Source organism: Streptomyces sp. NBC_00385 (assembly GCF_035917155.1).
In the GTDB taxonomy this organism is placed as follows: Bacteria; Actinomycetota; Actinomycetes; order Streptomycetales; family Streptomycetaceae; genus Streptomyces; species Streptomyces poriferorum.
This window is the reverse complement of record NZ_CP107951.1, coordinates 8,203,902-8,260,430: the sequence shown is the minus strand read 5'-3', so window position 1 is coordinate 8,260,430 and position 56,529 is coordinate 8,203,902. Positions and strand designations below refer to the sequence as shown.

Genomic DNA, 56,529 nt, shown 5'->3' with positions numbered 1-56,529 from the left:
GCAGCCGTGACGGCGGGTTCGGTGTCCATCCGGAGGCGTCCTCTCGCGGTCGCGGAGTGTGCTGGGGGCACCCTAGGAACGGCCGGTTGCCCGCCGGTTCGCGCCCGGTGGGATTGCGGTATGCCCGCGCCGCCGCCGCACCGGCTCACCCACGCGCCGACCAGGACGATTCACCGCGGGACAACCGGCTGCGAACCGGTCCCGAACCTCCTGCTCCTAGCTTCCTGGCGGTCGGCGCAGCGCCGTCGTCCGTCGTCCCGATCGCCCGTCGTATGGAGGACCAACATGGCCGAGAACGTCGAGCCCAACGAGACCCCCGCCGAGGACGCCCCCGAGGTCGTCGCACACGTCGAGGCACCTGTCGGCTGGTGCGGCATCCACCAGGAGGTGGCCGAGGAGCCCGAGGTCATCGCGCACTCCGAGGCGCCTGTCGGCTGGTGCGGTGTGCACCAGGAGGCGACCGAGACCGAGGAGCCCGAGGTGATCGCGCACTCCGAGGAGGGCGAGGACACCCCGTGGTGCGGCGTCCACCAGGAGCAGAACGCCTGATCCGGTCAACCGGCCGGTCCTCCCCGGCCGACCCGCTCATGCCACCACCCCGACCCGGAGGTTGCCGTGCCCGGTACGCAGTCTGTCGCCGTCCCCGCCGCCGGGGCCCGTCTGATCCAAGCCGACCGGGGGTGGTGGTTCCTCGGCGCCGGCGGATACGCGCTGATGCGGCCCGGCCAGGTGGGCCAGGACGGCACCCTGCGGCCCTCGGCGGAACGCTATCTGCGCGAGGCGGGTCTGTACGACGTACGGCCCTACACCTCGTACTCGCTCACCGTGCTGACCAGCACGGACTGCAACCTCGGTTGCGGCTACTGCTTCCAGAACACCGCGCAGGATCCCAAGGGCGGCAGCCGGCCGCCGCGGATCCAGCACGCCCGCCTGACGCCCGAAGCCGTGGGACAGGTACTGGACTTCACCCGCGAGCGCATGGACGCGGCGGGGATGGACCGGCTGGCGCTCCTGCTGTTCGGCGGTGAGCCGCTGCTCAACCCGCGGGGCTGCCGCGACCTGCTCACCCGAGCGCGGGAGCTGGGCCCGCTCACCGCGTCGATGACGTCCAACGGCACCCTGCTGACCCCGCTGATCGCCAAGGAGCTCAACGCGGCGGGTCTCGGTTCCGTCCAGGTGACCTTCGACGGCGACCGGGCCGACCACGACTCCATCCGGGTCAAGCGCTCCGGGGGCGGCACCTTCGACGTCATCGTCTCCAACATCGCGCGTGCCATCGAGAAGACCTCGCTGCGCTGGATGCTGCGGGTCAACGTCTCCCATCTCAACCGGCACGGCGTGGACGAGCTGGTCGAGCGCCTCGGAACCCGCCTCGATCCGGCCCGCTGCGGCATCCACTTCGCGCGGGTCGGCGACGTCGGCGTCGGTTACGCGAACAACCTCCTGCACGAGGAAGGCCTCGTCGGCGACTTCGTCCGCTGGCACGCCCGCGCGCTGGAACTCGGCTTTGCGGTGGCCCGTCCACGTGCCCATGTCCCCTGCCAGGCCTGCTCCTTCAGCGACGGACGTTACGGAGCGGTCATCAACGCCGATGGTGTCCTCGCCAGTTGCTGGGAGACCGCCGGCAAGCCCGGCATGGAGGTCGGCACCCTCACCGACGGCTATATGGCCGCCGAGCAGACGGAGGGCCGCTGGGTCAGCTGCCACGACCACTACCGGTACGACGAGGAGGCGGCGGTCCGCGCCACCTTCCAGGACCGGGTCGACGCCGGTGTCCTGGACTGCCTCAACGCCGTCGGACGGCTGGGATGAAGAGCGCCGGCATCCTGCGCACCAACCCCGACTTCCGCCGGTACTGGCTCAGCTCTACGCTGTCCACGCTCGGCTCCCAGCTGTCGTTGCTGGCCTTCCCGCTGCTCGTGCTGTCCATCGGCGGAAGCGCCGCCCAGGCCGGCACGGTGGCGACCTGTTCGATGGTGACCCGGACGCTGTTGCGCCTGCCCGCCGGCCAGTTCGCCGACCGGCTCGACCGGCGCATGATCATGGTCGGGACCGATCTGGTGCGGCTCGTGGCGCTCGCCAGCATTCCGCTGGCGTCGGGACTGGGAGAGCTCGGCCAGACGCATCTGCTCTGTGTGGCCATAGTGGAGGGCGCGGCCACCGCGCTCTTCTCCCCCGCGGCCACGATCGCCGTACGCGACGTGGTGCCGGAGAAGGATCTCACCGACGCGCTGAGCCGCAGCCAGACCGCCATGGCGTCGAGTTCGCTGATCGGACCGTTCCTCGGCGGCTGGCTGTTCACCCTGGACCCGATCCTCCCGTTCGCGGTCGACGCGGCCTCGTACGGGGTGTCCGCGCTGCTGCTGCTGCGGATGGGCACGCTGCCGTCCCAGAAGGTCCCGGACACCGAGCGCGACAACCGGCTCACCGCCGGGCTGCGGTGGCTCACGCACCAGCGGGCGCTGCTGGCCGCGCTGCTCTTCGCCGCGGGCATCAACATCGTCTCGGCGGCGGCCCAGACGACCATGGTCGTCTCCCTGCGCCAGAGCGGCGCCGGCGGGACGGCGATCGGAGCGGTGATGGCCTGCGCCGGCGTCGGGGGGCTGCTCGGCGCGGCCGCGGCGCCGTGGCTGATCAAGAGGAACCCGGCCGGCCGGATGTTCCTGCTCATCGGCACCGTCTGGGCACTCGGACTCGCCGTCTTCTCCGCGACCACGCAGCCCTGGGCGATCGGCCCGGTCCTGGTCGTGGTCGTCTTCTTCAGCCCTCCGGCCGGCATCGTGGTCGGCCGCGCCATCCTCGTACTGGCGCCCCGCGACCTCCTGGGCAGGGTCAGCACGGCGACCGGGCTGCTGATGGCCGGCCTCGCCTCCGCAGGACCGGTGATGGCGGGTGCGTTCGTGGACTCCATGGGCGGAAGCCGCACCTGGCTGGTCCTGGCCGGCGCCGCGGCGGTGGTCACCGTGGTCTCGTCGGTGCCGCTGCTGCGCGAGACCAGCCTGGACGCCACCGGCGACGGCGACCACGCAAGCGCGAAGGACCGCGACGACTCGGACACCGTCGGGCCTTCCGAGCGGCCGGCCGGCGAACCGCGGCCCGAACAGGCCGCCCCTGACGGCACGAAGCCCGTGGGACTGATCCCGGCACCTCCCGCACCGCCCCGGGCCACCGGCGGCAACTGACCCCGCTCTCCACCGTGACCGTCCTCCCAGGAGTGCCGCGATGACCGTGTCCCCGCCCCGTGACGCCGGGCCGACGCCGGCCCGGCCCGCCTACCCGGCCGCTCCCCGCAGCGGACCGGTGGAGCTCGTGCACGGACAGCCCGTGGCGGACCCCTACCGCTGGCTGGAGGATCCCGAGGACCCCGCCACCGTCGCGTGGAGCGCCGCCCAGGACCTGCTCCACGCGCGGGAGCTGGCGCGCTGGCCGGGCAGGGAGGCTCTCCGCGAGCAGATGGCGGCGCTGCTCGCCGGCGGTGGCAGCGGTCCACCGGTGGTGCGCGGCGGGCGCGCGTTCCATCTGCGCAGGGAACCGGGGCATGAACTGGCCGTGCTCGCCGTACGGGAGAACGGCAGGACCCGGGTGCTGCTCGACCCGCTGGAGGCCGACCCGTCGGGCACCACGGTGCTGGATGCGTGGGAGCCCTCGGGGGAGGGCGACCTGGTGGCCGTGCAGCTGTCCTGCGGCGGTACGGAGAACTCGGTGCTGCGGGTGCTCGACACGCGGACCGGCGAGGTGGTGGACGGGCCGGTGGACCGGGTCCGCCGCTCCCCCGTGGCGTGGCTGCCGGGCGGCCGGGCCTTCTACTACGTACGCCGGCTGCCGCCGCGGGAGCCCGGCGGTGCGGGCCGTCACCGCCGCGTGTATCTCCACGAGGTCGGCACCCCGGACGGCCGGGACACGGAGATCTTCGGCGCCGGGCGGCCGGAGACCCAGTACTACACCGTGGCCACTTCGCCCGATGGCCGGCTCCTGGTCATCGGCGCCAGTGAGGGCACCGCGCCGCGCACCGACCTGTGGACCGCCGACCTCACCGTGACCGGCGCGGACCGGCCCGCACTGCACCGCTTCCAGCACGGCACCGACGCGCACACCGCCGTCCGCCTCCGGCCGGGCCGCGGACCCCTGCTGCTCCGGACGACCGCCGGCGCCCCGCGGGGCCGGATCGCCGCGGCCCCTCGCGACGCCACGGACCCCGGTCGGTGGCGCACCCTGGTCGGCGAGCAACCCGGCACCGTGCTCCAGGACTTCGCGGTCCTGGACGGCCCGGCACTGGACCGGCCCCTGCTGCTGGTCTTACGGACCCGGCACGCGGTCGGCGAGATGACCCTGCACGACGCACGAACGGGCGCCCTCACGGGGACGGTGACCCTGCCGGGGACCGGATCGGTGTCCCGCCTGACCACACGTCATGAACCGGGGCACGAGGCTTGGTTCGCGTACACCGACCACCTCACCCCCAACGTCGTCCTGCACTACGACGCGGTCACCGGGCGCCTGCGCCCCTGGCCGGATGACGCGCCGGCCGGATGGCAGGCCGGCGGTGTGACCGTCACCCAGGAGGTCGTGCGTTCCCCCGACGGCACCGACGTGCGCATGTTCGTGATGTCACCCACGGGCCGTCCCGACCGGCCCCGCCCCACCGTCCTCACCGGGTACGGCGGCTTCGGCGCTTCGATGACCCCCGGCTTCACTCCGCAGGCGCTGCCGTGGGTGCGCGCGGGCGGCGTGTACGCGGTGGCCTGTGTGCGCGGCGGCGGCGAGGAGGGCGAGGAGTGGCACCGGGCCGGGCGGCGCGAGCACAAGCACAACACCTTCGACGACTTCGACGCCGCCGCGGACCATCTGCTCCATGCCGGATGGGCCGCGCCCGGCCGGCTCGGCGTCCTCGGCAGCTCCAACGGCGGCCTGCTCGCGGGCACCGCGCTGACCCGCCGTCCGCAGGCCTACGCGGCCGTCGTGTGCGCGGCGCCGCTGCTGGACATGGTGCGCTACGAGCTGTCGGGGATGGGGGCGAGCTGGCGCGACGAGTACGGCAGCGCCGAGGACCCCGACGCCTTCGCGCGGCTGCTGGCCTACTCCCCGTACCACCGGGTGCGCGAGGGCGCGCGCTACCCGGCCGTGCTGCTGGCCGTCTTCGACGGCGACACCCGCGTCGATCCCGCGCACGCCCGGAAGATGTGTGCCGCCCTGCAGTGGGCCGGCACGGGTGACGGGCCGGTGGTACTGCGCACCGAGCGCGGCGTCGGTCATGGCACGCGCGGTGCGTCACGCAGCGCCGGCCTGTACGCGGACGTGATGGCCTTCTTCGCCCGCTACCTGGGCCTCGACCTGACGGGGGACGTCCCGGTATGAACGTACTTCTGTGCCCGCTGAGCGACCCGGGCTACCTGTACCCGGCCCTCGCGGCCGGCCGGGAACTGCGCCGGCGCGGCCACACCGTCCATGTGCTCGCGGGGCAGCGGGCCGACGCGGCGGTCGACGCGGCGGGCCTGGCCCTGTCGGCCGTCACGGACCCCACTGCCCTGTCGGTGACCCACTGGACCGTCCGCGGCCCCGAGCAGCACACGGCGGTGGCGCGTGCGGTCCGGCGGCTGCGGCCCGACGTCCTGGTCACCTCCGTGCTCTGCCACGGCGCGTTGGTGGCCGCCGAGAGCGCCGGACTGCCGGTGGTGGTCCTGGGGCTGGCGGCGTACCTGTGGCCCTACCGCACCGGGCCGGCGGACGAGTGCGGTCGCGCGTGGCGGCTGACGGAGACCCTGAAGCACTACGCGTCGGTACGGGAGGCGGCCGGTCTCGCCCCGCGGCGCGACCGGTTCGCGGACACCCCGCTGCTCGGCACCGCCTTCCTGCTGCGCGGGCACCCCGCCCTGGAGGTACCCGGTGCCGAACTGCCCGGGAACGCGGGGCATGTGGGCCCCTGCTGGTGGGAGCCGAATCCCCGGGCCGCACAACCGCTGCCGGATTCCAAGCCCCTGGCCTACGTCCATCTGGGCCGTACCTTCGGCGGCACCAGCCTCTGGCCGCGGCTCAACGCGGCCTTCACCTCGGGCACCCACCGGGCCGTCGTGGAACTGGGGCGGTCGGGTGCCCCGGAGGCCGCAGCGGACGCCGACCTGATCGTGGGACGCCGCCGCTGGATGGGGCCGCTCGTGGAGCGGAGCGACCTCGTCCTGACCAATGCCACGTCCGCTCCCGTGCTGGCCGCGCTCCTGCACGGCAAGCCGCTGCTCGTCGCCCCCAACGGCTCGGAGCAGCAGGTCCTCGCCGCCGGCTGTCTGCGCGCGGGTGTGGCCCGCCGCCTCCCGGAGCCCGGTGCCGGTGCCGAGTCCCTGCGTGCCGCGGTCCATGACACCGCCCGCGACCTCGGGTTGCGTGCGCGCACGGAGGAGGTGGGCGGCCTGCTCGCCGACGGCAAGAGTGAGGCGCGTGCCGCCGACGCCGTGGAATCCGCGGCACGCTGACCCCGCGCCTCAGCTCCCGTGCGGCCCCTGCGGCGGCATCCCGTCGAGGAGCACGTCCCGCAGGGCCGTCACGAGCTCCAGGCTCCGCTCCTGCACCGCCGACGGTGTCGCGTCACCGCGCCGCTCGGCGACGACGGCGAGAGCGGCCGCGGCCTGGCGTGCGAAGAGGGCGAGCAGGTCGAGTTCGGAGAGGCTGGACCGGGACTGCTCGACGGGATCGAGCACTTCGAGCACACCGAGCACCCGGTCCCGGTGGGCGAGGGGCGCCGCCATCAGCGCGTCCGGGACGTACCCGGTCGACTGCGCGACGTCCCGGGCGAACATGCCCTGGTTGCGCAGGTCGTCCGCGACCATCGGCTCGCCGGAGACGAGCACCCAGCCCGCCAGCCCGCGGCCGGCGGGGAACCGGGAGCCCACGAGTGACTCCTCGCCCTCCCCGGCCACTGCCTGGAAGACCAGTTCGCCGGCTTCCTCGTCGTGCAGCAGGACGGAGCTGGCCGCGGCTCCGAAAATGGCCCGCGCGGTCTCGACGACGGACTGCAGCAGATCGCGCTCCGCGCTGCCGGCCCGTGTCGCGGGGCCCGCGCCGGTGGCGGGGACGAGGCCGTGGGACTGGCTCATGATTCACCTCGGGTTCCTGGTGCGCCGATCCGCACGTTCGCGGCGGAGAGGTACAGCGCGTGCTTGATCTGAAAAGGCGTCAACTTCGGTCTGCTGCCGAGCAGTCGCGCGCACATCCCGCTGATGAAGGGCGTGGCGAAGCTGTTCCCCGTGGTGCGGATGGTCCTGCCTCCCGTCCAGGCCACCTGCACGTTCTGGCCGGGCGCGAAGAACTCCACGGGCGGTGCGGGGTTGTAGAGGAAGAGCCCGGAGTCGTCCTCGCGGTGCGTACCGACGGAGATCACGGACGAGAACCGCCAGGGGAAGCTCTCCACCGGGGTGTTGTGGGCCGATGCCACCAGCGTGGTTCCGGTGAAGAACGCCTGGTCGGCCAGGGACCGCAGGGTTTCGAGGAACTTCGGGCGCGTCGTGGACAGGCTGAGGTTGACCACGTCGAAGCCCTGGTCGACGGCCCAGCGCAGTCCGGTGAGCAGGGCGTCGCCGCTGCCGGTGAAGCCCTCCCCCAGCACCCGCACGCTGTACAGGTCGCAGCCCGGCGCCACCCGGCGGACGATTCCGGCGCACGCCGTTCCGTGCCCGCATCCGTCACCGGTGCCGTCCGGCAGCGGACCGCTGTCGACGACGTGCAGGCTCCCGTCGGCGGCGGGTGCCACCTCGTAGGAGCCCTGCACGGGGCCGACCGAGGGGTGACCGCACTCCACCCCGGTGTCGACCACGCACACGCGTACGCCCGCGCCGTCCGACCATGCCGACGGGTCGGCGGGCGGGGTGTCCGCGAGCAGGGCGAGGTCCTCGGGAGTCCGGTCGCGCAGGCTCCAGGTGAGCCCTCCTGCCGTCCCGGTGGTCATGGGGTCCTTCCTTCCGGCCCGGCCCGGCGGCCGGTGCTCCGGGCCGCGGCCGCGCTGTCGTCGGCGAACGCGGCCGCGCGGTCCGCGCCGAGCCGGTGCCCCTTTGCGGCGAAGTGCTGCTGCGCCGTGCGGGCCGCCCGTGCCGCGTCACCGTGCAGGGCCAGCGCGCGCAGCGTGTGGGCGAGGTCGAGGGCCGCGGTACCGCGGACCACCGGGGAGTCCGTGTCGGCTGCCGCGGCGGTCGCCCGGCTCGCGCCCGCCCGCGCCGCGGCAGGCTGCCCGGTGAGGGCGAGGGCGCGGGCCCGCAGCCCCTCCGCGTCGGCTGACTCCGCCGGAGGCAGACCGGTCTCCTGGGGGTCCGGCAGGGCCAGCGCCGGTGCCGGATCCCCCCGGTCCAGCAGGATCCGGGCCCGTTCGCGGGCGATGCCGGGCAGTGCGCCCGTGGCACCGAGGTCACGGCCGGCGCGGGCGGCCTCGTCCAGCAGGGTGAGCCTGCGGTCCGGGGTGCCCGTCAGCGCCTCGACCTCGGCGGCGAACAGCGGGACGAACAGCGCGCTCTCGGCGTAGCCGAGGCCGTCGGCGAGCCGCGCCGCCTCGGCCAGCCTCTCCCGTGCTTCGTCATGGCGGCCCTGCAGGGCCAGGAGTACGGCCAGCGGGCAGGCCAGGGTGGCGCGGACGGTCGGCCGGCCGGCGCCGTGGTCGGTCAGCAGTTCCTCGCAGCGTGCGACGGCGCGCCCGACCGGGGTCGGGCCCCGCCACAGGGAGATGCCGACCGCGCCGAGCGCCAAGGCCCGTTCGGGTTCGGCGTCGGCGCGGCCGGCGTGGTCCAGGGCCTGCCGCAGCAGCGCCTCGGCCTCGGCGTGCCGTCCCTGCCGCTGCCGGTCCTGGGCGATACGGACGCAGGCACGTGCGATGCCCTGGTCGTCACCCGCCACCGTGAAGAGCGCGAGGGCCGCCTCGGCCACCTCGGTCGCGGCCCCGTGCCGGGGGTCCAGGGCCGTCAGCGCGAGCCGGGCGTGGGCGGCGCCCAGCCGGTCACCGGCCCGGTCCGCCGTGTCGAGCGCCCCCGCCAGCAGTTCCCTGCCGCGCACCGGCTCACCGCGGGCGACCTTCGTCTCGCCGAGCCGGCGGGCGGCCTCGGCGGCCGCGGGTTCGCCGGGAGCGGCCAGGTCCAGACCCTGCGTCAGGAGATCGTCGGCCCACGGCAGGTCGGAGCGCGCCAGCGCGGCCGCGCCGGCCCGGATGAGCAGGCCGGCGGCGCGCGTACGCAGCACGTCGGTGTCCGCGTCGCGCATCCCCAGTTCGGCGAGCAGACGGTGGGCCCGGGCCAGGTGGGTGCCGACTGCGGCGTCACCCGCCTCGTGCCGGAGGAGGACGCGGGCGGCGTGCTCGTGGCGCCGGGCGCGTACCTTCTTGGCCATCCCCCGGTAGGCGGTCTCCTGCACCAGGGCGCTGCCGAAGCGGAGTACGGAGCTCATGGCCAGGGTGCGGCCGCCGGGCTCGACGAGGCGCCGTCGTACGAGGCCGCGCAGCAGCCCCGCGGCGGATCCGGCGGGGCAGGAGTCCTCGGTGTCGGCGAGTTCCGTCAGGTCGGCGGGGCGGAACTCGCGCCCCAGGACGGCGGCCAGCTGGAGCAGGGTCCGCTCCTCGGGCGGCAGTGCGTCGATCCGGGCGCCGAGCAGGGCGTGCACGGTGAGCGGCAGGTCGTCGCACTGGGCCGCCACGGCTGTCAGGTGTTCCAGGTACAGCGGATTGCCCTCCGCGCGGTCGAGGGCGCCCTCCAGCACTCCCTGCCGGTGGGCCGCCACCTCGATCAGTTCACCGGCGAGCAGGGCGGCCTCCTCGCGGGTGAGCGGCGTGAGCATGAGCGAGGAGGAGCGCATCCGGCCGCTGCCCCATCCGGGGTGGGCCTCCAGCAACTCGGGACGCGCGGCGCACACCACGGCGACGGCCGAGCGGTCGAGCTCGTCCAGCAGCCGCTCCGCCATGTCGAGCAGCGGCGCGGACGCCCAGTGGCAGTCGTCCAGTACGAGCACCACGGGCCGCTCGCGGGACAGCCCGTCCAGCAGGCAGGCCAGCGCCATGAGGGTGTCGTCGGCCGACGGGCTGGGTGTGCCGTCAGCGAGCAGACCGCTCCGCAGCAGGCGCAGTGCCTGCTCGGCCTCGATCCGCTCGTGCACCGGCAGTCCTGCGAGCCCGGCGTCCTCCCCGACGGCCGCGAGTACCTGGCGTACCGCTTCGGCGAGGGGTGACAGGGTGCCGGTCTCGCCGTACGGGCGGCACCGGCCCTCGCCGTACGCCGGGCAGTCCCGCAGCCACTCACGCAGCAGGCGCGTCTTGCCGAGGCCCGCCTCGCCGTAGACGGTCACCAGGTGCGAACGGGGGTCCGCCGTCAGTTTGCGCAGCAGCAGGCGGAGTTCGGCCAGTTCCTGCTCGCGGCCGATGAACGGGGTGTCGAAGCGGCGGACCCGCTCCGGGTCGTCCTCGTGCAGACCGACCAGGCGGCGGGCCGGGACGGGGGCGTCGACGCCCTTGAGGGACAGCGCTCCGGCGGATTCGGTGACCGCCGAGGGTCCGGCGGCGCGCAGGGTGGCGGGCCCGATCAGGATCTCGCCCGGGCCGGCGTGCTGCTCCAGCCGGGCGCCGATGTTCACTACCTCTCCGGAGACCAGGGCCTGCCGGGCAGTGGGATCGACGCTCACGACGACCTCGCCCGTGTTCACACCGATGCGGACGGCGAGCCGCACCCCGTGCTCCCGCTCCAGTTCGGCGTTGAGTCCGTCGAGGCCGGTGATCATCCCGCGGGCGGCGGCCAGGGCCCGATGGGCGTCGTCCTCGTGGCGCGCGGGGACCCCGAAGACGGCCATCACGGCGTCCCCGATGAACTTCTCCACCGTTCCGCCGTGTTCCTCGATCCGGGCCCGCATCAGCGCGAAGTACCGGAGTGTGACCGTGCGCAGGGTCTCCGGGTCGAGCCGCCCCGACAGGGCGGTGGATCCGACGAGGTCGCAGAAGACCACGGTCACCACCCGGCGTTCCTCGGCCGTCGCGGAACCTGCCACGGCCACGCAGGCGGTTCCGCAGCCGGGGCAGAAGGCCGCACCGTCCGGTGGTGGCTCGGGGCACCGGGGGCACTTCATCCGTAGGGCCCCGGTCATCAGAACAGCGCTCCGCCGGCGATCTCGCTGTGCGCCTGCACCTCCGGCTCGGCCGCGTCCAGCCGCTCCTTCAGGCCCAGCAGCAGGGTCAGTTCCTCCGCGCTGAGGTCCTGGAGCACCTCGCGCTGCTCCGGTGACAGGCTGTGCAGCGGGAACCCGGCGTCCTCCAGTGTGCGGAGGCGGTCGCGATCGTGCGCGTGGTCAGTCATGAGCGCTCTCCGATACGTGGGGTGCCGTGGCGATGCGGTCGAACAGCTCGGCGAGGGCGGTGACCGTGTGCAGCGCGCTGACGGCGACGAGGGAGCGCCGCGCGGGGTCCAGCGGCAGCCGGCCGATGAGCCGGTCCAGGTCGGCGCTGTGCCCGTCGTCGAGGTCGGCGTGGAGGCGTACGGTCTCGAACGCGGCCTGTGGCAGTCCCGTCTCGCGTGCCAGCCGTCCGGCCAGACCGGGTGCCGGAGCGTTGCCCTCCAGTACGGCGATGTAGCCGAGCAGGGCCACGGGATGGCTGTGCTCGATCCAGTAGTACTGCGCTCCCACCAGGGCGGCGACATGGGCGGGCGGAACGGAACCGGTCAACTCGCTCGGCGCCGTCCCGGACGCCTCGGCGTCGGTGAGCAGCCAGTCGTCGTGGCCGCGTTCCTGCTCGGCGTGTTCCCGCAGATAGCGCGCGAGGGGCGGGGCCAGCGGGTCCTGCGGCAGCCTCTCGCACCGGGCTGCGGCCCGCTCCATCAGCGGCACCGAGGCGCGGATCACCTGGTGCATGGCGCGCAGGTAGTGCCGGTACCGGCCGGGGAGCCCTGCGTCGGAGCGCCACATGCGGGCGGCGGCGGACCTCAGCACGGGCTGCACCAGGGACAGTTCGAGTCGCAGGCTCGCCGCGGCAGACATGTTCACGCGGGAGCCTCCTCGTCGACGGGGCCGCCGAGCAGCACGAGCGGCGCGTACGGCTCGCTTCCGTACCGCCGCATCAGCACCTCGGCACCCGCATCGCGCTGGAGCCGGGCGCCGAGTGCGTCCATCGCGCCGGCCGCGGGGCGGGATCCGGTCCGTTCCGCGGCGGCCAGCGCCTGGGGCCGCCGCGCCAGGCCCCGGCAGTCCGCACAGGAGGCGACGCCTGCGGTACGGATGGTGCGCAGTACGGGTGAGTCCTGGCAGCGGCGCCGTATCCGCGACCAGTCGTCCGTGGCGATGTGTCCCAGGCGCAGATGCCCGGGCACCGGGCGGGTGTCCACCACGCCCTGGTTGCAGCAGGCGGTGACGGTGCCGTCGAAGGCGACCACCGGCCAGGCCGCCATCGCGCAGGGTGCCGGCTTCGCCCCGCTGCCGCCGGCCTGCGCGGTTCGCGCGGCCGCCCAGCCCGCTGCCCGGCCCACCGGCCGGACGTGATTGACCAGTACGGCCGCCCGGTCGCGGAACTCGGCCCGTATGGACGCGGTGACGTCCGCGAGATACGGGTCGTCCACCGAACGGCCCACCACGTGAAAACTCACGTCGATTCCGCTCTCCATGATGAGATGCACCGCGCGGAATGCCGCCGCCCGCGGAACTTCACGTTCGTGGAATACGTCGATGCTCGCCGAGAAGTGGTCGACATGGCCGAGGGCGCGCATGATGCGGTCGGGAACGCGCCCGTCGGCCGCGAAGAACATGCCGCTGAGCACGGAGGTGCGCGTCCCGGCCGAGGCGGCGAGCGCCGCGAGTTCGGCGACGAGCGCGGGCCGCAGCAGCGGCTCACCGCCCGTGAGCATGAGGACCTCGGGACGGTTGCCGGCGGTGAACCCGCCGACGAAGCCGCGCAGCGCCGCGGCCGGGGTGTCGTCTCCCTGTGGCCCCGACGATGTGGAGCAGTGGGCACAGCTCAGCGGGCACCGCCTGGTGAGGGTGGCGAGCAGCCCGGCAGCCGGAACCGGACGCAGCTCGATGATCTCCGCCAGTCGCATCGCGTCACCTCCGTCGGTCAGCGGGACAAGCGGCGCCAGGGTGCGCGGGAGCGGTTCGGTCGCGGTTGGCGCCGGGTTGGGCTCCGGTACGCGGCGCAGGGCCGGCCGGGTGTGCGGGGTACCGAACCCGGCCCGACGGTTCGTCCTGTTACATGCGCCTATGGCCGCTCTATCCCGGCGGGTGCGTTGCTGCATGCACCTTGAGCCATCCTCGACCCCATGGCCCCGCCTCCACCTTGTGACCATGCTGTGAAGAACGGAAGGAATTCCCTCGAATTCCCGACGTTTTCACGGCTCCTCGCGGATTCGCTCACCCCCCCGACCGCACCCCGGAGGCTTTCGTGCACGCAATTGCTCTCTCTTCCCCGAATTCCGACGACACCGGCTGGGGAAGGGGTTGAGGAAAATGACCGACACGTTCACCGAAATCCGCACCGGAGAGGCGGATCCCGGGATTCCGCGAGCACACGCGGGCAAGGCCGGTACCGGTGCCGGTGCCGCCCTGCTCCGCATCGACCTTCTCGGCCCCCTGCGAGCCTCCCGCGGCGGTCTGCCTCTGCCGCTCGGCCCGCTCAAGCAGCGTCTCGTCCTGGCGGTTCTCCTCACCCGTCCGAACACACCGGTGTCGCTGGAGGAACTGACCGATGCCCTGTGGCCGGACGATCCGCCCCGCACGGCCCGCAAGAACCTCCAGGTGTACGTCTCGAACCTCCGCCGGGTACTCGACCCCGGCGACCTCGGCCGACTCCGGCACGGCCCCGGCGGATACGTCCTGCACCTCACCGCGGACGAGTGCGACAGTCTGCAGTTCGACGAACTGGCCCGGCACGGCGATGCCGAGCTGCGCGCGGGTGCGCCGAACCGGGCCGCCCTCCTGTACCGCCGGGCCCTGGACCTGTGGCGGCATGCGCCCTTCAGCGATCTCGCGGCCCGAGCCGATGTGCTGCGCGCCGCCGTGGAACGGCAGCACACCCGCCGGCTGGCCGTGTACGAGGCATGGGCGGAGGCGCAGTTGGAGACCGGCGAGCCGGCCCCGGTCGCCGACACCGTGGACGAGATGGTGAGCCGGCACCCTCTGCGGGAACGGCTGCGGGCTGCCCAGATCACCGCGCTGCACCGGGTCGGCCGCAGAACGGAGGCGTTGGCCGCGTACGACGACTGCCGCCAGCAGCTCTCCCGGGAACTGGGGCTGGAGCCCGGTACGGCACTGCAGTCGGCCTACCGCTGTCTGCTGGAGAACGCCGCCCCGTCCCGGCCGCGCGGCGGCCCCACGGGGTCCCGGCTGCTGCCGCCGGACCTCGCCGACTTCACCGGGCGGGCGCGGGAACGGGAGGCCCTCAGCGCACAGCTGGGCTGCGAGGGCGGGCCTCCGGTGCTCCTCACCGGACCGGCCGGCATCGGCAAGACGGCACTCGCCGTGCAGGTCGCGCACCGCCTCGCCGCCCGCTACCCCGACGGTGTGGTCGCCACCCGGCTGTGCGCCGAGGACGGGTCCACCCGTCCGTGGTCCTCGGTGCTCGCGGAGCTGGCCCGTTCCCTGGGCTGCGCCGAACGGCTGCCCCCCGACCGGGAGGAGGCCGCCACCGTCTGGCGGTCCTGGCTGTCGGGGCGCCGGGTGCTGCTGCTCCTGGACGACGCACCCGACGCCGCCGCCCTCGGCCCGCTGCTGCCACCGTCCGGCCCCACCGCTGCGCTGGTCACCTCCCGGAGCCGGCTGCCCTGTCTGGAGTCAGCGCACCGGACCGAACTCCCGCCGCTGTCCGCCGATGAGGCGGTGCATCTGCTCGGCCGCATCATCGGCCGGACCCGGCTGGCCGCCGAGTACGGCGCCGCCGAACGTATCGTCGCCGCCACCGGGTTCCTCCCGCTCGCCCTGCGGGCCGGCGGAAACCGCCTCTCCGTGCTGCGCCACATGCCTCTCGGGCAGTACGCGGACCGCCTCGAGGACCCTTCGGAGGCGCTGGACGAGCTCTCGTCCGGCGGCCTCGGGGTCCGCGCCCGTCTCTCCGGTGCCTGGGCCCGGCTGCCCGGCCCCGCCCGTGTCACCCTCCGCGCCCTGGCCGCGCTGCCGGACCCCGCCTTCTCCCTCCCGGCCGCCGCCCGCGCCCTGGGCCTGGACGGACGGGAGACTCAGCGCGCCCTGGAGGGCCTGATCGACGTCGGCGTCCTGGCTCCGCCGTCCTGTCCGGAGGTGACCGCGCACCGGGGTGCGGACGCGGAGCCCGTGCGCTATGAACTCCCCTGGCTGACCCTGCTGTTCGCACGGGAGCAGGCGGCCGGGCCGGGAACACGGTGCTAGGACCGCGCCGGCCGGCCCACGCCGACGCCGCCGTATCCGCGCGTCCTCGACGGACCGGGCGCGGGGGAGCCTCCCGGCCGCCTCCGGCCCGACCGGCGGGAGTGGCACCGGCGCCGTCCGCGTCCGGTCGGGCGCGGACGGCCGCGGTGCGCGGTTCAGGCGCCGCCCGGGGCCGGGGCGGAGGACTGCACCCGGGCCAGATAGCCCGCCTGGAAGCGGCTGGCCGCACCCAACTGCTCCATGATCTCGGCGATGTGCTTGCGGCAGGTGCGCAGCGACATCCCCAGACGCCGGGCCACCATCTCGTCCTTCATGCCCTCCGCCAGCAGCCGCACGATGGCCTGCTTCACCTCGTCCCGCGCCGAACTCTCCGTCCAGGCCGGATGGTAGGGCTCGGCCAGCGACCAGGTGTGGTCGAAGGTGGCGCACAGGTACGCCACCGTGGACGGCTCGTGGATGACGATGGCCGCGTCCAGATCGTCCTGGTGCGGGATGAACACCGTCTCCCCGTCGAAGGCGACCATGCGGCCGAACAGTTCGCTCATCGTCCTGATCTCGGCGCCCTCGTCGGTCATCCGCCGGGCGTACTCCTGCGTGGGCAGATGGTAGCGGGCCGTGTGCTGGTACAGCGTGCGCATCCGCACGCCGCGGCGCAGCATGTCCCTGTCCTGGATGAACGCCTGCTCCAGCAGCGTCGGGGAACGGCCCCCTCCGGGGTGACAGGTGCGGACCTCCTGCCGGCACCTCATGGTCGCCTCCGTGATCATGCCCACGACCGTCTTCAGGTCCGTGACCTCCGTCAGCGGCGGCCGCCCCTGCCACCGGCGCCGGCTCTCCGCATAGAACGGCGTCAGAAGGGCCAACTCACCCCGGAGCTGGTCGATCTCGGCGAGCTGCCTGCGGAGCCCCGCCTCCTTCGGCGCGACCAGCGCGGCGATGGCCGCGTCCGGGGCCACCGGCACCAGCCGGTCGGAATCCTCGGGCAGATAGCGCAGCAGCAGCAGTCCGGTCAGGGTCGCCACCGCCGAAGCCGCACATCCCTCCGTCAGCCCCAGTGTCGCGCCCAGCGTCTTCGCGTCGCACGATCCCTGGTCGCTCACCCAGCGGAACACCCGGACGGCGTCCTCCGACAACTGCGTGCCCGACACCGTCCTGCCGACCGCCCCGCCAAGACCCGGTAACTGGCCGTCCTCACCCATGGCGCCCACCCCTCATCAGCCAGATGGCTCCGCCCCCGCCCGTACAGATGTCTATTGTTCAGATGCGCGGTAGATATTCCCAGACCCCCTGGAAGGAATCACCGTGGAACGCACCAAAGGGGCAATCACCCTGCTCCTGGGACTCCTCACACTGCTTCTCAGGGGCCGGGTCCGCGCCCGGCGGCAGCGTGCCGGTGGTGACGGGGGTACGGCCCGCGAGGTGCTCAACCAGCCTCCGCGACCGTTGCGCGGGGACGATGACGACACACCGGCGGTGCCCACACCCCACTGGTGACCGGCCGGCGCGATTGCCCCGCACCCGGCGGTTGTCGCGGGCGCCCGTTGCCCCGACGATGGGCAGGAGTGCCGCCACGGACGGGAGAGCGAGTTGACGGACCCCTGGGTCGCTCTGGCCGCCGACGCCAGCCCCGGCCGCCGAGTCCCAGCTCGCACTCGTCGCCCCGCGGTCCGCAGACCGAGCCGGGCGATGTCTTCATGGAGCACTACTGGCGAGATCGCTGGTATGCGATCAAGGAAGTGCGTTCGTCGGACGGCGCCCTCTAGGGTTGGTACTGCGACATCACCCGGCCGAGCGTCCTGGACGGCGGCGAGCTCCGCGTCGAGGACCTCGACCTGGACAGGCCCTGCCTCTCCGCTCCGCCCCTATCGCCAGGACCCACCGGGCGTGCCGCGTCCTCGGTACGGCCATGGCGAGGCCCGAGGACGCGGCACGCCCGGTCACGCCCGCGCTGCGCCCCGTGGGGTTTGATGTACGTCAGTCCGATTCCGGCGGAGAGTAAAGAGGCTGCGATGAGCGAACCGGCGAAGCCCGAGATCGAACGTCCGGAGGGTGATGCTCCGCAGGAACTGACCATCCGGGACCTCGTCGTCGGGGACGGGCCCGAGGCGAAGCCGGGCAGAGTGGTCCGCGTTCACTACGTCGGGGTCACCTTCGAGTCCGGAAGGGAGTTCGACACCTCCTGGGAGGGGGGCCGGCCGTTCAAGTTCGCCGTGGGTGGTGGCCGGGTCATCAAGGGCTGGGACCGGGGCATCAGGGGGATGAAGGCCGGCGGCCGGCGCGAGATCATCGTTCCCCCGCGCCTCGGCTACGGCAACCAGTCCCCCTCGCCGTTGATCCCGGCGGGTTCCACGCTCGTCTTCGTGGTGGACCTGCTCTCCGTGGCCTGAGGAAGGGCTGCTTCTCCCGTTCGCCGGTCAGACGCGTGGGCCGAGGAAGAGACCGCCACTCGCGTCGATGACCTGGCCGGTGACCCAACGAGCGGCGCCGGACGCGAGGAAGGCGACCACGTCGGCAACGTCATCGGGCCCGCCGAGCCGGTCCAGCGCCGTCTTGGCGGTGATCTGTTCGGTGAGGCCAGGCACGCCGAAGACGGCTCCGTTGGCCGGCGTCCTGGTTGCTCCCGGAGCGACGGCGTTCACCGTGATCCCCCGGGCCCCGAGCTGGTTGGCCAGCGTTCTGCTCATCGTCTCGACCGCGGCCTTCGTCATCGCGAAGGACGTCTGTGCCGAATGCGCCATCCGGGTCGCCACCGACGAGATCGTGATGATCCGGCCGCCTTCGGGCATCAGCTGCAGCGCGCTCGATGATGAAATACGGCGCTCGCACGTTGACCGCGAACAGATGGTCGAACTGCGCCCGGGTCGTCGTGCCGAGCGGGCCTGCCGGCGGGGCCGCCGCATTGTTGACAAGGACGTCGAGCGGCCGGCCAAGGCGTCCTCGACACCGGCGAAGAGCGTCTCGACGTCGTCGTCCACGCCCAGTTCGCCCGGCATCTGGACAGCCAGTACGTGCTGCAAGAGGCCGTCGTCGACGCGCTCGGGGAAGACACCACGGATGCCGACGCCGCGTTCCGCGCCCGGGCGGCCACCAGCGCCTGCCTGGCCGCGATGCACACGGCGCTGACACGCTGGGCCGAGGACGACGGACGGACGAACCTGCCGAACTGATCGCGCGGGCGCTCACCGCCTCGTTCGGCGACGTCGCCGGTGCCACCGACGAGAGGGAGTGAGGCGGCCGGGCGTGGAACGCCGGAAGCTGTCACCGCACTCGGCGCACGGCAGGAAGGCCCCCGTCGCACCCGCCCGTACACCGGCCGCCGGAACTATGGCTGTCCCACCGCATACGCCAGGCACATGTGGAATGCCACGTACGAGCAGACCGGCTCCGCTCGGCGCAAGGGCGCGGCGTTGAACCGGCGGCCTCGCGGCCGGCGCGGACACGAGCCTCGGCTTCCAGGGCCCGCCGGGCACGGGCGTCGCACCAACCAGTGAGCTGCACCCACTCCTGACACGGCAGGAGAGCAGCGGACGACCGAGCACGCCGAGTGGCACGCCCCGGCTCGGGTGACGAGTCCGGGACGTGCCGTACGCAGGGGGGCGGCTGTGTGCGCGAGACGGTGGGGCAGGCCACCGACGAGAAACCTCCCACCCGTCAGCGGCCGCCACCATATGCGCACGTGCGCCGGCTACGGCAGGCGTGGCAAACCCGCCGACCGTCACGTCAGGCTTTCGCCTGCATGTCGCGTCGCGCGGGGTTGCCCTGCTTCGCGGCCTTGGGGTCCTTCTCGTCGGCCTTGGCGCGCACTCCCTGCTCGATGCGCTCGCCGATCGACTTGTCGATGCGGGACCAGTAATCGAAGGCTCGTCGCAGAACGGGTTCGGTGACACCGTTGAGGAGGTGGCCGATGACATTGTCCACCAGACGATCGCGGGCCGCGTCGTCCAAGACCTCGCGCACCATCGTGCCTGCCTGACCCCAGTCGTCGTCCTCGGCGTGCGAGACGTAGGCGGCCCGCGTGATGTCCCCGTCGGCGTACCAGCTGGGCGGACTGCCGTAGCGGTCGGTGTCCGCCGCGGGGCCGCCCTTGGAGTTCGGCGCGTAGACAGGATCCGTGGTCTTGCGGTACGCCATCGCCCCGTCCTTCGAGTACGTGTTCACGGGGACGACCGGCGCGTTGACGGGAAGCTGCTGGTAGTTGGCGCCGATCCGGTACCGGTGCGCGTCCGCGTACGAGAACAGCCGGGCGAGCAGCATCCGGTCCGGGCTGGGGCCGATGCCGGGCACGAAGTTGTTCGGCTGGAAGGCCGCCTGCTCGATCTCGGCGTGGTTGTCCGTGGGGTTGCGGTCCAGCGTCATCCGGCCGACCTCGATCAGCGGATAGTCGCTGTGCGGCCACACCTTGGTCAGGTCGAACGGGTTGAACCGGTAGTCCGCTGCGTCCTCGTACGGCATGACCTGAACGTGCAGAGTCCAGCTCGGGTAGGCGCCGTCACGGATGTGCTCGAAGAGGTCCCGGGTGTGGTAGTCCGTGTCCGCCGAGGCCATCTGGTCGGCCTCGTCCTGGGTGAAGAACTCGATGCCCTGGTCCGTCTTGAAGTGGTACTTCACCCAGAAGCGCTCGCCCTGCGCGTTGATCCACATGTAGGTGTGCGAGGTGTAGCCGTTCATGTGGCGCCAGGTGCGCGGGATGCCGCGGTCGCCCATGAGCCAGGTGACCTGGTGGGCCGATTCGGGCGAGAGGGACCAGAAGTCCCACTGCATGTCGTGGTCGCGCAGGTTGTTGTCCGCGCGGCGCTTCTGGGACCGGATGAAGTGCTGGAACTTCATCGGATCCTTGACGAAGAAGACGGGGGTGTTGTTCCCCACCATGTCGTAGTTGCCCTCGCTGGTGTAAAACTTCACCGCGAAGCCCCGGGGGTCACGCCAGGTGTCCGGGCTGCCACGCTCGCCCGCGACCGTGGAGAAGCGGGTGACCAGGTCGGTCGTGGTGCCGGGCTGGAACACCGCGGCCTTGGTGAAGGCGCTGACATCGCCGGTTACTTCGAAGTGCCCGAAGGCGCCGCTGCCCTTGGCGTGCGGCTGCCGTTCAGGGATCCTCTCCCGGTTGAACTGCGCCATCTGTTCGATCAGATAGGCGTCCTGCAGCAGAATCGGGCCTCCCGGTCCGACAGTGAGCGAGTGTTCGTCGCTCTCCACCGGGGCCCCGGAATCAGTGGTGGTCGGCTCGGGTGAAGCGTCGGTCATCGGTCTGCCCTCCATCATGTTGGCTCTTGCTGGAACCGCTCACACGGTCACACCGGAACAGCGAGAAGAAGTCGCGTCAGTCCGACTAGCCCGGATTCAAGGGTGTCAAACCTGGATGAAGTATCACTTCTATTCGCCGGTGCCACCCCTCCGGTTCCCTTCCGGTTCCGCGGCAACCGCCCCGGCTGCGAGGCGTGTGCCCCGCCCGGCGGGGAGTGGCTCACGCAGTGTCGCCGGCCGACGACGGACGGCGCTTCCGGCCTCCTGCCGTTCGGCGCGGGAACCGCCTGCCCCCTGCGCCCACAGGGCCGGTCGCCGGGGTCCGGGAGCCCCGATGAGCTCCCTCGCCCGTCGGAGGTGGATCCGGGCCTGGCCGGCGGGTCCGCCCGCGCACTCCGGCATCCGCCCCGGAGCTCACTGCCCGGTTGCCCGGGGCGGGCACGCTCGGCCGAAGGAGTGCATCGGCCGCAGCCAGGGCCTGCCTGCCCGCCTGCCTGCCCGCCTGCCTGCCCGCCTGCCTGCCTGCCCGCCTGACGCGAGCTCGCCACCTCGGAGGTCCTCAAGGATCTGGCGCCTCGCCGGATCAGCGAGTGCACGGAAGACCCCCACCTCGCCCTGAGCTCGCCGCGCCCCAATTCAACATTTAACCGTCACGAGGTTCGGTGGACGGCTCCGATGCCGCGAAAAGTGCTCACAGGGGATCGAGAGATGCGCAAAGATGATTCAAAGTACCCTTGACCCAACAACTTTGAGCAAATAGCGTCTGGGCGTTCCGGTTTTAAAGGACCGCGTCCCCCGCGGCAGGGACAGCTCGTTCCCATGGCTCCTCCCGCGCGGTGAGGCTGCGACCCCCCACCCCAGGAAGGCTCCGCGTGCGCAGACGTTCCCTCCTCACGGCGGCTGCCGCCACGACGCTCGCGGCGGCCCCGCTCGCGTCCGGCTGCAGTTCCTCCTCGTCACCCTCGCCCTCCGCGGGCGGCGGCTCCCGGCGTGGCCATCTCACCTACGGCGTCTGGGACGTCTACCAAGTGCCGGCCATGAACCGGGCGGCGCGGGAGTTCGAGCGCACACGGCCGGGCGTCACCGTCGATGTACAACTCACCCCCAACGGGACGTACTGGACCAAACTGCGCACCGCGTGCACCGGCGGTGCCGCACCGGACGTCTTCTGGATGAACGGGCCCAACTTCGGCCTCTACGCCGATGCCGGGCAGCTTCTCCCGCTGGAGACCGAGGGGTCCGACGCCGTACTGCGCCCCGCCGACTTCCCGGCCGACCTGGTCTCCCTCTACCGCTGGAAGGGCACCCAGTACGGCGCCCCGAAGGACTTCGACACGGTCGCGTTGTGGTTCAACAAGGAGATCTTCGACCGGGCCAAGGCCGACTACCCGGACGCCTCCTGGACCTGGCAGGACCTGATCGCCACCGCCCAGCGGCTCACCGACCGCAAGCGCGGGATCTACGGCGTCGGGGCCCCGGTCCGCGCACAGGAGAACTACTACAACTCGATACCCCAGGCCGGCGGCTGGGTCATCTCCCAGGACAAGGAGCGCTCCGGCTACTCCGACGACCGCACGCGGGAGGGGCTGCAGCTGTGGATCGACCTGATCCACCGCTACCGCGCCGCCCCGTCCCTGCAGCAGATGACCGACACCGACCCCACCCAGATGTTCCAGTCGGGAACTCTGGCCATGACCTACGAGGCGTCCTACAACGCGGCGACGTTCTACGCCGACCCCGAGCTGCGGGCCAAGGTGGACGTCGCGCCGATGCCCAAGGGCCGCCGCCGTGCCACCGTCCTGCACGGCCTGGCCAACGTCGTCTACGCCAGGACCCCGCAGCCCGAGCTGGCCCGGGAGTTCGTACGGTTCCTCGGCGGGGAACGGGCCTCGCTGCTCCAGGGCAAGTACGGCACCGCCATCCCGGCCCGCAACGGCACCGCGAAGCCGTGGGCGGCCGGAATGCCGCGCTTCGACCTCCAGGTGCACCTGGACGCGCTCGACTACGCGGTGCCCTTCCCCGGCTCCGCCAACAGCGCCGCCTGGCAGCACAAGGAACAGATGTGGCTCGCCAAGGCGTGGAGCGGCGACGCGACCCTCAAGGGCGCCACCGGCTCCCTGACCGATGCGATGAACCAGTTGCTCGCCCAGGAGAGGAAGGGCCGGTCCTGATGAGCCTCGATGTGCGTACGCGATCCGCCGTACCGGCGCAGCGCTTTGGACCGGACGTCCTGGACCAGCGGGAGCTGCGCCGGCGCGAGCGCCGCTTCAGGAACCGGGACAAGTGGTGGGGCTACGCCCTGATCGCGCCGGCCGGCCTCGGCCTCGCGATCTTCTACCTGTGGCCGGTAGTGCAGACGCTCTACTACAGCTTCACCGAGTGGGGCGCCTTCGGCGGGACCACCTGGATCGGCCTGTCCAACTACCGCACGCTGGTGGGCGACCCGGAGTTCTGGCACTCGCTGGGCAACACGGGCATCTACACCGGGCTGGTGCTGCTCGGCATCCCGCTGTCGATGGCGCTCGCCGTGCTGCTCAACATCAAGGGCCTGCGCGGCACCGGTGTGTACCGCACGCTCTACTTCCTGCCGGTGGTCACGATGCCCGCCGCCGTCGCGGTGGTCTGGCGCTGGCTCTACAACGGCGACGCCGGCATCCTCAACCACGCACTGTCGTCGATCGGCATCGACGGCACCTACTGGGTGTCCGACCCGCACACCATCCGCTTCGCGGTGGCGGTCGTCGGCGTGTGGATGACCGTCGGCTACAACATGATCCTGCTGCTCGCCGGCCTCCAGAGCATCCCCGGCGACTACTACGAGGCGGCGGCACTCGACGGCGCGGGACGGGTGCGGCAGTTCTTCTCGGTCACCCTGCCGCTGCTGAGCCCCACCCTGTTCTTCACCACCGTGCTCTCGATCATCCAGTCCCTGCAGGTCTTCGACCTCGTGTACCTGATCATCGGCGCCAACACGACGAACTCGCTCCAGAACCCCGCCTACGGCGAGGGCCAGACCGTCGTGATGCTCTTCTTCCAGAAGGCGTTCTTCGACAACCAGCGCGGCTACGGCGCTGCCATCGTCTGCGTGCTGTTCGTCCTGATCATGGCGCTGACCACCGTCCAGTTCCGGTTGCAGAAGAGGTGGGTCCACTATGCGTGAGGCGACTGTGCGTGACGTTGCGCGTAATCCGGCGCGGCGGGCGAGCCGCGAAGGCAGGATGTGGCCCGCCCACGTCCTGCTCACCCTCGGCGCGGTCATCACCGTCTTCCCCCTGGTGTGGGAGCTGCTCACCTCCTTCAAGAGCTTCGGTGAGTCCGTGCAGGTGCCGCCGACGATCCTGCCCGCGCACTGGGACTGGTCGAACTACGGGAAGGTCTTCGACGGGATTCCCTTCGGCCGGCAGTTCATCAACACCGCCGTGATGGCGCTGCTGCGCACCGCGGCCCAGCTGCTGCTCTGCTCGATGGCGGCCTACGCCTTCGCCCGGATCCGCTTCCCCGGGCGCGGGGCGATCTTCCTGGCCTTCCTCGCCGTGCTGATGGTGCCCGGACAGCTCTTCCTGCTCCCGCAGTACCAGATCATGCAGAACCTCGGCTGGCTGGACTCCATGCAGGCCCTCGTGGTGCCCGGCATGTTCTCCGCCTTCGGCACCTTCCTGCTGCGCCAGTTCTTCATGGGGCTGCCGGAGGAGCTGGAGGAGGCGGCCCGACTGGACGGTGCCAATCCGTTCACCGTCTTCTGGCGCATCGCCCTGCCGCTGGCCCGCCCCGGGCTGCTGGCGTTGGGCATCCTCACGTTCCTGTGGTCCTGGAACGACCTGATGTGGCCGCTGATCGTGAACACCGACCCGGCCAAGATGCCGTTGTCGGCCGGCCTGGCCTCGCTCCAGGGCGCCCACCTGACCGAGTACCCGGTACTGATGGCCGGCTCCCTCCTGGCGACTCTCCCGGTGATCGTCGTGTTCGTCGCGATGCAGCGCCAGTTCATCCAGGGCATCGCCTTCTCAGGCATGAAGGGCTGAGCACGCCTGACCGACACGTCCATCCGTACCGAGGTCCGGCCGGCGAACTCCCCCTGTGCGGCTACGGGCGGCGCAGGGGGACGGAGCCACGGCGCCGGGTCAGCGGTTCACCGGCCGGGTGTCGGTGTCGAGGCCCCAGCTGCCGAGCAGCCGCATCGACTCCTCGGAGGCCGAGCCGGGCGCGGCATGGAAGGTGACCAGCGACATGTCCTGGTCGGCCGGCAGCTTCAGCGTCTCGTAGGACAGGGTGAGGTCGCCCACCAGCGGATGGTGCAGCCGCTTCGTGCCGTACCCCTTCTCCTGGACCGTGTGCGCGGCCCACAGCGTCCTGAACTCCTCGCTCTTCACCGAGAGTTCTCCCACCAGGGCCGAGAGCAGCGGATCGTCGGGCCAGCAGCCCGCACACAGCCGCAGCGCGCTCACCAGCTCGACGGCCTTGCACTCCCAGTCCACGTACAGATCTCGCGAGTGCGGGTCGAGGAACACGATCCGGGCCATGTTCCGCTCCTCGGGCGGCAGCGCGGTCTCGTCGCCGAGCAACGCCCGCGCCATCCGGTTCGACGCCAGGATCTCCATCCGCCGCCCCAGCACGTACGCGGGCACGCTGTCCATGGCGTCGATCAGGTACTGGAGCTCTGCCCGCAGCCGCTGCGGGCGGGCGGCGGCGGCACGCTTCTTCTTCGTCTTCGGGTTCGCCAGGTGCGTGAGGTGAGCATGCTCGGTGTCCGAGAGCCGCAGCGCACGGGCGATCGCGTCCAGCACCTCACCGGAGACGTTCCCGCTGTTCCCCTGCTCCAGACGTGTGTAGTAGGCCACGGACACGCCCGCGAGCTGGGCCAGCTCCTCGCGCCGCAGCCCCGGTACCCGCCGGGCCCGTCCCACATGGGGCAGACCTACGTCCTCGGGCTTGAGCCGGGCCCGCCGGATGCGGAGGAATTCGCTGAGTTCGGCGCGCTGGTCCATGTCTTCCAGTATCCGGGTACGGCGTGGTGCCCAGCGTAACCCTGCCAGTAGTACGCACAGCGGACGTAGGCACAGCGGGGACCTGGGCGTTTGTCGGGGTATGAGGCACAGTTGAAGAACCACCCCACCTTTGAGGAGATCATTCCCGGATGACTGTCACCACCGTCGCCGCATACGCCGTCCCCACCCCCAAGGCCCCGCTGGAGCGCACGACCGTGCCGCGCCGCCCGGTCGGCGAGCACGACGTCCTGATCGACATCAAGTACGCAGGGATCTGCCACTCGGACATCCACCAGGCCCGTAACGGCTGGGGCGAGGGCATCTTCCCGATGGTTCCCGGCCACGAGATCGCAGGCGTGGTCGCCGAGGTCGGTCCCGGCGTGACGAAGTTCGCCGTCGGCGACCGGGTCGGCGTCGGCTGCATGGTCGACTCGTGCCGCGCGTGCGAGAACTGCGAGGCCGGCCTTGAGCAGTACTGCTCCGAGGGCAACGTCGGCACGTACAACGCCATCGGCAAAGACGGCGAGCCCACCTACGGCGGGTACTCCACCCACGTGGTGGTCGACGAGAACTACACCCTGCGCATACCCGAGGGCATCGCCCTCGACGAGGCCGCTCCGCTGCTCTGCGCCGGCATCACCACGTATTCCCCGCTCGCCCACTGGAACGCCGGTCCCGGCAAGAAGGTCGCGATCGTCGGCCTTGGCGGTCTCGGGCACATGGGCGTCAAAATCGCGCACGCACTCGGCGCCGAGGTGACCGTGCTCAGCCAGACGCTGCGCAAGGAGGCCGACGGGCTGAAGCTGGGCGCGGACCACTACTTCGCGACCAGCGACCCGAAGACCTTCGAGCAGCTCAAGGGCTCGTTCGACCTGATCATCTCCACGGTCTCGGCGCCGCTGCCGCTGGACACGTACCTCGCGCTCCTCAAGACCGACGGCGCGATGGTCAACGTGGGGGCGCCGGAGGAGCCGGTCTCGCTGAACCTGTTCTCCGTCATCGGAGGCCGGAAGACCCTTGCGGGCTCCGGCATCGGCGGCATCCGTGAGACGCAGGAGATGCTCGACTTCTGCGCGCGGCACTCCCTCGGCGCCGAGATCGAACTGATCCGCGCCGACCAGATCAACGAGGCGTACGAGCGAGTGCTCGCCAGCGACGTGCGCTACCGCTTCGTGATCGACACGTCCACCATCTGACGTCCGATCGCCGATGTCCTCGCCGATGCCCGCCTTGTCGCGGATACCGACCAGCTGATCGCGGAAGGCACCGTTGTCCACCCGAAGGGCCGCAGCCGGCGCGGACCCGAAGGAGGCGTCCGCTGGGGGACTGGCTGGGGGCGTTGTCGACACGGGTGTACGGCGAGGATTTGGTCGTTGCGGCCCGGGGAGGGTCCCGGGCCGCTGGTAGGGAAGCGGCGGTTGACGGGGCTTGGATGTGGCCGCTGGGTTCATCCGGGGGCACCTGCGTATGGGTTGCAGTGCGGGGCCCGCCCGTGCGGGCCCCGTGCCACCAGAATGGCCGACTCCGCAGAAGCCCGCCCGTTCCGCCCCTGATGCCGAAGTTCAACGCTGCGTGGTCAGCACCGGGCACACGTGATCAGAGGGGCTGACGGGCGGTCTCAGGTCAGCACACCGAACCAGCACGGGAGCTGGCGCCAGAGCAATAAACCGTGCCTCACAGCGCAATCCTGACAGGCGCCTGCCGACCTGCAACACGGTGCTCGAAATCGATCAGGCCCTCTACGCGGTCGTCATGGAGGTCAACGTCCACGGGGTCTCCACCCGCGGCATCGATGACCTTGTCAAGGCGCGGAGGGGGTCCCCCCGCGCCGTTCGGGCTACGGGGAGGAAGTGCCGTAGCTGTCGTCGTGCGCCCGCCGAAGATTGCGGGACAGCCCTGAGCGCTGCGTCTCCGGCTCCGGGGCTCCGGCACCGACCACGGCGAGCCATGCCTCGGCGATCAGCCGGTGGCCCAGAGGGGTCGGGTGAACGCCGTCCCCGGCCAGTTCCCTGGCCGGCCGGTCCTGCGCCGCGCGGGGCAGGACGAGGTCGGCACGGACGATCTGGGCGCCGTTCCCCGTGGCGGCCCGCAGGACGGCGTCGGTCCTGGGCGCCAGGTCCTCGAACCAGCTCTCCTGATCCGGGGTGACCGGGAGCAGGAAAGGCGTGATGACGACCAGCCGTACGGGGAGCTGCCGGGCCGTGTCCGCGAGCAGCCGGTCGAGGCAGGCCTCGAACTCGTCGGCCGGGCTGGCGAGTCCGCTGTCGTGGAGCCGCCAGGTGTCGTTGATGCCGATCTTGACGGTGACCACGGTGGGCCGGTGGGCGATGACGTCGGCGGCCCAGCGGGATTCCAGGTCGTAGACGCGATTGCCGTTGATCCCCCGGTTGATGACGCGGGGGGCCGGTCCGTCGTGCGTCCGTTCGCGCAGGGTCTGCGCGATCTCGTTCACGTAGCCGTTGCCGAGGGACGTGGAATCCGCACGGTCGCGGCCGGCGTCGGTGATCGAGTCACCGATGAACAGGAGCGTGTCGTCGTCGTTGATATGCATGTCTGCCGTCCTGGCGTCTGGGTGGGGCGGGGCCGGGGCCGGGCTTTGTGTCGGGCCCGCGCCCCTGCAGTCAACTACGTCCGGCCGGAGACGGTTTGGCCCGCCGCCCGCCTCAAGGTCGCGGCCTCGCGTGTCAGCACCGCGGGGTCGTCGCCGGGCACGAACTCCAGGAGCGCCTCGATGCCCCGGCCGTCCAGCATCCCGAGGGCGGCGGTCCAGAGGTCCTCGCGGTCCTCCATCGGCAGCCGGGTGTTGCCCGGCCACCACGAGAAGGCGTGCACGGCGACGATCCGGTCGCCCAGTTCGGCGAGCCCCGAAAGCGCCTCCTCGTCGGGGGTGTCGAGCGGCGGCTGCCAGTACGTACGGACGTTGTCCGCGTCCACTTCGTCCAGCAGCCGCACGGTCGAGGCGACGGTGTCGGTGAGGGTCCCGCCGTGGAACTCCGTTGCGAGTCCGAGCCCGTGGTCCGCGGCGATCCGGGCCGCCGCCCGCAGACAGCGCACGGTGGCGTGCCGCTGCTCGGGCAACGCGTACTGCGAGCCGGTGGCGCCCGCCCAGACCCGGACCCTCTTTGCCCCGAGCAGCATCGCGGCCCGGGCGACGGCGGGGAATCCAGCCAGTTCGTCCGGGGTGGCGCGGAAGTACGAACCGTAGGAACAGCAGGCCAGCCCATAGCGGTCGGAGGCCTCCCGGACCGCACGGACAGTGCCGGGCTCCTCAGCGGGCGCGTGTACATCCGCTCCCCACTCGATCACCTCCAGGCCCGCGTGGGCGGCGCATCGTGCGACCTCGATCGCGGGCAACCGACGGTAGGTGACCGAGCAGAGGCCGAGCGCGGTCCTGCCGGCGTCCGGCCCGGCCGGCGGATGGGCCGGTGCGGCGCCCGCCGCACTCCGGGCCGGACGGACCGGGGCGGGGCCCGCCGTGCTCGGGCCACTCTGCTCGTTCATGGCACTGCCTTCCTGTGGTGGGCCTGCGGTGGTGTCGTGCGGCCCGCCCGGCCGGAGCGGGCGGACCGGTGCCGGCGGTGTCGTACGGTCCCAGTGGGACTGCTCAGGCGGCGTTCGGACCCACGTCCGCGGCCGTGAGCGGGCGCCGGAGCGCAGTCCCCGTCGCATACTCGTCGGCGCCGATGTCCCGGGTGCTGCCGCGCAGGTCCCCGTCGATGTCATCGGCCACGGCGACGCTGCCGAGTGTGGCAGCCCCGATCGCCGGGCTGGTCGACGTCAGCCGCATCACACCGTCCGTCCCCGGGGCGAGGCGGGGGTCGGCCCGGGTGAAGCCCCCAGTGGGGATGTTGCCGTTCGCGGCCGCGCCCCACAGCAGGTTGCTCTGCCAGGTGAAGCCGGAGTTGGCTCCCATCTCGACGAGGCTTCCCGCATCGCCGACCAGCAGGTTGTCGGCGACGACGACGTCCTGCGGCTCGTACGTCCGGGTCTCGCCGGAGAGCGTGCCGGTGTTGCCGATCAGGGAGTTGTGCACGATCACGGCGCGGTCGCAGGCATCGTTGCCCCGCCGCTCGTCCTCCGTCTCGCCGGCGTGGTGGTCCCGGGTCGTACCGCTGCCGACCACGAGGGCTCGGCCTGACAGCCCGCTGAGGTGGTTGTTGACGATCCTGTGGTCGTTGCCGTAGATCCGTACGCCGTCGGTGCCGCCGATCAGGTAGTTGCCCTCGACCGTGGAGCGGTTGCCGTGCCGCAGCACGATGCCACCGCGGCTGTCGCGGACGGTGTTGTACCGGATCGTGTTGTCCGAGGACTTCACGGAGATGGCCTCGGGGTCGCCGTCGCAGCGCTCGAACAGGTTGTACTCGACCACCGCGTGGGCGCCGGACAGGGCCCGGCCGCTGACGCCCAGGCGGATGGGCTCGCCACCGTTGGACCCGGTGAAGCTGTGGTCGGAGAAGTGGTTCCGGAAGATGTGGAGGTTCTGGGCCATGGCGGTCGCGCCGGGGCCGTCGACGACGATGAAGATGCCGGCCGTGCTCTTGTCGTGGAAGTGGTTGCGGTCGATCTTCGTGTCGTCCGCCCGTACGACGACCCAGTACGGATCGCCGCTGTCCGCGAACTGGAAGTCGTTGCGCGTCAGCCGGATCGACGAGCAGTCCGCCGGGATCTCCAGCGTGGTGCTCTGCCGGAAGGAGAAGCCGCTGAGGGTGATGTGGCTCGATCCACTGAGCGCGAAACCGCGTTCGCCGCGCAGCACGGCTCCGCCCCGGCTCCGGGAGACGATGGTGATGGGCGCGGCCTCGGTGCCGTTCTTGCCGGTGACGGTGAGGGCGCTCCCTGGGGGGACCGTGTAGGTGCCGTCGGCGACGACGATCCGGTCACCGGGTACGGCGGCGTTGATCGCGCTCTGTAGTGCGGCCAGGGAGGAGACCGGGATGTCGGCCGCCGACGCGCTCCCCGTCAGCGAGGTGGTGAGGGGGACGGCCGCGAGTGCGGCCACGGCGGTGCTTCTGAGAAACGTGCGTCGTTGCATGATGCCTCCTGCGTCGGGGGAACGGAACGGGCGTGGTTCAGGCTGCCTCGGGGCCGACGTCGGCCGGTGTCAGCGGTCCGCGCCTCGGTGCCCGGCGGGAGTGTTCGTCCGCGCCCACGTCCCTGGTCCGGCCACGCGGCTGACCGTCGATGTCATGGGTGACGGGTGGCCACCGGAGCGTGCCCGCGTCGATCACCGGGCTGTCGGCGGCCGGTCGGGCGATGCCGTGCGCGTCCGTCACCATCCGCGGGTCGATCCGGGCGCCTCCGCCGGCGGGCATGTTGCCGTCGTCGGCGGCGCCCCACAGGAAGTTGCCCGACCAGGTGAAGCGCACGGTGTCGGCCGTGTCGACCAGCCGGCCCGTGTCCGCGACGAACAGGTTGTCGGCGACGGTGACGTCCCGCGGCTCGTGCGGGCGGTGGCTCTCGCCGGAGAGGGTGCCGTTGTTGTTCACCAGGGTGTTGTAGGCGATGAGGACGCGGTCGGGGGCGTCGTTGCCGCGGCGCGTCTCGGCCGGCTCGCCGGGCAGGTGGTCGCGTTCCGAACCGCTGCCGATCACCAGGGCGCGCCCGGACAGGCCGGCGAGGTAGTTGTTGACGATCACATGGTCGTTGCCGTAGATCCGCACCCCTTCCGTGCCGTCGATGAGGTGGTTGGCCTCCACCCGGTTGCGGTTGCCGTGCCGCAGGACGATGCCGCCGGTGCTCTGACGGATGGTGTTGTGCCGGATGGTGTTGTCCGAGCTCTTCACCGAGATCGCCTCGGGGTCCCCGTTCGCGCGTTCGAACAGGTTGTACTCCACGACCGCGTGGGCACTGGACAGCGCCCGGGGGCTGACGCCGAGCCGGATCGGCTCGCCGCCGTTGGACCCGGCGAAGGTGTGGTCGGAGAAGTGGTTGCGGTACACGTGGACGCGCTGGGCCATGTCCTCCGTGCCGGCTCCCTCGATGCCGAGGTAGATGCCGAGCGTGCTCTTGCCGTGGAAGTGGTTGTGGTCGACCGTGCTGTCGTCGGCGCGCACCATGACGTAGTGCATGCCTTCGATGTCGGCCAGCTGGAAGTCGTTGCGGGTGAGTCTGATGTGCGAGCAGTCCGGGGGGACGTCCAGGGTGCTGCTCTGGCGGAAGGAGAAGCCGCTGAGTGTGATGTGGCTGGACGCTTCGATGACGAAACTGTGGGGGCCGTCCAGGACGACGCCGCCGCGGGTCCGGGCGGCGATGGTCACGGGTGCGCGCTCGGTGCCCTGCTTGTCGCGAATCGTGAGGGGGCGGTCCGGCGGGACGGTGTACGTGCCGTCGGCGACGACGATCCGGTCACCGGGCCGGGCGCGGTCGATGGCCGCCTGGAGCTCGTCCAGGTTACGGACGGTCGCTGGGACCGGGGCCGGGGTCGCACTTGCGGTCAGCGGTCCGCCGACGGGGACGGCGGCCAGCGCCGCCCCTGCTGCGGTGCCCATGAGGAACGTGCGGCGTTGCATGGTGCCTCCGTGAGTGTGGTGGACGGGCGGGCTCTGCGCGGCCGCGGGTCAGTCGTCGGCCGGGTCGGCCGCGGTCTCCAGGAACAGTTCGATGACGGGGACGGGGGTGTCGGGGCGCCGGACCGGAATCTGGAGCGTGAGCGTGCCGGAGGGCTGCCCTCCCATCTCGGTGTTGACCGCGGGCCGGCCCGGTTCGATGTGGACCGGAATGATCTCTGAGGCGTCGTTGAGCAGTTGGGCGTACCGCACCCGCCCTGCGAGGCCCGGCAGGTGCAGGTGACGCAGCGGCCACGCGAACAGGTAGACGTAGAGCCGGTCGCCGCGCTGCGTGTAGCGGCATTCCGTGGGTGCGGTGTACGGGGAGGGGCCGCAGCCGCGGATCGAGCGTTCGTGGAGTTGTGTCCACTGTCCGATCTCGCCGAGGACCTCGGTGTCGCGCGGGTCGAGGTCGCCGCGGCCGGTGGGGCCCACGTTGAGCAGGAGGTTGCCGCCCTTGGACACCCCGTCGACGAGCATCCGGATCAGCAGGTCGGCGCTCTTGCGGTCGAGGTTGTCGCGGTCGTAGCCCCAGCTGCCGTTGAGCGTCTGGCACGCCTCCCAGACGACGGGGCGCCCGTTCTCGGTCATGGGGCCGGAGGGCTGGTACTGCTCGGGGGTGATGAAGTCCCCGGGAAGCCCGGTCCGGTCGTTGACGAGGACGTGCGGCTGGAGTGCGCGGATCATCTCCAGGAGCTTCGGGGAGTCCCAGTCGTCGGGTCCCTTGCCGCCCCACCACGTGCGCCCGGCGTACGAGAAGTCGAAGAACAGGTAGTCGACGCGTCCGAACGACGTCAGCAGTTCCCGGACCTGGCCGTGCAGATAGCGCTGGTAGTCGTGGATGTCCCGGTCGGCGTGGGCGGCCTTGAACTCCTCGTCGTCGCGCTGCGGATGGGTGCCGTCGACGGGGAAGGAGGGGTGGTGCCAGTCGATCAGCGAGTAGTAGAGGCCGACCTTGAGCCCTTCGGCCCGGCACGCCTCGACGAACGGGCCGACGAGGTCGCGTCCGTACGGGGTGTTGGTGACCTTGTACGAGGTGAGGGCGCTGTCCCACAGGCAGAAGCCGTCGTGGTGCTTGGCGGTGAGCACGACATAGCGCATGCCGGCGGCCTTGGCCGCCCTGGCCCACTGGACGGGGTCGTACCGGTCGGGATCGAAGTGGTCGAAGTAGACCTGGTACTGCTCGTCGGTCAGCTTCTCCCGGTTCTTGACCCACTCGTGCCGTGCGGCGAGGGAGTACAGGCCCCAGTGGACGAACATGCCGAACCGGGCGGCGGTGAACCATGCCGTCTCCGGTGCTTCTTCGGGAACCGGGGTCGCGTGCGGGGTGGTGCCGGCGCTCGGGGTCATGGGGCATCGCTCTTTCTCGTACGCGGGTGTCGCCATACAGGTCTCGTGCACGGGGCGGGGAGGGACTCAGCCCTTCAACGCGCCGGAGGACAGGCCGCTCACGAAGGACCGCTGGAAGAACAGGAAGACGATCACGGAGGGCAGCAGCGCCAGCAGGGAGGCGGCCATCACCACTCCGGGGGTGACGGCGGGATCGATCCGCAGGGTCCGCAGCGCCAGCGGGAGCGTGTACGAGGAGGAGTCGGTGGAGACGAGGAGGGGCAGCAGGTACTGGTCCCAGATCATGGTGAAGCCGAACACCCCGATGACGCCGAGGGCGGGCTTGCACATCGGCAGGATGATCTGGGCGAAGATCCGCAGGTCTCCGGCGCCGTCGATGCGGGCGGCCTCTTCGAGTTCGCGGGGCACGTCCTTCATGAACTCGGTCATCACCAGGATGGAGAATCCCCAGGCGCCCAGTGGGACGATCATGCCGGCCAGGGTGCCGATCAGGTTGAAGTGGACGACCGGCAGGTCGGCGAGGATCAGGGACAGTGGCAGGGCCAGGATCTCCTCGGGCAGCATCAGCGTGGCCAGAATGGCGACGAGCACCAGCGCCATGCCGGGGAAGACCTTCCGAGCCAGCGCGTAGCCCGCGAGGACGGAGACAGCCACCTGGAGCAGCAACCCGAAACCGACCACGAAGAACGAGTTCAGCAGGTACGTGAGCACCCCCTGGTCGAAGGCGATCCTGAAGTTGTCCAGTGTGACGCCCGAGGGGATGACGCTGAGCTGGGTCGGGTCCTTGACGTGGCTGAAGGCGCTGACGAGCAGGGCCAGCAGGGGCCCCGCGAACACGATCAGGACCAGCAGATAGGTCACGGCCTTCAGGATCCGTCCGCCGACGCTCCGGCTCTCGGTCAGGCCCAGCGCGGTCTCGGTCTGCGTACTCACTTGCTCTCCCTCCGCCGCAGCAGTTGGACGACGACGGTCAGGATCAGGGTCGCGACGAACAGCAGGACCGCTCCCGCCGCTCCGACGCCGAGCCGGTTCTGCTCGAGTCCGAGTTTGTAGATGAGGGTCATGACGACCTCGGTGGAACCGTCGGGTCCGCCGTTGGTGAGCAGGAACACCTCGGTGAACACCCGCAGTCCGCGGATCGCGGCGAGGATGAACAGGATCGAGAAGACCGACCGCAGTCCGGGCACGGTCACGTGCCACACCCGTTGCCGCCTGTTCGCACCGTCTACCTTCGCCGCTTCGTACAGACCGCGGTCCACGCTCGTCAGACCGGCGAGAATGATCATCATGTCGTAAGGGGCGCCCCGCCAGATGCCGGTGAGCATGATGGAGGCCATCGAGGTGTCCGGGTCGTTGATGAAGCCCGACGGGCCCAGCCCCACCAGGCCGAGGAGGGAGTTGAGCATGCCGTCCTCGGTCGGGTGGTACATGATCCGCCACAGTTCGGCGACGACCGCGATGGGCACCACGACCGGGAGGAACGCCGCGGAACGCACGAATCCGAGCCGGCGGCTCTGTCCCTCCATCAGCAGGGCGAGAGCGAGGCCCAACGCCATCGAGCCGGCCGTCTGACCGGCGGCGAGGACGACGGTGTGCCACGCGGCTTCGCGGAATCCGTGGGACTGGAGCACCGTGGCGTAGTTCTCGGTGCCGACCCACTTGTTCCCCAGGTAGGGCTGAACCTCCTGGAAGGACATGGTCAGTGCGCTGGCCATGGGGATGAACTTGAAGTACAGGAAGAGGAGCAGAGCGGGAGCGAGGAACAGCCAGGGCGTCCACCACCGGCCCGATCTGCGGCTGCGTCCCGGACGTCCGGTGACCGCGCCACCCTTGCGCCCCGGTTTCCGGGGGGCGGAGCCGGCCGCCGGCAGGGCAGCCTGTTCCGCCTGGTCGAGACTCATGACGCGGCGATCCCCTGCTCCTTGAGGATGTCGGCGAGCTGCTTGTCGAGCTCGCCCAGCTTGGCCTCGGTGTTCAGGCCGCAGTCGGCCATGAGCGCGTTCACGGTGTCCGCCGTCGCCTGCCGCACCGGGGTCCAGTTCGGGATGGAGGGCGCGTAGCGTCCGGAGTCCTCGTACGCCTGGGCGTAGGTCTTCCAGCGAGGGTCTGTCCGCACCTGGGAGACGTCGACGGTCTTGTTGACGGGAAGCTGCACGGTGTAACCGGTGGCGCCCGCCATTCCCGTTTTCTGGCCCTCGGCGGAGACCGCGAAGCCGGCGAAGGCGTCCTGGCCCGCCTGGTTGTCGGAGCCGGCCATCAGGTAGACCGAGCCGCCCTCGGCGAGGACGGTGGCGTCCTTGGGCCCCTTGGGCATCGGCACGACCTCGTACTTGTCCTTGCCGAGGGTCTCGTCGAACCGGGGCAGCAGGTAGGGGCCGACGACGAACATGCCGGTCCTGCCCGCCTCGAACGTCTCGTTCGTCGGCGGGGTGTCCATGGTCACGGCGCCGGGCTGGATGGCCTTGTCCTTGCAGCCCAGGTCACGGAACCACTGCATGGCCTTGACCGACGCCTCGCTGGTCATCGCCGGCTTGTACGTGCCCTTGCCGGCCTCGGTGATGAAGTCGCCGCCCGCGGCCCAGAGGAAGTTGGAGAAGTACCAGGAGGCGTACCCGCGCTTGGTGGACAGCGGGGCGGCGAGGCCTGCGGTGTTCTTCTTGCCGTCGCCGTCGGGGTCCTGGGTGGTGAAGGCCTTGGCCATCGCGGCGAAGTCGTCCCAGTCCTGCGGGACGTCGAGCTTCAGCTTCTGCCGCCAGTCCTTACGGATGAGCAGCGCGGATGCCTGCGCCGAGTACGGCAGCCCGTACTGCTTGCCGTCGACGCTCTTCCCGGAGTCCAGCCCCTGGCCGATTATCTGCCCACTGTCCTTGATCCTGTCGAGATCGATCTCCCGGAGCAGTCCCTGGCTGTGCATGGCTCCTAGCTGCGTCACGTCGTTCATGACGATGTCGGGGAGATTCTTCTGGGCCGCCCGCTGCTGCAGCTTGGTCTCGAAGTCATCGAAGATGGCGGTGACCTCGACCTTGTAGCCCGTGGCCTTCTCGAAGGCGGCGGCGAGCTTGAGCGCGCCCTGCTCCCCCGGTCCGCCGGGTGTCGTCCTGGTCCAGAGCTCCAGCGGAGCCTTGGAGTTCTGCTTGGCGTCCACTCCTGCCGGCCCGGACGAACAGCTGGTGAGAACCAGTGCCGAGGCGAGAACACCGGCACCGACCCATCGTGATCTCTTCATGACAACTCCTGTTTCGCCGCATCACAGTTGGCCGGGAAAGCGCTTGCACGGACCGTAACGGGGCCTGAAGCAACGGTCAATAGTCCGATGAATACGAAACGCTTCACGCCGCCACTGAGCTAGACGCTCCTAAGCGCGCACCCATCTCGCCCTGAATCAGCCACACATGGGGGGTAGAAGTCTCTGGAACCGCCAAAATTGGACATCCGAGCTTCACGCGGATCCCCTCAGTGATCCGATGTATGGTCCGTGCGGGCCTCTGAGTCACGTAGTGAACAGGCCACACCAATCCGCGCCATCCAGTCAGACATTTATCCCCACGCCCGAGCAGGGGCCGCGGCCGTCATCCGGCTGCCGGTCCGCCTCCGGACAGGTAGGAGACCGACCCGACATGAACGAACCGACCGCCGCACCGACTGCCCTGCTGGTCATGGAGGAAGAACGCCGGGCGGACGTCTATCCGCCCGAGGTGCTGGCCGGGATCGACCGGCTCGTGCGCCGGAAGGAACCGCCCCTCACCCTGCAGGAACTCGCCGAGCGCCCCGAGGTGCTCAGCGGGATCGACATCCTGCTCACGGGCTGGGGCGCGCCCGTCCTCGACACCGCCTTCCTGTCGCATGCCGCCCGGCTCCAGGCCGTCCTCGTCGCGGCGGGTTCGGTCCGGCACCTGACCACTCCCGCCTTCTGGGCGCGCAACATCCCGATCGTTTCCGCCGCCGCGGCCAATGCCGTCCCGGTGGCGGAGTTCACCCTCGCCCACGTCCTCCTCGGACTGAAGCAGACCCATCGCATCGCGCGTGAGGTGGCGAGCAGCCGCCGCTTCCACCGCGATCCCGCCGTCCCGGGCGCCTACCGGTCACGGGTGGGACTGCTGGGGCTCGGCCACATCGGCCGGCTGGTCGCCGGCCACCTCGCCCGCTTCGACGTCGAGGTCCTCGCCACCGACCCCGTCGCGTCCCCGGAGACCACCCGGCAGACGGGCGTCCAACTGGTCTCCGCCGAGGAACTCTTCGCCACCTGCCACGTCGTCAGCCTCCACGCACCACTCCTGCCCGAGACCCGCGGCACCATCGGGGCACGGCTGCTGAACTCGATGGGGCCGGGCGCGACTCTGATCAACACCGCGCGGGGCGCGCTGATCGACGAGCCGGCCGCCGCACGTGTCCTGCGCGCCAGGCCGGACCTCACGGCCGTACTCGACGTCACGCATCCCGAACCCCCGGCCCACGATTCGCCGCTCTTCACCCTCCCCAACGTCATCCTGACGCCGCACCTGGGCGGCGCACTGGGCGCCGAACGCCACCGCCTCGGACAGCTCGTGCTCGACGAACTCCGCCGCTTCACCCGGGCCGAACCACTGCAGCACGCCATCGACCCCGCAAGCGCCGCATCACTGGCCTGACCTGACCCGACACTGCCGCGGCTCCCTTCGACCAGGGACTTCCGGTGTACGGACGTCCCGCAAGGCGGCCATGCTGTACCCAAGGACGAGGTCCGGGCAAGCCCGATCGGGGACCTTTTCGCAGGCATGCGGCCCAGGTGCGTCACGTCAGCGAAACGTCAGCGAAACGTGAGCAGGACGTCAGTCGGACGTAAGCGGAGAGAGTAATGATTGACCGCAGACGACGCGCTCGGCCTCCCGTTCACTCGGCGCGTTTTCTCCGACCCCACCACCACCGCGGATGAAGACTTCAAAACCTGCCGAGCACTGCCTACGGAACCTGCACGGGCGGTCGGCTGTGCCGTCACCGTTCAGATCGGTCAACGTCACGGCCGAGCCGAACCTGCCACCGGCCTCGGCCGCTCCCGGCACTCCGCCCGAACCCTGCACGAAGGTGACCGCGCCAGTCCCAGTGAGACCGGCGGCAGAACCGTGCAGCAGATACGCACGCCCCGCACCGCCCGGCGCACCAGCGAGCACATCGGCGTATCCGTCCCCGTCGCTGTCGCCCACGGCCAGCGATGTACCGGCTTCGCCGCCGCCACCGGGCAGGGCGAGATCGCCGGTCGCGGCACTGGTGTCGATGTTCCTGGCCGCACTGATCGGCGAGGACGGGCTGTGGAACTCGACGAACGGCAAGCGGCTCGCCCTCGACGCCGTGGACGTCATCGCACTGCTCGTTGCCGAACTCCTCGCGCCCGGCCGGGCCCGCCCCCGCTGCAGTGTGGGCGCCTTCTCGAGCCGCGCATCGGCCATCACACGCTTCGAGCTTCCGGGCGGCTGCCGATGTATCCGACGTCGTCCTGCCCTTCCGGTCGTCTCGCTCAGGGCTTCGGTCTGCTGTCGACCACAACCGGCAGCAGACCGAAGCCCGCCGAAAAGCGACTGACGGGCAATCCGACGAGCTCAAGGGGCCTCAGCTGATGGTGACAACCCGCTGTGCAGCCAGGCTTCGCGAGAACCGGCCGGCGTGGACTGTGTAGGAGCCGAGGGTGAGTTCCCAGGCGCCGGCAGTCCACACCGACAGGTGGCAGGCAGAAACGCTGAAGGTGATCCGAGTGCTGGCACCGGGAGCGAGCGTGACCTTGCGGAAGGGGCGTCACCCGATCATGCAGCAGTCCCGTCCCGTGAAGACGGGTGATGACGTGGGCTTTTAGTCAGCACCAAACCAGTACGGGAGTCAGCACCGCCCTCGCGAAACATACCGAACAGTGCAACTCGGACGACCCTCTCCCGCCCGCCCCGAAGCGGAAACGGGCTCGCCCCCCTCCCCGTAGCACCGGCCCGCACACCGGCAACCCGAACTATGGTGTCCCGCCACATACGCCCCTGACCTGCCCCTTCCTACGGTATGGCGACACGTCCCCGTCCCCGCCCACCGTCCGGAAGTGGTACCCATGGCCGCCCCCGCATCCGCTCCCCCACCCGCCTCCAACCTCCGTCGCATCGTCGCCGCCAGCCTCATCGGCACGACCATCGAGTGGTACGACTTCTTTCTGTACGGGTCAGCGGCCGCCCTGGTCTTCAACAAGCTGTTCTTCCCGGACTCCGAGCCGCTCGTCGGAACCCTGCTCTCCTTCCTCACGTACGCGGTCGGCTTCGCCGCCCGGCCGATCGGCGCACTGGTCTTCGGGCACTACGGCGACCGGCTCGGACGCAAGAAGCTGCTGGTGCTCAGCCTGCTGATGATGGGCGGGGCCACCTTCGCCATCGGGCTCCTGCCGACGCACGCCACGGTCGGGGTCGCCGCTCCGGTCCTGCTCACCGTCCTGCGGCTGGTGCAGGGCTTCGCCCTCGGCGGTGAGTGGGGCGGAGCCGTGCTGCTGGTGTCGGAGCACGGGGACGCGAAGCGCCGCGGGTTCTGGGCCTCGTGGCCGCAGACCGGTGCGCCGGCCGGGCAGCTGCTCGCCACCGGAGTGCTCTCCGCGCTCACCGCGCTCCTGTCGGACTCGGCCTTCGAGGCCTGGGGCTGGCGCATCCCGTTCCTGCTCTCCGGGGTACTGGTGATCATCGGTTTGTGGATTCGTCTGTCCGTCGACGAATCGCCGTTGTTCAAGGCCGCGCTGGCACAGGCCGAGGAGCGCAGGGCCGTCTCCGGGGCGACGGAGAAGATGCCGGTCGTGGCCGTGCTGCGCCACCACTGGCGCGACGTGCTGATCGCGATGGGCGCCAGGATGGCGGAGAACATCAGCTACTACGTCATCACGGCGTTCATCCTCGTCTACGCCACGACATCGGCCGAGCTGAGCAAGCAGACGGCGCTCAACGCCGTGCTCATCGCGTCGGCGATCCACTTCGCCGTCATCCCGCTGTGGGGTGCTCTGTCGGACCGGGTAGGACGCAGGCCGGTCTACCTGGTCGGCGCGGTCGGGGTGGGGCTCTGGATGTTCCCGTTCTTCGCGCTGATCGACAGCCGGAGCTTCGGGAGCCTGCTCCTCGCCGTCACGGTCGGGCTGTTCTTCCACGGGGCGATGTACGCGCCGCAGGCCGCCTTCTTCTCCGAGCTGTTCGCGACCCGGATGCGGTACTCGGGTGCGTCGATCGGTGCCCAGTTCTCGTCCGTCGCGGCCGGTGCCCCGGCGCCGCTCATCGCCACCGCGCTGCTCGCCGACTACGGCAGTTCGACACCGATCGCGCTGTACGTGATCGCCGCGGCGCTGATCACCGTGCTGGCCGTCGTCTGCGCCAAGGAGACCCGGCACCGGGACCTGGCGGACATGGACGCCGGTCCCGGGCGGGACGTGTCGGCGGAGCAGCCCGCGGATGCGGCACGCAGTGGTGCGTAGCGCCTGATCCGCGACGGTCCGGGGGCCGGGTGGCGTGCACCGCCGCCCGGCCCCCGCCTCACGTCTGCGGGGTGGAGGCCTCGAACCAGGTGGGTCCGTCGGTCATCGACTGCTTGATCCGGAAGAGCGCGAACTCCTGCAACGGGGGCAGCGCGTCGACGTGGAACCAGCCCACCTCCAGCGACTCGTCGTCGTTGACCCGGGCCGTCCCGCCGGTGGCCCGGCAGCGGAAGGTGACGTCCAGGTACTGGCAGCGGTCGCCGTTCTCGTACTGCACGGGGGGCAGTGCCTGGGTGAGCACCACCCGCTCCGCCACACAGTGCACGGCCGTCTCCTCGTACACCTCGCGCTCCGCCGTCGTCGCGGGCTGCTCCCCGGGCTCGCAGATGCCTCCGATCACCGACCACTTACCGGTGTCGGCGCGTCGCCCGAGCAGCACTCTGCCCTCGTCGTCGAAGACGACGGCGGTGACGCCGGGCAGCAGGAGCAGCTGTTGACCCGCCGTGGCACGGATCTCGCGGATGAAGTCAGGAATGGCCATGACCCGACCCTACGTGGCGTGCCTGCCTGCTCAGCGAGCCCGCCGGGCGCGCACCGCCCGCGTCGCCACCCAGCCGAGGCCGATCACCGAGAGCAGGGCCAGCAGGCCCTCGGGGAGCGGGCCCATCCGGGTCGCCGGGGTCAGTGAGGAACGCAGCGGCACCTCGTCCACCAGGGCGTCCGGTGTGAACATCTTGGTCTTCTGGACGATGGTGCCGTCCGGGCGGATCACCGCGCTGACACCGCTGGTGACCGGCACGACCACGGAGCGGCTGTGCTCGACCGCGCGTACCCGGGACATGGCGAGCTGCTGGTAGGTCATCTCGCTGCGGCCGAACGTGGCGTTGTTGCTGGGGACGGCGATCATCTGGGCGCCGTGCTCGACCGTGTCGCGCACGGCGTCGTCGAACGCGGCCTCGTAGCAGGTGACCAGTCCGACGGACGTGCCCGCCAGGTCGAAGACGCCGACCTTCTTGCCGGGGCCGAAGTCGCGCTGCACCCGGTCGACGTCCGAGCTGAAGACGCGGACGAAGGACCGCATCGGCATGTACTCGCCGAACGGCTGGATGTGGCGCTTGTCGTACGTGGCCACGGGGCCCTTGTCCGGGTCCCACTGGATGAGGGTGTTGCGCAGGTTGCCGGTGTCCGGCTCGACGACCGCGCCGACGACGGTCGGCACTCCGATCGCCTTCACCGCGTCGTCGATGACGATCCTCGCGTCGGCGTTGCGGTAGGGGTCGAGGTCGGAGGAGTTCTCCGGCCACAGCACGAAGTCGGGCTGCGGGACCTTGCCCGCCTTCACGTCCCGGGCGAGCTGCTCGGTGCGGTTGGCGTGGTTGTCCAGGACGGCGCGGCGCTGGGAGTTGAAGTCGAGGCCGAGCCTCGGCACGTTGCCCTGGATCGCGGCGACGGTCGCGGTGCCGTCCTCCGCCGAGTCGTCCACCAGCGGCAGCGACGCGAGGGCCGCGGCGACGGGAACGAGGACGGCGGCGGCGGTCGCGGCGGCGGCGAGCCGGGGCAGTTCGCCCGTCGTGCGGTGGATACGGAAGCGGCGGACCGCCTCGAAGAGGCCGAAGCCGCACAGCACCACGGCGAAGGACAGGAGCGGGGTGCCGCCCAGCGCCGCGAGCGGCAGGAACACGCTGTCGGCCTGCCCGAACGCGATCTTGCCCCAGGGGAAACCGCCGAACGGCACCCGGGCGCGGAGCGCCTCATCGAGCGTCCAGACCGCGGCCGCCCAGAGCGGCCAGCCGGCGAGCCGGGACACGGCGGAGATACCGATGCAGCCCACGGCGATGAACAGCGCCTCGGCCGCGGCGAGGGCCAGCCACGGCACCGGACCGACCTCTTCGCCCGTCCAGTGCAGCAGCGGCAGCATGAAGCCGAGTCCGGCAAGCAGGCCGAGGCCGAAGGCTGCGCGGAACCTGCGCTCGAACAGCACCCAGCCGAGCAGGGCGAAGCCGGGCAGGACCAGCCACCACAGCGGCCGGGGCGGGAAGCTCGCGTAGAGCAGCACCCCGGAGAGCACGGCGGCGGCGGGCCGTGCGAGGCGCGGCAGCAGGCGGCGGGCCCGGGGGGTGGAATCAGGCATCTGCGGGTCGCCGACCTGGGCGATGGTGGTGCTCACCCGGCGGAGTCTACGGTGGCGGACCGGGGACCGGGGAGCCCTGTCCCGGTGGCGGAACACGCGCTGCCGGATCGTTTCTCCGCATCTCGTGCACATATGACCGCCGTGGCCGTTAATCTGTGCGCCAGTCCCCCGCCGACCGGGCCGGATCCGGCCCTCGCGGACGGGACGGTCACAGGCCGGGGGACGGACGTGATGGCTGACGTGATGGCTGCACCTGCGGAGCGGGGGCCCGAGGGCGGCAATGCCTCGGACGCCGCCGGGGCACTGATCCTCGCCGCCTGTGCGATCTGGTCGCTGATCAGCGCGGCCGGACGCGAGACCCGGCCCGAAGGGGTGTTGCTCGCGCTGCTGGCCGTCGCGGCGGGTTTCGCCTGCGGGCGTATCTGCGGCACGCTGCTGCCGGTGGCCGCGGCGAGCGTCGCCGCCTTGGCCGCTCTCGTCATGACACTCCTCTGGCGCCATGGCATGCCCGGCGCCACGGCCACCGTGGAGACCGCGCCCGGGCACAGCGGCGCGTCCGCCGCACTGCTGGTCCTGGCGGCCGGAGCGGCCTGCTGCGCGGCGGCCGCGGCCCGGCGGGAATCGCTGCGGTTCACGCTTCGCCTGTTGGCTCTGGGCGCGGCCTGTGCCTCGCTGGGACTCGGCTCCGTCGCCGGGTTCGCGGCGGCGGCCGGCGTCCTGCTCTGTTCCCTGGCTGCGGCCAGGATGCGCAGCCGGCTGCTCGGTCTCGCGGGTCTTGCGCTGGCCGCCGGTCTGGCGGTCGGGGCGACGTGGGCGGTGGCCGAGGACGTTCTGCCCGACGGCCTCGCCGTCTCCCTGGAGGGCCCCCTGACCACCAACCGGGTACAGCTGTGGGAGGACGCGGCTCGGCTGGCGGACGAGCACCCGGTCCTCGGCATCGGCCCCGGCCGGTTCACCGAGCTGAGCCCCACCGCGCAGCAGACCCTCGGCTCGGACGGCAAGCCGCACTCGGCCGCGCTGCAGCAGGCCGCCGAGCAGGGGCTGGTGGGGGTGGTGCTGCTGGGAGCCGCCTTCGGCTGGCTGCTGTACGTACTGTGGCGCTCGCCGCGCAGCACGGCGGTCGTTCTGACCGCCGGGGCCGCGCTCACGGCACTGGCGGTGCTGGCGAGTGTCGGCAACGCGTTGAGCTTCACCCCGGTGACGGCGGGTGTGGGCCTGCTCGCGGGGCTGGCGTCGGCCAGGGGGCCGATCGGGCTGGGCGGCCACGGCGGCGACGATGTGCCCGCACATGAACCACAGGCCGACACGGCCGGGCGTTGAGGGCCCGCGGGCGGGTCAGGCCCCGGCCGGAGCGCCGGTGGACGGCAGGTGGAGGCGGTCGCGGATGAACCGGACGCCCGCCTCGGCGTCGTCGACCGTGACCGTGAAGGTCCTGCCGTCACCGAGCCTGAGCACCAGCCCCTCGCCCCGGCGCACGACCACGGCCGTGCCCTGCTCGGGGCGCCAGCGGTAGCCCCAGCCTCCCCACTGGCGGGGGGTGACCTGGGGGGCGAAATCCGCGCCCACCACATGGGTGAGCAGGATCCGGCGGCGCGGCAGGCCCATGTGGCCGCAGCGCACTTCGAGGGCGTCGCCGTCGACACGGACCGCCACGTTCACGAAGGCGAGGGTGCCGAACAGCATCAGCAGCCCGGCTGCCACGCAGCCGATCACCGACATCAGCAGCGGGGCGATGCCGGAGGTCCAGTTGGAGCTGACGGCGAGCTGGATGCCGAGCGCCAGGCAGGCGGCGCCGGCGGCCGCGAGCACCCACTGGGTCCGGTTGGTGGCCCGGCCGATCCAGACGGCGGTGTGGGTGTCGGCACCGGTTCGCGCCGGTTTCCGGGGGTGGTCCTCCATGCCAAGCAGCGTACTGAAGAATCCGCGCGGAGGGATGGGTCCAACGGCTCCCGTCGGGTCGCCGGACGGTCAGCGGGCGGTGCTGACGGTGGCGAGCCCGCGCCCTTCCGCGTAGGCCAGGGCGGCTTCCGGGAGCTCGGACGGGTGCCCGCCGAGGAGGACGACGAGCCCGCCGGAGGGTTCGGCCGACGGAGCGGGCTCGGCCCCGATCCGGCGCAGGGCCTGGGCGGCGACGGCGCCCGCGGAGCCGTGCAGGACGACAGGTGGCCGGCCGGGCCGCTGGACGGCGCCGCGGATGCGTTCGGCGACCAGCTCGTAGTGGGTGCAGCCCAGCACCACGGCCTGCACCTCGGGCGGGGTGAGCGCGGCGGCTGCGGCCAGGGCCTTCTCGATCCCGGCCTCGTCCGCGTACTGCACGGCGTCGGCCAGTCCGGGGCAGGGCACCTCGGTGACGGCCGCGGACCCGGCGAAGTCACGGATCAGTCCGCGCTGGTACCGGCTGCCTGTGGTGGCCGGGGTCGCCCAGATGGCGACCGGGCCGCCTGCCGCGGCGGCCGGCTTGATCGCGGGCACGGTGCCGATGACCGGCAGCGCGGGCTCCAGCTCGGCCCGGAGCGTGGCCAGCGCGTGCACGGAGGCCGTGTTGCAGGCGACGATCAGCGCGTCGGGCCGGTGCGCCGCGGCGGCCCGGGCGACGGCGAGGGCGCGTACCGTGACGTCCTCGGGCGTCCGGGGCCCCCAGGGCATGCTGCCGGGGTCGGAGGAGAGCACCAGATCGGCGTCCGGCCTCAGCCGGCGTACTGCGGCGGCGGCGGCGAGCAGGCCGATTCCGGAGTCCATGAGCGCGATCTTCACCCGGTCACCATAGTCGACCGCCCTTGCGGTCCCTGCTCAGTGGGGCAGACTTCGGCCAATGAGCGCCGTTGCCTGGATCGCCGTGGGTTCGCTTGTCGCGTGGGTGTGGCTGTTGCTGGGCCAGGGGTTCTTCTGGCGGACCGACCAGCGGCTGCCGAGCCGCGCGGCCCCGGCGCAGTGGCCTTCGGTCGCCATCGTCGTGCCCGCGCGTGACGAGGCCGACATGCTCCCGATGAGCCTGCCGTCGTTGCTGGCGCAGGACTACCCGGGCCACGCCGAGATCATCCTGGTGGACGACTGCAGCAAGGACGGCACCGGCGCGCTCGCCCGCGAGCTCTCCGTGCGGTGCGGGGGGCTGCCGGTCACCGTCGTGTCTCCCGGGGAGCCCGGACCCGGCTGGACGGGCAAGCTCTGGGCGCTCCGGCACGGGATCGCGCTGGCCCGGTCCCGGGAGCCCGAGTACCTGCTGCTCACGGACGCCGATATCGCGCACGAGCCGGACAGTCTTCGGGAGCTGGTGGCGGCAGCCGGGTCGGGCGGCTTCGATCTGGTCTCGCAGATGGCGCGGCTGCGGGTGGAGAGCGTCTGGGAGCGGCTGGTCGTGCCGGCCTTCGTCTACTTCTTCTCCCAGCTCTATCCGTTCCGGTGGGTGAACCGGGCGGGGGCGCGGACGGCGGCAGCGGCGGGCGGGTGTGTGCTGCTGCGGACCGAGGCCGCGGTGCGCGCGCGGGTGCCGGAGTCCATCCGGCAGGCGGTCATCGACGACGTGTCCCTGGCCCGGGCGGTGCAGGGCAGCGGCGGCCGGATCTGGCTGGGGCTGGCGGAGCGGGTGGACAGCGTGCGGCCGTATCCGCGCCTGGCCGACCTGTGGCGCATGGTCTCGCGGAGCGCGTACGCCCAGCTGCGGCACCATCCGCTGGTGCTGCTCGGTACGGTGCTCGGCCTCGCGGTCATCTACCTGGCGCCGCCCGTGACGCTCGTGGCGGGGCTGTCGGCCGGCGATGCCCCGGCCGCGTGGGCCGGGGGCGCGGCCTGGGCCGTGATGGCCGGGACGTACATGCCGGTGCTGGGGTACTACCGGCAGTCGCTGTGGCTCGCCCCTCTGCTGCCGTTCACCGCGCTGCTGTATCTGCTGATGACGGTCGATTCCGCGGTGCAGCACTACCGCGGCCGGGGTGCGGCCTGGAAGGGGCGTACGTACGCCCGTCCCGAGGCCGCACCGGATCAGTGACCGTAGACGTCCGGCGTCATTTGCGGCCGGGTGTCCAGTTCATACCCCAGCCGTACGCCTGGTCGATGGTGCGCTGCGGACTCACTCCGCGCTGCGGCACGAGGTAGCGGGCCTCGCGCTGCACCGTGAGGTCGCCCCCGTTGCTGGTGATGAGCGCGAGCGCGCAGACCGTCGAGGGAACGGTGCATTCGTCGAGCGAGAAGTCGATCGCGGCGCCGTGCTGCGGCTGGAGGGTGACGGTGGCGTGCAGGTCCGCGAAACTCCGGGCGCCCTCGTAGATGGTGACGAAGATCAGGAGTCGGCGGATCCTGGCCTTCTGGTCGAGGTTGATCGTCAGGTTCTCCCCGGAGGCCACGGCGCCCGTCCGGTCGTCGCCGTCGAGCTGGACGTACGGCGGCTGGTGGAAGGCGCCGAAGGCGTTTCCGAGCGCCTGCACCACTCCCTTGCGGCCGTCGGTGAGTTCGTAGAGGGCGCAGAGATCGAGGTCGAGATCCGCGTGGTGTGCGACGGCCCTGCCGAGTTTGCTGCCCCACCCCTTGAACTGCTTGCGCACTTCCCAGTTGAGATTGACGCGCATGGCTCCCGAGGTGCCGCCCTGCTTCGCGAGCGAGACGGAGGGCGCCTCCTTCGTGAGCGTCACCTTGGTGAGGCGGACCGGCTGGGCGACGGGCGGCGCCGGGGGCGCGGGAGGCACCGGCGGGGCCATCGGGGCGGCGAGCGTCGGCTGGGGGTACTGCGGCGGAGGCGGCGTGGCGGCAACTCGGGTTGCCGGACGGGGCGGTTGGGGTTGCAGGGGCGCTTGGGGCTGAGGCGCCCGTGCGGGCTGCTGCGGTTCGTCGACGGAGATCCCGAAGTCCGTGGCGAGTCCTTCGAGCCCGGTCCCGTACCCCTGACCCACGGCCCGGAACTTCCAGGCGCCCTGGCGCCGGTAGAGCTCGCCGAGGATGAAGGCGGTCTCGACCGTGGCGTCGGTGCTGTCGAAACGCGCCAGTTCCGCGCCGTTCGCCGCGTCCGTGATCCGTACGTAGAGGCCGCTCACCCGGCCGAAGGAACCGCCGTCCGCGGAGGCTGCCAGCACCACGCGGTCGACGGCGGGCTCGACCCTGGCCAGGTCGACGGCGAGCGTGTCGGTGGCCGCTCCGGCAGTGGTCCGCTTGCCCTCGTGCCGCACCGCTCCGGACGCGTGGGCCGGCTGGTTGTAGAAGACGAAGTCCGCGTCACTGCGCACCTTTCCGGACCCGAGGAGAAGGAGCGCCGAGGCGTCCACGTCCGGAGTCCCGGGGGCGGCGCGCCACCCCAGTTCGACGCGCACGGCCTGAGCCGCCACTGGAACGTTGGTTCCCTTTAGCATGGTCATGCCCGCCCCCATCGCGAGTCCGGCTGCCGAGACTTCTCCCGGTCAACCTAATGCCCGTCCCGTCACGAGGCCCACAGGGGTGCGGGAACGGACGCGTGGACCCGCAGGCAGCCCTCGTGAAACCACCTGACGGCGTGAAGCGGAACCCGGATCGAAATCGCCGGGGGCTGTCATTCCCCGACGGTCCCGTCGGCGAGTTCACGCAGAATGTCGATATGCCCGTTGTGCCGTGATGTCTCCTCGATCAGATGCATCAGGATCCATCCCAGGGTGACGTGGACGCCGTCCCTCACCGAGCGCTTGGCCGTGGCCGTCAGATCGGTCGCCGCGATCAATTCGCGGTAGCGCGCGCTCTGCTCCTCGTATTCCTCCAACAAGGTGGCGAGGGGAATCTCCGCGCCGATACGCATTTCTCGGTCGGGGTCCTCCTCCGTCCAGGGTCCGTGATCCTCCTCCCCGAGGAAGATGACCTGGACCCACCAGTACTCGACCCACCTCAGGTGGCTGAGGAGACCGCCCAGAGTCATGAGCGGCGATGCCGGAAGGGGCGCCTTCCCGGCGTCCTCCACGCCGGTGCACTTGGCGACCGCCGTGGCCCGCGCGTAGTCGAGAAAGGTCGCCAGCATGGTGCGCTCGTCCCAGGAGGACGGCATATCGGTACGTGCCATCAGGTGATGTTCGCACTGCGTGCGCCTGGGTGCGTGCATTCCTTTCATCAACGGCGATGCGGCGGCCATCGGTTCCGTGGCGGCCGGCACCGGGCCGGAACTCGTAACTGGCCGCCGGACAGCGGTGAATTGGCTTCGGAGCACCGCGGCTGCCCGACGGAACACGACCGACCGGGCCGAGGCGCGGTGCCACGGGCGGGCCGCCCCTCGGCCTCGTTCACGGACGACGGCCCGGGACAGGTTGTCCGCCATCGTCTCGATCGAGCTCAGCAGAGAGGCCGTGACCGCGAGGACGGTGATGATGACCCGAACCCCGACGATGGCCGACACCAAGCCCGCCGGGACGACGGCCCCGGCCACATCGCAGATCCAGAGCATCCGCCAGCGGTCGAGATAGTTGATCAGGGGGCCGGGGAACGGGCCGACGACAGATGGCCGGCGACCGTGACCATCGGCACCTCGACGGGGTCGCTGGAGACGGTGGCGGCGTACACGGACAGGGCAAATATCCGGACACCGCCACCCAGCCCGGAAATCGAGGTCCCGGTCCACAGCCATCAGAATCCTGCCCCGAAGCGGCGTTTCGGCACCGTAGCGGTGTCCGCGGTTCAGCCATCACGGGCGCCTCCCCTCTGAGGCACGTGAGCAGCAGAGACACGCCGATACCGGCAACCCCGCGCTGCGGGCAGCAGTCGGGGAATCCCCCACGGCGGCGGCCCGTGCGCCCGCCGGTCAGGGAGCCTCCTGACCGGCACCCGTCCGGCCACCGCCGGTCCCCGCGCACCGGAACCCGCACGCTCGCGGCAACTCCCGCCCCGCCTGATCCGGCGAGAGGCCCTGCGGGCTGTCCCGCAGTTCCTGGCGGGCGCACGACGACCGTATGCGGGCGTCTCTCCGCCTTGCGATGCACCGCATCCGACGCCGCGCGCTGATCCACCAGGAATCGCGGGACAGCCCTTAGGGTGCGCGCATGATCACCCCTGCCGCGCAGCACCTGCGGGTGCTGCCCTCCGAGTTCACCGTCGAACAACTGCCGGCCCGGCAGCTGCCGCCGGACAGTTCCTGGTACGTCCTGCACCGGGCGCCGGAAGGCCTGACCGTGGTGCGCGAGATACCGCCGGCCCCGGCGGCGGAGCCCGATGCACCCGGTGCTCCACAGCGCTGGGCCGGCCTCTACGGCGAGACGTCGCACGGCCTCGACCTGCCCGGCATGCTGGCGGCCGTGCTCGGCCCGCTCGCGGCAGCGGACGTCCCGGTCTTCGTCTCGTCGAGCTACCTCAGCGACCTGGTCCTGGTGCCCCGCGAGCGCCGCGCCGAAGCCTGTTCCGTACTGCGGGAGGCGGGCCACATCGTGACCGGGTGAGCGCCTCCGTCGCCGCCGGGCCCGGGATGTCAGGAGGGTTCCCGACTACGAGGCGTGTCCGCCAGCCCGCCCACCGCGACTGGAGCCCCCATGACCACCGCACCAGAAACCCGGCCCGCGGCGACGGGCGACCGGCCGGCGGACGACGAACGAGCTCATCCTCGCCGAGACCGAGCGGCCGTTCTCCCTGAACACCGGGCCGCTACGGCGTATGCGACTGCCGCCGCGTTCGCCCGAGGAGCACATCGCCGGCCTGACGATGCACCACATCATCACGGACGGGTGGTCGTCGGCCGGCCTCTTCCAGGAGCTCTCGCTCTGCTACGAGGCTTATGTGAGCGGCCGACGGCCCCAGTTGTAACCGGTCCTCTCTCCCGTACGTCAACTACGCAGTCCGGCAGTGCGAGTCGCTGCGGGGCAGGACGCCGACCGGACCGCCCGGCGCAGCCGTCCCGGCGCCGCGGCCCGCCGCGCGCAGGGCCGTCTCCACCGGGCGCGGGTGCAGCCGATGACGGGTGGCCCGGGGCGGGCGAGGTCCGACAGCCCGTCCGAGCCCCGCCGGCATCGGGACAGCGGCGCCGAAGCGCTGCCCGTAACCGAAGGATTCATGGGCGCGTTGGTTCGACGGGACTGCCCTCACCCGCCCCGCCTCACGAGTCGAGACCCGTCAGAAAGGCAGGAACTCCTTGCCGCACGCCCGGTCCATGAGCGAAGAGCTGCACCCAGGCCGCAGTGGGCAGGCGGTGAGCCCGGGATGGCTGCCGCCGGAGCAGTACGCCGAGACGGTGCTGAAGGCGACCGCGTTCGCGTGCATGTACTTCACCGACGAACACGACAACCCGCTGCAGCTGAAGGCGGTGTACTCGCGGACCCATCCGTGGCAGCTCGTCGGCGGAACGATGGATCCGGGCGAGCGGCCGTGGGAGACGGCCCTGAGGGAGTGCCGGGAGGAGACCGGGATCGTCTACGACGGACCCGCGGAACTCCTCGCGTCGGTGTTCGGCCAGCCAGGGGCGGAATGGCCCTACGCCACCATCGGCTTCGTCTTCGAGGGCGGCCGGCTCACCGACGAACAGATCAACTCCCTCGTCCTGGACCCGGCCGAACACGACCAGGCCCGCGTGCTTCCCCTGTCTGAATGGCGGGCGCTCATGCCGCGGCGGGATTTCGTCCGGCTGGACGCGGTGGCGCAAGCCCGTCGCACCGGAACGGCGGCCTACTTCGGTTCGTGGGACTGGGAGACGTGACAGCCGAAAGAAAGAGATCATGGGTTCGCGCCACTCCGGTGAGAGTTCGGACGCGACGTGGGGTTCCCCGGCGGTGCGGCCGAGCGCGTACGAACCGGGCTGAAGCGCAGGTGGGAGGTATCGCCGGGAGGAGTGCGGCGGCCTGTCCGCGACTGCCGTCGGCGCCCCCTGGCCGTCGCGGGGTTCCGGACACCCGGGGTCGAAGCCCCGCGCCGCGGCATGCACCGAGCGGATGTCGCCCTTTGTAGTGCAACCGCCACTTCTTGTTGACCTCAGCGGCTCTCCAACGGAAAAGCCTCCGCTGTTAACGGCGGCTTTAACGGCGTCTTGGCATGTCAGGCCGACAAAAGCAGCGTAAAACGGATAACCCCAAGATTGGGACTCCCCAATCAGCACATCGTGGGCTTAACTTAGGTGCCATGACCTCCCCCCGCTCCACCTACGGCGGCGGCTACTACGCCGCACCGTCGTTCCCCGACACTCCGATCTACGACTCCCTGGTCGCGGAGCGGGGCACGCCTCAGATCGCACCGATCCGAGTGCCCGCCGCGTACGACACCGGCAACAGCTACCTGCCGGCGCTCCCGTCGGCCCTGCCAGCCCTGCCCGCGGCACCCTCCCAGCCGAGTCCGTCGTACGGCTACCAACAGCCGATGGCGCAGCAGGGCTACGCGCCGATGCAGCCGGCGCAGCTCCAGCACGCGCCGGCGCCGTACATCCCGCAGCAGCCTTCCGCGGGCCGTGGCGGCTACCAGCAGGCGCCCCAGCAGTACCAGCAGCCGCAGCGGCCCGCGCCGAGTACCGGCTACGAGTCGATGCGCCCGGCCTCGCCGCGGCCCGCGCCCGCGCAGTCCCCGTACGAGGACCCGTACAACCGCCCGTACCAGGGCCGGGGCTACTAGGACGCACAGCGGCAGGTCACCGGGGAGTGGCTGGCAGGATGGAGGCATGCCCTCTCCCGAACTGAGTGCCGTCCACATCCACCCGGTCAAATCGCTGGCCGCGTGCACGGTGGACGAGGCCGCCGTCGAGCCATGGGGACTCGACGGCGACCGGCGCTGGATGCTGGTCGACACCGCGGGCAAGGTGGTCACACAACGTCAGCAGCCCCGTATGGCGCTGATCTCGGCGACCCCTGTGCCGGGAGGCGGAATCGTGCTGAGCGCGCCGGGGAGCGCGTCCTTGGCCGTGGAGGTTCCCGAGCCCCGGGAGATGACGGACGTAACTCTGCACCGCAGCCGGCTCGACGTCGTCGAGGCGGCGCCGAGTGCCCACGACTGGCTGGGTGCGTACCTCGGAACCGGGGTCAGGCTGGTCCATCTCGACGCGCCGGAGCGGCGCAGGCTCATCGACCCCGCGTACGCACGGCCGGGTGAGACCGTCAGCCTGGCCGACGGCTACCCTCTGCTGCTCACCACCCTCGCCTCGCTCGACGCGCTGAACTCGCTCGTCGCGGACGGCGACCACGCCGGTGAGGGGCCGGTGCCGATGGACCGCTTCCGGCCCAATGCCGTCGTCGCCGGCACGACGGCCTGGGCGGAGGACGCGTGGACGCGGCTCTCCATCGGCGAGGTGACGTTCCGCGTGGTCAAGCCGAGTGCCCGCTGTGTGATCACCACGACCGATCAGCACACCGCCCGCCGGGGCGTCGAACCCCTGCTCACCCTCGCCCGGCACCGCCGGTCCGGCAAGGAGTTGCGGTTCGGCCAGAATCTGATCCCGGACACGACGGGCGTCATCCGGGTCGGGGACCCGGTGCGCATTCTGGACTGACGGGCCTCGCACACCGGGAACTCAACGTGCCACGCGGCACGTTGACCGGGTGAGGTTGCTCTCTCTTCGACGCTCCAGCGCGCGGACAGCGCCGTATCGGGTTATGACGGATACGGAAGGGGGTGCAGGACTGTGCGAGCGCTCACGGGAGTCTGGCGTTGGCGGCACAATCCACTGCGCCGCGCCACGGACAGGCGCGAGGCGTGGGTGGCTCTGGTCGCGTTGCTGCTGCTCGTCGTGGCGGCGCCGGCGCTCGGCTGGTACTGCGGCTCGCGCGCCGACGACGCGCTGCAGGAGTCGGTGCGGGCCCAGCAGGCCGACCGCCGGCTCACCACCGCCGTCGTGGTGCGTCCGGCCGCCCGGCACGTCACGACCGACCCCGAGGTCGCCACGGACCGCGGGGCGCAGACCCCGGTGGTCGCCCGCTGGCACGCCCCGGACGGAACGGCTCGCAGCGCCACGGTGACGACCGCCTCGCGCGACACCGCCGCCGGCGCACAGGTGAGGATCTGGACGGACCTGGCGGGCAACCCCGCACCGCGCCCCATGGACGCGCCGACGGCCCACACCCATGCCGCACTGGCGGGTTTCGGCGCGGCGATGACGGCCGTCCTGCTGATCGAGGGCGGGCGGCGTCTGATCGTATGGCGCATGGTGCAACGGCGGTACGAGCGGCTCGACCGGGCATGGGCCGGGGCCGGTCCGGACTGGGGCAGGACGGGCACCGGCAGCTGAGGAGCTGCCCATCGGGTCAACTCCCGCCCTCCGCGCGCGCTACGGTGGACCGGCCCGCCCGTCACTCCTGCGGGGCAGGCCCCGGGTGACCGCTGCCGCGAGGCCGGTGACACGGGCTTCAGACACGCACGAGGTGGGGGCACAACAGCGCCATGGCACAGGGCACGGTCCAGGTGACGCACACCGGCACATCGCGGTGGCGGCGCCGCACAGGCGAGTACGCCTCCCTCACCGCGGCTCTGGAAGCGGCGGCGGACGGTGATGTGCTCACCGTCGCGCCGGGCACCTACCGGGAGAATCTGGTCATCGCCCGCGCGGTGACCCTGCGGGGACCCGAGGGCTCCGTCGGCTCCGTGCGGATCGCCCCCGTCGACGGTGTCCCGCTGACCCTGCGCGCCTCCGCCGTCGTCCAGGACCTGCACGTGGAGGGCCAGGACTCCGCGGCCCCGGCCCTGCTGGTCGAGGAGGGCGCCCCGGATCTTTCGGACCTGCGGATCGTGACCCGCTCGGCGGCCGGCATCGAGGTGCGCGGGGCGGCCCGGCCCACCGTGCGCCGCTGCACCGTCGACAATCCGGCCGGTGTCGGCATCGCCGTACTCGACGGGGCGGGCGGGGTGTTCGAGGAGTGCGAGATCGTCTCCGCCGGGCAGTCCGGTGTCTCGGTGCGCGACGGCGCGCACCCGAGGCTGGAGCGCTGCCGCGTCCATCACGCCTCGGGGGCAGGCCTGTCCGTCACCGGCGAGGGCAGCGGTCTGGAGGCCGTCGGCTGCGAGATCTACGAGATCAAGGGCAGCGGGATACAGGTGTCGGCCCGCGCCGCCGCCCATCTCACCGACTGCACGGTGCACCGCACCTCCGCCGACGGGGTCACGCTGGACACCGACGCGGTGCTCACGCTGGCCGACTGCGACATCCACGACATCCCTGAGAACGCGGTGGATCTGCGGTCGCGCTCCGTGCTCACCCTGACCCGCTCCACGGTGCGCCGCTTCGGCCGCAACGGGCTCTCCGTCTGGGACCCGGGCACCCGGGTCGACGCCAACCAGTGCGAGATCCACGACAGCACCGGCGACTACCCGGCGGTCTGGGTCAGTGACGGGGCCACGGTGATACTGGATTCGTGCCGCGTCCATGACGTGCCGGACGCCCTCTTCGTCCTCGACCGGGGCTCGCGCGCCGACGTCGTGGACAGCGATCTGTCCCAGGTCCGCAACACGGCGGTGTCGGTCAGCGACGGGGCCACCGCCCAGCTGGACGACTGCCGGATCCGGGAGGCGTCCACGGGCGCCTGGTTCCGCGACCACGGCAGCGGCGGCACCCTGAACAACTGCACCGTCGACGCGGTGCAGACCGGCGTGATCGTCACCAAGGGCGCCGATCCGACGATCGAGCGCTGCACCATCACCTCCCCCGCCGAAGCCGGCTTCTACGTGTCGGCCGAGGGGCGCGGTACCTTCCACAGCTGCCGGGTCACCGGCAGCGAGGGATACGGCTTCCACGTGATGGACGGCTGCCGTACGACGCTCACGCGCTGCCGCACGGAGCGGTGCGCCCGAGGCGGTTACGAGTTCGCGGAGGGCGGGGCACATGGTGACACCTCGGCCACCGGGCCGGTCGTGGAGGACTGCACCAGCGACGAGAGCGCTCTGCGTACCGCCACTCCCCCGCCGCCCGCCGTCCTGACGGCCACCCAGTCGGCCCCGGGACTGCTGCTGGGTGCGGTGCCCGCACCGCGCGCGGTGGAGCCCGTGGCGGCCGAGGTGCCGGCCGAGCCCGCGCGTACGTCCGGAGCGGTGCTCGGCGAACTGGACGCGCTGGTCGGCCTCGACAGCGTCAAGCGCGAGGTGCGCGCGCTCACCGACATGATCGAGGTGGGGCGCCGGCGTCAGCAGGCCGGGCTGAAGGCGGCCTCGGTCCGCCGCCATCTCGTCTTCACCGGCTCCCCCGGCACCGGCAAGACCACGGTGGCCCGGCTGTACGGCGAGATCCTGGCCTCCCTCGGAGTGCTGGAGCGGGGCCACCTGGTCGAGGTGTCCCGGGTCGACCTCGTCGGCGAGCACATCGGCTCGACCGCCATCCGCACCCAGGAGGCCTTCGAACGGGCCCGCGGCGGGGTGCTGTTCGTCGACGAGGCCTACGCCCTGTCGCCCGAGGACTCCGGCCGCGACTTCGGCCGGGAGGCCATCGACACCCTGGTGAAGCTGATGGAGGACCACCGGGACGCGGTGGTCGTCATCGTCGCCGGGTACACCCACGAGATGGAGCGGTTCCTCACCGTCAACCCCGGGGTGGCGTCCCGCTTCTCACGCACGATCACCTTCAGCGACTACGAGCCCGGTGAGCTCCTGCGGATCGTCGAGCAG

49 protein-coding genes and 3 pseudogenes (2 of these 52 running past the window's edge) are annotated in these 56,529 nt (G+C 71.5%); 25 read left to right on the top strand and 27 right to left on the bottom strand.

The features are described from left to right. Positions 1-29 carry the 5' end (the start) of a cytochrome P450 gene (locus OG959_RS36530; RefSeq protein WP_326665472.1) on the bottom strand. The gene continues 1,219 nt to the left of window position 1, outside the view, so 29 of the gene's 1,248 nt are visible here — the first part of the coding sequence; the start codon lies at positions 27-29; the stop codon falls past the left edge of the window. Between the two features lie 256 nt (positions 30-285). Here OG959_RS36530 and OG959_RS36525 point away from each other — a divergent pair, with 256 nt between their 5' ends. From OG959_RS36525 to OG959_RS36505, 5 genes are all read left to right on the top strand, one after another. After that, positions 286-549, top strand: coding sequence for a hypothetical protein (locus tag OG959_RS36525; protein WP_326665470.1), 264 nt, complete (start codon positions 286-288; stop codon positions 547-549). Positions 550-615: 66 nt separating this feature from the next. Then, positions 616-1,812, top strand: a complete 1,197-nt coding sequence (locus OG959_RS36520) for a radical SAM protein (protein ID WP_326665469.1) — start codon at positions 616-618, stop codon at positions 1,810-1,812. After that, positions 1,809-3,182, top strand: a complete 1,374-nt coding sequence (locus tag OG959_RS36515) for an MFS transporter (protein WP_326665467.1) — start codon at positions 1,809-1,811, stop codon at positions 3,180-3,182. The genes OG959_RS36520 and OG959_RS36515 overlap by 4 nt, the downstream gene beginning before the upstream one ends. 40 nt (positions 3,183-3,222) lie before the next feature. After that, the gene (locus tag OG959_RS36510; protein ID WP_326665465.1) at positions 3,223-5,355 is read left to right on the top strand and encodes a prolyl oligopeptidase family serine peptidase; all 2,133 of its coding nucleotides are present in this window, start codon (positions 3,223-3,225) and stop codon (positions 5,353-5,355) included. Next, positions 5,352-6,464 carry a glycosyltransferase gene (locus OG959_RS36505; RefSeq protein WP_326665463.1) on the top strand — a complete coding sequence of 371 codons (1,113 nt, stop codon included), beginning with the start codon at positions 5,352-5,354 and terminating at the stop codon, positions 6,462-6,464. Before OG959_RS36510 ends, OG959_RS36505 begins: the two co-directional genes overlap by 4 nt. A gap of 9 nt (positions 6,465-6,473) precedes the next feature. Here the strand turns inward: OG959_RS36505 and OG959_RS36500 are convergent, their stop codons facing one another. The 6 genes from OG959_RS36500 to OG959_RS36475 form a co-directional block, all read right to left on the bottom strand. Further along, entirely contained in the window at positions 6,474-7,085 is a 612-nt protein-coding gene (locus OG959_RS36500) for a GAF domain-containing protein (RefSeq protein WP_326665461.1), read from the bottom strand. After that, on the bottom strand, positions 7,082-7,933 hold the full coding sequence (locus OG959_RS36495) for a S8 family peptidase (protein WP_326665459.1): 852 nt from the start codon (positions 7,931-7,933) through the stop codon (positions 7,082-7,084). The genes OG959_RS36500 and OG959_RS36495 overlap by 4 nt, the downstream gene beginning before the upstream one ends. Continuing rightward, complete coding sequence (locus tag OG959_RS36490) at positions 7,930-11,001, bottom strand: AAA family ATPase (protein ID WP_326665457.1); 3,072 nt, start codon at positions 10,999-11,001, stop codon at positions 7,930-7,932. The genes OG959_RS36495 and OG959_RS36490 overlap by 4 nt, the downstream gene beginning before the upstream one ends. 89 nt (positions 11,002-11,090) lie before the next feature. Continuing rightward, positions 11,091-11,300: an aroma-sacti cluster domain-containing protein gene (locus OG959_RS36485; RefSeq protein WP_219568169.1), complete on the bottom strand. Its 210-nt coding sequence runs from the start codon at positions 11,298-11,300 to the stop codon at positions 11,091-11,093. After that, positions 11,293-11,979 (bottom strand): iron-containing redox enzyme family protein, encoded by a 687-nt coding sequence (locus OG959_RS36480; RefSeq protein ID WP_326666818.1) that lies wholly within the window; start codon positions 11,977-11,979, stop codon positions 11,293-11,295. Before OG959_RS36480 ends, OG959_RS36485 begins: the two co-directional genes overlap by 8 nt. Before the next feature lie 2 nt (positions 11,980-11,981). After that, positions 11,982-13,031 (bottom strand): radical SAM protein, encoded by a 1,050-nt coding sequence (locus tag OG959_RS36475; RefSeq protein WP_326665454.1) that lies wholly within the window; start codon positions 13,029-13,031, stop codon positions 11,982-11,984. A 406-nt stretch (positions 13,032-13,437) separates the two neighbouring features. Here OG959_RS36475 and OG959_RS36470 point away from each other — a divergent pair, with 406 nt between their 5' ends. Beyond that, positions 13,438-15,330 (top strand): AfsR/SARP family transcriptional regulator, encoded by a 1,893-nt coding sequence (locus tag OG959_RS36470; RefSeq protein ID WP_326665452.1) that lies wholly within the window; start codon positions 13,438-13,440, stop codon positions 15,328-15,330. Between the two features lie 155 nt (positions 15,331-15,485). On the opposite strand, the gene OG959_RS36465 is transcribed toward OG959_RS36470, so the two are convergent. Continuing rightward, the gene (locus OG959_RS36465) at positions 15,486-16,529 is read right to left on the bottom strand and encodes a helix-turn-helix transcriptional regulator (protein WP_326665450.1); all 1,044 of its coding nucleotides are present in this window, start codon (positions 16,527-16,529) and stop codon (positions 15,486-15,488) included. Positions 16,530-16,632: 103 nt separating this feature from the next. On the opposite strand from OG959_RS36465, the gene OG959_RS36460 reads away from it, so the two are divergent. The 3 genes and pseudogenes from OG959_RS36460 (at position 16,633) to OG959_RS36450 (ending at position 17,717) form a co-directional block, all read left to right on the top strand. Beyond that, positions 16,633-16,824, top strand: coding sequence for a hypothetical protein (locus tag OG959_RS36460; protein WP_326665449.1), 192 nt, complete (start codon positions 16,633-16,635; stop codon positions 16,822-16,824). 47 nt (positions 16,825-16,871) lie between these two features. Continuing rightward, a pseudogene (locus OG959_RS38810) lies at positions 16,872-17,168 on the top strand (DUF402 domain-containing protein); the annotation flags it as partial. A 171-nt stretch (positions 17,169-17,339) separates the two neighbouring features. Continuing rightward, positions 17,340-17,717 (top strand): FKBP-type peptidyl-prolyl cis-trans isomerase, encoded by a 378-nt coding sequence (locus OG959_RS36450; protein ID WP_326666817.1) that lies wholly within the window; start codon positions 17,340-17,342, stop codon positions 17,715-17,717. A 27-nt stretch (positions 17,718-17,744) separates the two neighbouring features. Here the strand turns inward: OG959_RS36450 and OG959_RS36445 are convergent, their stop codons facing one another. Then, on the bottom strand, positions 17,745-18,305 hold the full coding sequence (locus OG959_RS36445; RefSeq protein WP_326665447.1) for an SDR family NAD(P)-dependent oxidoreductase: 561 nt from the start codon (positions 18,303-18,305) through the stop codon (positions 17,745-17,747). A gap of 33 nt (positions 18,306-18,338) precedes the next feature. On the opposite strand from OG959_RS36445, the gene OG959_RS36440 reads away from it, so the two are divergent. After that, a complete protein-coding gene (locus OG959_RS36440) occupies positions 18,339-18,497 on the top strand; it encodes a hypothetical protein (protein WP_326665445.1) in 159 nt (52 codons plus the stop codon). A gap of 553 nt (positions 18,498-19,050) precedes the next feature. Here the strand turns inward: OG959_RS36440 and OG959_RS36435 are convergent. Beyond that, positions 19,051-20,574: a catalase gene (locus OG959_RS36435; RefSeq protein ID WP_326665443.1), complete on the bottom strand. Its 1,524-nt coding sequence runs from the start codon at positions 20,572-20,574 to the stop codon at positions 19,051-19,053. An 872-nt stretch (positions 20,575-21,446) separates the two neighbouring features. Between OG959_RS36435 and OG959_RS36430 the strand changes: the two genes are divergently transcribed. Genes OG959_RS36430 through OG959_RS36420 form a run of 3 tightly spaced genes read left to right on the top strand, consistent with a single transcriptional unit; the run spans position 21,447 to position 24,596 of the window. Next, complete coding sequence (locus OG959_RS36430; RefSeq protein WP_326665441.1) at positions 21,447-22,745, top strand: ABC transporter substrate-binding protein; 1,299 nt, start codon at positions 21,447-21,449, stop codon at positions 22,743-22,745. A gap of 11 nt (positions 22,746-22,756) precedes the next feature. Next, positions 22,757-23,734 (top strand): carbohydrate ABC transporter permease, encoded by a 978-nt coding sequence (locus OG959_RS36425; protein WP_326665439.1) that lies wholly within the window; start codon positions 22,757-22,759, stop codon positions 23,732-23,734. Continuing rightward, the gene (locus OG959_RS36420) at positions 23,727-24,596 is read left to right on the top strand and encodes a carbohydrate ABC transporter permease (protein ID WP_326665437.1); all 870 of its coding nucleotides are present in this window, start codon (positions 23,727-23,729) and stop codon (positions 24,594-24,596) included. Before OG959_RS36425 ends, OG959_RS36420 begins: the two co-directional genes overlap by 8 nt. Positions 24,597-24,695: 99 nt before the next feature. Here the strand turns inward: OG959_RS36420 and OG959_RS36415 are convergent, their stop codons facing one another. Beyond that, a complete protein-coding gene (locus OG959_RS36415) occupies positions 24,696-25,559 on the bottom strand; it encodes a helix-turn-helix domain-containing protein (protein WP_326665435.1) in 864 nt (287 codons plus the stop codon). Between the two features lie 149 nt (positions 25,560-25,708). Here OG959_RS36415 and OG959_RS36410 point away from each other — a divergent pair, with 149 nt between their 5' ends. After that, positions 25,709-26,755 (top strand): NAD(P)-dependent alcohol dehydrogenase, encoded by a 1,047-nt coding sequence (locus OG959_RS36410; RefSeq protein ID WP_326665433.1) that lies wholly within the window; start codon positions 25,709-25,711, stop codon positions 26,753-26,755. A gap of 641 nt (positions 26,756-27,396) precedes the next feature. Here OG959_RS36410 and OG959_RS36405 read toward each other — a convergent pair. From OG959_RS36405 to OG959_RS36370, 8 genes are all read right to left on the bottom strand, one after another. Next, on the bottom strand, positions 27,397-28,110 hold the full coding sequence (locus tag OG959_RS36405; protein ID WP_326665432.1) for an SGNH/GDSL hydrolase family protein: 714 nt from the start codon (positions 28,108-28,110) through the stop codon (positions 27,397-27,399). Between the two features lie 74 nt (positions 28,111-28,184). Beyond that, positions 28,185-29,060 carry a sugar phosphate isomerase/epimerase family protein gene (locus tag OG959_RS36400; protein ID WP_326665430.1) on the bottom strand — a complete coding sequence of 292 codons (876 nt, stop codon included), beginning with the start codon at positions 29,058-29,060 and terminating at the stop codon, positions 28,185-28,187. Between the two features lie 103 nt (positions 29,061-29,163). After that, positions 29,164-30,591, bottom strand: coding sequence for a polysaccharide lyase 6 family protein (locus OG959_RS36395; RefSeq protein ID WP_326665428.1), 1,428 nt, complete (start codon positions 30,589-30,591; stop codon positions 29,164-29,166). 37 nt (positions 30,592-30,628) lie between these two features. Continuing rightward, the gene (locus OG959_RS36390) at positions 30,629-32,068 is read right to left on the bottom strand and encodes a polysaccharide lyase 6 family protein (RefSeq protein ID WP_326665426.1); all 1,440 of its coding nucleotides are present in this window, start codon (positions 32,066-32,068) and stop codon (positions 30,629-30,631) included. A gap of 48 nt (positions 32,069-32,116) precedes the next feature. Further along, entirely contained in the window at positions 32,117-33,454 is a 1,338-nt protein-coding gene (locus tag OG959_RS36385) for an alpha-L-fucosidase (protein ID WP_326665424.1), read from the bottom strand. A gap of 66 nt (positions 33,455-33,520) precedes the next feature. After that, positions 33,521-34,387, bottom strand: a complete 867-nt coding sequence (locus OG959_RS36380) for a carbohydrate ABC transporter permease (RefSeq protein WP_326665422.1) — start codon at positions 34,385-34,387, stop codon at positions 33,521-33,523. Continuing rightward, entirely contained in the window at positions 34,384-35,355 is a 972-nt protein-coding gene (locus tag OG959_RS36375) for a carbohydrate ABC transporter permease (RefSeq protein ID WP_219571394.1), read from the bottom strand. Before OG959_RS36375 ends, OG959_RS36380 begins: the two co-directional genes overlap by 4 nt. Further along, positions 35,352-36,680: a sugar ABC transporter substrate-binding protein gene (locus tag OG959_RS36370; protein WP_326665419.1), complete on the bottom strand. Its 1,329-nt coding sequence runs from the start codon at positions 36,678-36,680 to the stop codon at positions 35,352-35,354. Before OG959_RS36370 ends, OG959_RS36375 begins: the two co-directional genes overlap by 4 nt. A 391-nt stretch (positions 36,681-37,071) precedes the next feature. On the opposite strand from OG959_RS36370, the gene OG959_RS36365 reads away from it, so the two are divergent. Continuing rightward, positions 37,072-38,082 carry a hydroxyacid dehydrogenase gene (locus OG959_RS36365; protein WP_326665417.1) on the top strand — a complete coding sequence of 337 codons (1,011 nt, stop codon included), beginning with the start codon at positions 37,072-37,074 and terminating at the stop codon, positions 38,080-38,082. A 180-nt stretch (positions 38,083-38,262) separates the two neighbouring features. Here the strand turns inward: OG959_RS36365 and OG959_RS36360 are convergent, their stop codons facing one another. Continuing rightward, positions 38,263-38,760, bottom strand: coding sequence for a hypothetical protein (locus OG959_RS36360; RefSeq protein WP_326665416.1), 498 nt, complete (start codon positions 38,758-38,760; stop codon positions 38,263-38,265). Positions 38,761-39,037: 277 nt separating this feature from the next. Further along, positions 39,038-39,202, bottom strand: a pseudogene (locus OG959_RS38805) (fibronectin type III-like domain-contianing protein); the annotation flags it as partial. A 316-nt stretch (positions 39,203-39,518) separates the two neighbouring features. Here OG959_RS38805 and OG959_RS36355 point away from each other — a divergent pair. Continuing rightward, positions 39,519-40,907, top strand: a complete 1,389-nt coding sequence (locus tag OG959_RS36355) for an MFS transporter (RefSeq protein ID WP_326665415.1) — start codon at positions 39,519-39,521, stop codon at positions 40,905-40,907. A 58-nt stretch (positions 40,908-40,965) separates the two neighbouring features. Here OG959_RS36355 and OG959_RS36350 read toward each other — a convergent pair whose 3' ends face one another. After that, entirely contained in the window at positions 40,966-41,448 is a 483-nt protein-coding gene (locus OG959_RS36350) for an NUDIX hydrolase (RefSeq protein ID WP_148015480.1), read from the bottom strand. A gap of 30 nt (positions 41,449-41,478) precedes the next feature. Further along, entirely contained in the window at positions 41,479-43,074 is a 1,596-nt protein-coding gene (gene lnt, locus OG959_RS36345; RefSeq protein ID WP_442805700.1) for an apolipoprotein N-acyltransferase, read from the bottom strand. Positions 43,075-43,281: 207 nt separating this feature from the next. Between lnt and OG959_RS36340 the strand changes: the two genes are divergently transcribed. After that, a complete protein-coding gene (locus tag OG959_RS36340; protein WP_326665411.1) occupies positions 43,282-44,358 on the top strand; it encodes an O-antigen ligase family protein in 1,077 nt (358 codons plus the stop codon). 15 nt (positions 44,359-44,373) lie between these two features. Here the strand turns inward: OG959_RS36340 and OG959_RS36335 are convergent, their stop codons facing one another. Both OG959_RS36335 and OG959_RS36330 read right to left on the bottom strand, forming a co-directional pair. Then, positions 44,374-44,937 carry a hypothetical protein gene (locus tag OG959_RS36335; protein ID WP_326665409.1) on the bottom strand — a complete coding sequence of 188 codons (564 nt, stop codon included), beginning with the start codon at positions 44,935-44,937 and terminating at the stop codon, positions 44,374-44,376. Positions 44,938-45,006: 69 nt separating this feature from the next. Next, positions 45,007-45,792: a glutamate racemase gene (locus tag OG959_RS36330; RefSeq protein ID WP_326665408.1), complete on the bottom strand. Its 786-nt coding sequence runs from the start codon at positions 45,790-45,792 to the stop codon at positions 45,007-45,009. A gap of 58 nt (positions 45,793-45,850) precedes the next feature. Between OG959_RS36330 and OG959_RS36325 the strand changes: the two genes are divergently transcribed. After that, a complete protein-coding gene (locus OG959_RS36325; protein WP_326665407.1) occupies positions 45,851-47,023 on the top strand; it encodes a glycosyltransferase in 1,173 nt (390 codons plus the stop codon). 16 nt (positions 47,024-47,039) lie between these two features. Here the strand turns inward: OG959_RS36325 and OG959_RS36320 are convergent, their stop codons facing one another. Both OG959_RS36320 and OG959_RS36315 read right to left on the bottom strand, forming a co-directional pair. Beyond that, positions 47,040-48,392, bottom strand: a complete 1,353-nt coding sequence (locus OG959_RS36320) for a TerD family protein (RefSeq protein WP_326665405.1) — start codon at positions 48,390-48,392, stop codon at positions 47,040-47,042. Positions 48,393-48,550: 158 nt separating this feature from the next. Then, positions 48,551-49,048, bottom strand: coding sequence for a DinB family protein (locus OG959_RS36315; RefSeq protein WP_326665403.1), 498 nt, complete (start codon positions 49,046-49,048; stop codon positions 48,551-48,553). Positions 49,049-50,018: 970 nt separating this feature from the next. On the opposite strand from OG959_RS36315, the gene OG959_RS36310 reads away from it, so the two are divergent. The 7 genes and pseudogenes from OG959_RS36310 to OG959_RS36280 form a co-directional block, all read left to right on the top strand. Further along, entirely contained in the window at positions 50,019-50,411 is a 393-nt protein-coding gene (locus OG959_RS36310) for an ACT domain-containing protein (protein WP_326665401.1), read from the top strand. Between the two features lie 151 nt (positions 50,412-50,562). After that, positions 50,563-50,772 (top strand): annotated as a pseudogene (locus tag OG959_RS36305) (condensation domain-containing protein); the annotation flags it as partial. Between the two features lie 343 nt (positions 50,773-51,115). After that, positions 51,116-51,658: an NUDIX hydrolase gene (locus tag OG959_RS36300; protein WP_326665399.1), complete on the top strand. Its 543-nt coding sequence runs from the start codon at positions 51,116-51,118 to the stop codon at positions 51,656-51,658. Positions 51,659-52,077: 419 nt separating this feature from the next. Next, entirely contained in the window at positions 52,078-52,560 is a 483-nt protein-coding gene (locus OG959_RS36295; protein WP_326665397.1) for a DUF6643 family protein, read from the top strand. A gap of 46 nt (positions 52,561-52,606) precedes the next feature. Beyond that, positions 52,607-53,431 carry an MOSC domain-containing protein gene (locus OG959_RS36290; protein WP_326665396.1) on the top strand — a complete coding sequence of 275 codons (825 nt, stop codon included), beginning with the start codon at positions 52,607-52,609 and terminating at the stop codon, positions 53,429-53,431. Between the two features lie 132 nt (positions 53,432-53,563). Continuing rightward, on the top strand, positions 53,564-54,166 hold the full coding sequence (locus tag OG959_RS36285; RefSeq protein WP_326665394.1) for an Rv1733c family protein: 603 nt from the start codon (positions 53,564-53,566) through the stop codon (positions 54,164-54,166). A 152-nt stretch (positions 54,167-54,318) separates the two neighbouring features. Continuing rightward, on the top strand, positions 54,319-56,529 hold the 5' portion of the coding sequence (locus OG959_RS36280; RefSeq protein ID WP_326665392.1) for a right-handed parallel beta-helix repeat-containing protein. The gene runs 225 nt beyond the window's last position; 2,211 of the gene's 2,436 nt are visible here — the first part of the coding sequence; its start codon is at positions 54,319-54,321; the stop codon falls past the right edge of the window.

Excerpts from the sequence above, each read along its gene's own strand:
- OG959_RS36525 (WP_326665470.1), top strand. The coding sequence starts at position 286 with ATGGCCGAGAACGTCGAGCCCAACGAGACCCCCGCCGAGGACGCCCCC.
- OG959_RS36515 (WP_326665467.1), top strand. The coding sequence starts at position 1,809 with ATGAAGAGCGCCGGCATCCTGCGCACCAACCCCGACTTCCGCCGGTAC.
- OG959_RS36510 (WP_326665465.1), top strand. The coding sequence starts at position 3,223 with ATGACCGTGTCCCCGCCCCGTGACGCCGGGCCGACGCCGGCCCGGCCC.
- OG959_RS36505 (WP_326665463.1), top strand. The coding sequence starts at position 5,352 with ATGAACGTACTTCTGTGCCCGCTGAGCGACCCGGGCTACCTGTACCCG.
- OG959_RS36500 (WP_326665461.1), bottom strand. The coding sequence starts at position 7,085 with ATGAGCCAGTCCCACGGCCTCGTCCCCGCCACCGGCGCGGGCCCCGCG.
- OG959_RS36495 (WP_326665459.1), bottom strand. The coding sequence starts at position 7,933 with ATGACCACCGGGACGGCAGGAGGGCTCACCTGGAGCCTGCGCGACCGG.
- OG959_RS36485 (WP_219568169.1), bottom strand. The coding sequence starts at position 11,300 with ATGACTGACCACGCGCACGATCGCGACCGCCTCCGCACACTGGAGGAC.
- OG959_RS36480 (WP_326666818.1), bottom strand. The coding sequence starts at position 11,979 with ATGTCTGCCGCGGCGAGCCTGCGACTCGAACTGTCCCTGGTGCAGCCC.
- OG959_RS36475 (WP_326665454.1), bottom strand. The coding sequence starts at position 13,031 with ATGCGACTGGCGGAGATCATCGAGCTGCGTCCGGTTCCGGCTGCCGGG.
- OG959_RS36470 (WP_326665452.1), top strand. The coding sequence starts at position 13,438 with ATGACCGACACGTTCACCGAAATCCGCACCGGAGAGGCGGATCCCGGG.
- OG959_RS36465 (WP_326665450.1), bottom strand. The coding sequence starts at position 16,529 with ATGGGTGAGGACGGCCAGTTACCGGGTCTTGGCGGGGCGGTCGGCAGG.
- OG959_RS36450 (WP_326666817.1), top strand. The coding sequence starts at position 17,340 with ATGAGCGAACCGGCGAAGCCCGAGATCGAACGTCCGGAGGGTGATGCT.
- OG959_RS36435 (WP_326665443.1), bottom strand. The coding sequence starts at position 20,574 with ATGACCGACGCTTCACCCGAGCCGACCACCACTGATTCCGGGGCCCCG.
- OG959_RS36420 (WP_326665437.1), top strand. The coding sequence starts at position 23,727 with ATGCGTGAGGCGACTGTGCGTGACGTTGCGCGTAATCCGGCGCGGCGG.
- OG959_RS36415 (WP_326665435.1), bottom strand. The coding sequence starts at position 25,559 with ATGGACCAGCGCGCCGAACTCAGCGAATTCCTCCGCATCCGGCGGGCC.
- OG959_RS36410 (WP_326665433.1), top strand. The coding sequence starts at position 25,709 with ATGACTGTCACCACCGTCGCCGCATACGCCGTCCCCACCCCCAAGGCC.
- OG959_RS36405 (WP_326665432.1), bottom strand. The coding sequence starts at position 28,110 with ATGCATATCAACGACGACGACACGCTCCTGTTCATCGGTGACTCGATC.
- OG959_RS36400 (WP_326665430.1), bottom strand. The coding sequence starts at position 29,060 with ATGAACGAGCAGAGTGGCCCGAGCACGGCGGGCCCCGCCCCGGTCCGT.
- OG959_RS36395 (WP_326665428.1), bottom strand. The coding sequence starts at position 30,591 with ATGCAACGACGCACGTTTCTCAGAAGCACCGCCGTGGCCGCACTCGCG.
- OG959_RS36390 (WP_326665426.1), bottom strand. The coding sequence starts at position 32,068 with ATGCAACGCCGCACGTTCCTCATGGGCACCGCAGCAGGGGCGGCGCTG.
- OG959_RS36385 (WP_326665424.1), bottom strand. The coding sequence starts at position 33,454 with ATGACCCCGAGCGCCGGCACCACCCCGCACGCGACCCCGGTTCCCGAA.
- OG959_RS36375 (WP_219571394.1), bottom strand. The coding sequence starts at position 35,355 with ATGAGTCTCGACCAGGCGGAACAGGCTGCCCTGCCGGCGGCCGGCTCC.
- OG959_RS36370 (WP_326665419.1), bottom strand. The coding sequence starts at position 36,680 with ATGAAGAGATCACGATGGGTCGGTGCCGGTGTTCTCGCCTCGGCACTG.
- OG959_RS36365 (WP_326665417.1), top strand. The coding sequence starts at position 37,072 with ATGAACGAACCGACCGCCGCACCGACTGCCCTGCTGGTCATGGAGGAA.
- OG959_RS36355 (WP_326665415.1), top strand. The coding sequence starts at position 39,519 with ATGGCCGCCCCCGCATCCGCTCCCCCACCCGCCTCCAACCTCCGTCGC.
- OG959_RS36350 (WP_148015480.1), bottom strand. The coding sequence starts at position 41,448 with ATGGCCATTCCTGACTTCATCCGCGAGATCCGTGCCACGGCGGGTCAA.
- OG959_RS36340 (WP_326665411.1), top strand. The coding sequence starts at position 43,282 with ATGGCTGCACCTGCGGAGCGGGGGCCCGAGGGCGGCAATGCCTCGGAC.
- OG959_RS36335 (WP_326665409.1), bottom strand. The coding sequence starts at position 44,937 with ATGGAGGACCACCCCCGGAAACCGGCGCGAACCGGTGCCGACACCCAC.
- OG959_RS36325 (WP_326665407.1), top strand. The coding sequence starts at position 45,851 with ATGAGCGCCGTTGCCTGGATCGCCGTGGGTTCGCTTGTCGCGTGGGTG.
- OG959_RS36320 (WP_326665405.1), bottom strand. The coding sequence starts at position 48,392 with ATGGGGGCGGGCATGACCATGCTAAAGGGAACCAACGTTCCAGTGGCG.
- OG959_RS36315 (WP_326665403.1), bottom strand. The coding sequence starts at position 49,048 with ATGGCACGTACCGATATGCCGTCCTCCTGGGACGAGCGCACCATGCTG.
- OG959_RS36310 (WP_326665401.1), top strand. The coding sequence starts at position 50,019 with ATGATCACCCCTGCCGCGCAGCACCTGCGGGTGCTGCCCTCCGAGTTC.
- OG959_RS36300 (WP_326665399.1), top strand. The coding sequence starts at position 51,116 with ATGAGCGAAGAGCTGCACCCAGGCCGCAGTGGGCAGGCGGTGAGCCCG.
- OG959_RS36295 (WP_326665397.1), top strand. The coding sequence starts at position 52,078 with ATGACCTCCCCCCGCTCCACCTACGGCGGCGGCTACTACGCCGCACCG.
- OG959_RS36290 (WP_326665396.1), top strand. The coding sequence starts at position 52,607 with ATGCCCTCTCCCGAACTGAGTGCCGTCCACATCCACCCGGTCAAATCG.